At 52.1% G+C, this 41,541-nt stretch carries 36 protein-coding genes; 11 read left to right on the forward strand and 25 right to left on the reverse strand.

The features are described from left to right. From aceF to pdhR, 3 genes are all read right to left on the reverse strand, one after another. On the reverse strand, positions 1–1,895 hold a 1,895-nt coding region (gene aceF / locus J1785_RS23620), incomplete at its 3' end, for a pyruvate dehydrogenase complex dihydrolipoyllysine-residue acetyltransferase (protein ID WP_129991322.1). Positions 1,896–1,908: 13 nt separating this feature from the next. Next, positions 1,909–4,572 (reverse strand): pyruvate dehydrogenase (acetyl-transferring), homodimeric type, encoded by a 2,664-nt coding sequence (aceE, locus tag J1785_RS23625; RefSeq protein WP_129953178.1) that lies wholly within the window; start codon positions 4,570–4,572, stop codon positions 1,909–1,911. A 163-nt stretch (positions 4,573–4,735) separates the two neighbouring features. Next, entirely contained in the window at positions 4,736–5,506 is a 771-nt protein-coding gene (gene pdhR / locus J1785_RS23630; RefSeq protein ID WP_013576986.1) for a pyruvate dehydrogenase complex transcriptional repressor PdhR, read from the reverse strand. A 428-nt stretch (positions 5,507–5,934) separates the two neighbouring features. Between pdhR and aroP the strand changes: the two genes are divergently transcribed. From aroP to J1785_RS23645, 3 genes are all read left to right on the forward strand, one after another. Continuing rightward, entirely contained in the window at positions 5,935–7,305 is a 1,371-nt protein-coding gene (gene aroP, locus J1785_RS23635; protein WP_217220913.1) for an aromatic amino acid transporter AroP, read from the forward strand. A gap of 294 nt (positions 7,306–7,599) precedes the next feature. After that, entirely contained in the window at positions 7,600–9,042 is a 1,443-nt protein-coding gene (locus tag J1785_RS23640) for an MFS transporter (RefSeq protein ID WP_217139499.1), read from the forward strand. Beyond that, positions 9,035–10,009: a glycoside hydrolase family 43 protein gene (locus J1785_RS23645; RefSeq protein ID WP_129953181.1), complete on the forward strand. Its 975-nt coding sequence runs from the start codon at positions 9,035–9,037 to the stop codon at positions 10,007–10,009. The genes J1785_RS23640 and J1785_RS23645 overlap by 8 nt, the downstream gene beginning before the upstream one ends. A gap of 85 nt (positions 10,010–10,094) precedes the next feature. Here J1785_RS23645 and ampE read toward each other — a convergent pair whose 3' ends face one another. Together ampE and ampD are read right to left on the reverse strand one after the other, a co-directional pair. Continuing rightward, positions 10,095–10,949, reverse strand: a complete 855-nt coding sequence (ampE, locus tag J1785_RS23650) for a beta-lactamase regulator AmpE (RefSeq protein WP_129953182.1) — start codon at positions 10,947–10,949, stop codon at positions 10,095–10,097. Positions 10,950–11,008: 59 nt separating this feature from the next. After that, positions 11,009–11,581: a 1,6-anhydro-N-acetylmuramyl-L-alanine amidase AmpD gene (gene ampD / locus J1785_RS23655; RefSeq protein ID WP_129991320.1), complete on the reverse strand. Its 573-nt coding sequence runs from the start codon at positions 11,579–11,581 to the stop codon at positions 11,009–11,011. Between the two features lie 94 nt (positions 11,582–11,675). On the opposite strand from ampD, the gene nadC reads away from it, so the two are divergent. The 4 genes from nadC (at position 11,676) to hofC (ending at position 16,020) form a co-directional block, all read left to right on the forward strand. Next, positions 11,676–12,569, forward strand: a complete 894-nt coding sequence (nadC, locus tag J1785_RS23660) for a carboxylating nicotinate-nucleotide diphosphorylase (RefSeq protein WP_129991319.1) — start codon at positions 11,676–11,678, stop codon at positions 12,567–12,569. 291 nt (positions 12,570–12,860) lie between these two features. Continuing rightward, positions 12,861–13,307 (forward strand): prepilin peptidase-dependent pilin, encoded by a 447-nt coding sequence (gene ppdD / locus J1785_RS23665; protein WP_129953185.1) that lies wholly within the window; start codon positions 12,861–12,863, stop codon positions 13,305–13,307. Further along, a complete protein-coding gene (gene gspE / locus J1785_RS23670; RefSeq protein WP_217220914.1) occupies positions 13,307–14,803 on the forward strand; it encodes a type II secretion system protein GspE in 1,497 nt (498 codons plus the stop codon). The genes ppdD and gspE overlap by 1 nt, the downstream gene beginning before the upstream one ends. Continuing rightward, positions 14,800–16,020 (forward strand): protein transport protein HofC, encoded by a 1,221-nt coding sequence (hofC, locus tag J1785_RS23675; RefSeq protein ID WP_129953187.1) that lies wholly within the window; start codon positions 14,800–14,802, stop codon positions 16,018–16,020. Before gspE ends, hofC begins: the two co-directional genes overlap by 4 nt. A 64-nt stretch (positions 16,021–16,084) precedes the next feature. Here the strand turns inward: hofC and J1785_RS23680 are convergent, their stop codons facing one another. After that, a complete protein-coding gene (locus J1785_RS23680) occupies positions 16,085–17,128 on the reverse strand; it encodes a GMP reductase (protein WP_217139501.1) in 1,044 nt (347 codons plus the stop codon). Positions 17,129–17,370: 242 nt separating this feature from the next. Here J1785_RS23680 and coaE point away from each other — a divergent pair, with 242 nt between their 5' ends. Genes coaE through yacG form a run of 3 tightly spaced genes read left to right on the forward strand, consistent with a single transcriptional unit; the run spans position 17,371 to position 18,952 of the window. Further along, on the forward strand, positions 17,371–17,967 hold the full coding sequence (gene coaE, locus J1785_RS23685; RefSeq protein ID WP_129991316.1) for a dephospho-CoA kinase: 597 nt from the start codon (positions 17,371–17,373) through the stop codon (positions 17,965–17,967). A gap of 25 nt (positions 17,968–17,992) precedes the next feature. Continuing rightward, positions 17,993–18,745: a cell division protein ZapD gene (gene zapD / locus J1785_RS23690; protein WP_129953190.1), complete on the forward strand. Its 753-nt coding sequence runs from the start codon at positions 17,993–17,995 to the stop codon at positions 18,743–18,745. 9 nt (positions 18,746–18,754) lie between these two features. Further along, positions 18,755–18,952 carry a DNA gyrase inhibitor YacG gene (gene yacG / locus J1785_RS23695; protein ID WP_013576999.1) on the forward strand — a complete coding sequence of 66 codons (198 nt, stop codon included), beginning with the start codon at positions 18,755–18,757 and terminating at the stop codon, positions 18,950–18,952. Positions 18,953–19,032: 80 nt separating this feature from the next. Here the strand turns inward: yacG and mutT are convergent, their stop codons facing one another. From mutT to secM, 3 genes are all read right to left on the reverse strand, one after another. Continuing rightward, positions 19,033–19,434, reverse strand: a complete 402-nt coding sequence (gene mutT, locus J1785_RS23700; protein ID WP_129953191.1) for an 8-oxo-dGTP diphosphatase MutT — start codon at positions 19,432–19,434, stop codon at positions 19,033–19,035. Positions 19,435–19,547: 113 nt separating this feature from the next. Then, positions 19,548–22,265, reverse strand: a complete 2,718-nt coding sequence (secA, locus tag J1785_RS23705) for a preprotein translocase subunit SecA (RefSeq protein ID WP_129953192.1) — start codon at positions 22,263–22,265, stop codon at positions 19,548–19,550. Positions 22,266–22,345: 80 nt separating this feature from the next. Further along, a complete protein-coding gene (gene secM / locus J1785_RS23710; protein WP_129953193.1) occupies positions 22,346–22,873 on the reverse strand; it encodes a secA translation cis-regulator SecM in 528 nt (175 codons plus the stop codon). 26 nt (positions 22,874–22,899) lie between these two features. Here secM and J1785_RS23715 point away from each other — a divergent pair, with 26 nt between their 5' ends. Further along, complete coding sequence (locus J1785_RS23715) at positions 22,900–23,424, forward strand: DUF721 domain-containing protein (protein ID WP_129953194.1); 525 nt, start codon at positions 22,900–22,902, stop codon at positions 23,422–23,424. Positions 23,425–23,439: 15 nt separating this feature from the next. Here J1785_RS23715 and lpxC read toward each other — a convergent pair whose 3' ends face one another. From lpxC to mraZ, 16 genes are all read right to left on the reverse strand, one after another. Further along, entirely contained in the window at positions 23,440–24,357 is a 918-nt protein-coding gene (lpxC, locus tag J1785_RS23720; protein WP_129953195.1) for a UDP-3-O-acyl-N-acetylglucosamine deacetylase, read from the reverse strand. A gap of 99 nt (positions 24,358–24,456) precedes the next feature. Next, positions 24,457–25,611, reverse strand: coding sequence for a cell division protein FtsZ (gene ftsZ, locus J1785_RS23725; protein ID WP_013577005.1), 1,155 nt, complete (start codon positions 25,609–25,611; stop codon positions 24,457–24,459). A gap of 71 nt (positions 25,612–25,682) precedes the next feature. Next, entirely contained in the window at positions 25,683–26,939 is a 1,257-nt protein-coding gene (ftsA, locus tag J1785_RS23730; protein ID WP_009634688.1) for a cell division protein FtsA, read from the reverse strand. Then, positions 26,936–27,772, reverse strand: coding sequence for a cell division protein FtsQ (gene ftsQ, locus J1785_RS23735; protein WP_129991313.1), 837 nt, complete (start codon positions 27,770–27,772; stop codon positions 26,936–26,938). Before ftsQ ends, ftsA begins: the two co-directional genes overlap by 4 nt. A 1-nt stretch (position 27,773) precedes the next feature. Continuing rightward, positions 27,774–28,694, reverse strand: coding sequence for a D-alanine--D-alanine ligase (locus J1785_RS23740; protein ID WP_129953197.1), 921 nt, complete (start codon positions 28,692–28,694; stop codon positions 27,774–27,776). After that, positions 28,687–30,162, reverse strand: coding sequence for a UDP-N-acetylmuramate--L-alanine ligase (gene murC / locus J1785_RS23745; protein WP_217220915.1), 1,476 nt, complete (start codon positions 30,160–30,162; stop codon positions 28,687–28,689). Before murC ends, J1785_RS23740 begins: the two co-directional genes overlap by 8 nt. A gap of 78 nt (positions 30,163–30,240) precedes the next feature. Further along, positions 30,241–31,308 carry an undecaprenyldiphospho-muramoylpentapeptide beta-N-acetylglucosaminyltransferase gene (murG, locus tag J1785_RS23750; protein ID WP_129953199.1) on the reverse strand — a complete coding sequence of 356 codons (1,068 nt, stop codon included), beginning with the start codon at positions 31,306–31,308 and terminating at the stop codon, positions 30,241–30,243. After that, positions 31,305–32,507 carry a cell division protein FtsW gene (gene ftsW / locus J1785_RS23755; protein ID WP_370278342.1) on the reverse strand — a complete coding sequence of 401 codons (1,203 nt, stop codon included), beginning with the start codon at positions 32,505–32,507 and terminating at the stop codon, positions 31,305–31,307. The genes murG and ftsW overlap by 4 nt, the downstream gene beginning before the upstream one ends. Positions 32,508–32,509: 2 nt before the next feature. After that, complete coding sequence (murD, locus tag J1785_RS23760) at positions 32,510–33,829, reverse strand: UDP-N-acetylmuramoyl-L-alanine--D-glutamate ligase (RefSeq protein WP_129953201.1); 1,320 nt, start codon at positions 33,827–33,829, stop codon at positions 32,510–32,512. Between the two features lie 2 nt (positions 33,830–33,831). Further along, positions 33,832–34,914, reverse strand: coding sequence for a phospho-N-acetylmuramoyl-pentapeptide-transferase (mraY, locus tag J1785_RS23765; protein WP_217220916.1), 1,083 nt, complete (start codon positions 34,912–34,914; stop codon positions 33,832–33,834). After that, the gene (murF, locus tag J1785_RS23770) at positions 34,908–36,269 is read right to left on the reverse strand and encodes a UDP-N-acetylmuramoyl-tripeptide--D-alanyl-D-alanine ligase (protein WP_217220917.1); all 1,362 of its coding nucleotides are present in this window, start codon (positions 36,267–36,269) and stop codon (positions 34,908–34,910) included. Before murF ends, mraY begins: the two co-directional genes overlap by 7 nt. Next, complete coding sequence (murE, locus tag J1785_RS23775) at positions 36,266–37,753, reverse strand: UDP-N-acetylmuramoyl-L-alanyl-D-glutamate--2,6-diaminopimelate ligase (RefSeq protein ID WP_129953204.1); 1,488 nt, start codon at positions 37,751–37,753, stop codon at positions 36,266–36,268. The genes murF and murE overlap by 4 nt, the downstream gene beginning before the upstream one ends. Further along, positions 37,740–39,503, reverse strand: coding sequence for a peptidoglycan glycosyltransferase FtsI (locus J1785_RS23780; RefSeq protein ID WP_129953205.1), 1,764 nt, complete (start codon positions 39,501–39,503; stop codon positions 37,740–37,742). Before J1785_RS23780 ends, murE begins: the two co-directional genes overlap by 14 nt. Positions 39,504–39,529: 26 nt before the next feature. After that, a complete protein-coding gene (gene ftsL, locus J1785_RS23785; RefSeq protein ID WP_129953206.1) occupies positions 39,530–39,850 on the reverse strand; it encodes a cell division protein FtsL in 321 nt (106 codons plus the stop codon). Continuing rightward, entirely contained in the window at positions 39,847–40,788 is a 942-nt protein-coding gene (gene rsmH / locus J1785_RS23790) for a 16S rRNA (cytosine(1402)-N(4))-methyltransferase RsmH (RefSeq protein WP_129953207.1), read from the reverse strand. The genes ftsL and rsmH overlap by 4 nt, the downstream gene beginning before the upstream one ends. 2 nt (positions 40,789–40,790) lie before the next feature. Then, positions 40,791–41,249 (reverse strand): division/cell wall cluster transcriptional repressor MraZ, encoded by a 459-nt coding sequence (gene mraZ, locus J1785_RS23795; protein ID WP_034787151.1) that lies wholly within the window; start codon positions 41,247–41,249, stop codon positions 40,791–40,793. Positions 41,250–41,541: the final 292 nt, after the last annotated feature.

Genomic DNA, 41,541 nt, shown 5'->3' on the forward strand with positions numbered 1-41,541 from the left:
TACATCACCAGACGGCGAATGTCAGACAACACGTTGTTGATGATGGTAATGAAGCGCGCACCATCGGCCCCGTCAATCACACGGTGGTCGAAGGAGAGCGACATTGGCATCATCAGACGCGGTGTGAACTCTTTACCGTTCCAGACTGGCTCAATGGCAGACTTGGAGACACCCAGGATAGCCACTTCCGGCGCATTAACGATTGGCGCGAAATGGGTCGTCCCGATACCGCCGAGGCTGGAGATGGTGAAGCAACCGCCCTGCATTTCACCGGCAGTCAGCTTACCGTCACGGGCTTTCTTGGAGATCGCCATCAGCTCACGGGACAACTCGGCGATGCCTTTTTTGTTCACGTCTTTGAAGACCGGAACAACCAGACCGTTTGGCGTATCGACCGCCACACCGATGTTGATGTATTTTTTCAGCGTCAGTTTCTGACCATCTTCGGACAGAGAACTGTTGAAGCGTGGCATCTGCTCAAGCGCAGCCGCAACGGCTTTCATGATGAAGACCACCGGCGTGAATTTCACGTCCAGTTTGCGTTTAGCGGCTTCATCGTTCTGCTGTTTACGGAACGCTTCCAGCTCAGTGATATCGGTTTTGTCGAAATGCGTAACATGCGGGATCATCACCCAGTTACGGCTCAGGTTCGCACCAGAGATTTTCTGGATACGGCCCAGTTCGACTTCTTCAATTTCACCGAATTTGCTGAAGTCCACTTTCGGCCAAGGCAACATGCCAGGAAGACCGCCACCCGTTGCTGCTGCCGGCGCGGCTTCAGCACGTTTGACCGCGTCTTTCACGTAAGTCTGAACGTCTTCGCGCAGGATACGGCCCTTACGGCCGGTCCCTTTGACTTTCGCCAGGTTAACGCCGAACTCACGGGCCAGACGGCGGATAACCGGCGTGGCGTGAACATAAGCATCGTTCTCAGCGAACTCGCCTTTGCTCTCTGCTTTAACAGCAGGTGCAGCGGCTTTTTGTTCCTGTTTCGCCGGGGCAGCCGCTTCTTCTTTCTTAGCCGCCGGAGCAGCAGGCGCAGCGCCTTCTACTTCAAAGACCATGATCAGAGAACCGGTGCTGACTTTATCGCCCGCCGCGATTTTGATTTCTTTCACCGTGCCCGCGAACGGTGCCGGGACTTCCATTGAGGCTTTGTCGCCTTCAACGGTGATCAGTGACTGTTCAGCACTGATTTTGTCGCCGACTTTCACCATGATTTCAGTGACTTCCACTTCGTCGCCACCGATATCAGGTACATTCACTTCTTTGCTGCCGGACTGAGCCGGAGCCGCAGGTGCCGCGTCTGATTTGGTTTCTGCAGCAGCGGCAGGTGCGGCTGCACCCGAGCCTGCCACGTCGAAGACCATGATCAGAGAGCCGGTGCTGACTTTATCGCCCGCAGCGATTTTGATCTCTTTTACTTTACCCGCGAACGGTGCAGGGACTTCCATAGAAGCTTTATCGCCTTCTACGGTGATCAGCGATTGTTCCGCTTCGACTGTGTCACCCACTTTCACCATGATTTCAGTGACTTCTACTTCATCGCCACCGATATCAGGCACGTTCACTTCTTTGCTTTCGCTGGAAGCAGGTGCGGCGGCAGGCGCTTTCTCTTCTGCTTTGGCTTCCTGTTTCGCAGGTGCCGCATCAGCAGCACCATCAGCGGCGTCGAAGATCATGATCAGTTTGCCGGTTTCAACGGTATCGCCAACCGCAACTTTAATTTCTTTGACCACGCCAGCCTGTGGAGAAGGCACTTCCATAGAAGCTTTATCGCCCTCAACGGTGATCAGCGATTGTTCAGCTTCAACTTTATCGCCCACCTTCACCATGATTTCGGTGACTTCCACTGCATCTGCACCGATATCCGGTACGTTAATTTCAATAGCCATCTGTCTTTACCTCTTATGCCAGACGCGGGTTAACTTTTTCTGGATTGATATCGAATTTCTTAATGGCTTCAGCCACTACAGACGTTTCGATTTCGCCGCGTTTAGCCAATTCACCCAGCGCAGCAACCACAACGTACGATGCATCCACTTCGAAGTGGTGACGCAGGTTTTCGCGGCTGTCTGAACGACCGAAGCCATCCGTACCCAGAACGCGATAATCACTGGCCGGAACGTATGTACGAACCTGTTCAGCAAACAGTTTCATGTAGTCAGTTGACGCTACCGCTGGCGCATCGCTCATTACCTGGGCGATGTACGGAACGCGTGGTGTTTCGGTTGGATGCAGCATATTCCAGCGCTCACAATCCTGACCGTCGCGGGCCAGTTCAGTGAAGGAGGTCACGCTGTAAACGTCAGAACCTACGCCGTAATCTTTGGACAGGATCTCAGCGGCTTCACGTACGTGACGCAGGATAGAACCTGAGCCCAGCAACTGCACTTTACCTTTGCTACCTTCCAGCGTATCTAACTTGTAGATACCCTTACGGATGCCTTCTTCCGCGCCTTCCGGCATGGCTGGCATGTGGTAGTTTTCGTTCAGCGTGGTGATGTAATAATAAATGTTTTCCTGCGCTTCACCGTACATACGTACCAGACCATCATGCATGATGACAGCCACTTCGTAAGCGTAAGACGGGTCGTAAGAAATACAGTTAGGGATAGTCAGAGACTGAATGTGGCTGTGGCCATCTTCATGCTGCAGACCTTCACCGTTGAGGGTAGTACGACCCGAAGTACCGCCGATCAGGAAGCCACGCGCCTGTTGGTCACCCGCTGCCCAGCACAGGTCGCCGATACGCTGGAAACCAAACATAGAGTAGTAGATGTAGAACGGGATCATTGGCAGATCGTTGGTGCTGTAAGACGTCGCTGCGGCCAGCCATGAAGACGCGGCACCCAGTTCGTTGATACCTTCCTGCAGGATCTGACCTTTCTCGTCTTCTTTATAGTAAGCAACCTGCTCACGGTCCTGCGGGGTGTATTGCTGACCGTTCGGGCTGTAAATACCAATCTGACGGAACAGACCTTCCATACCGAATGTACGCGCTTCGTCGGCGATGATCGGGACCAGACGGTCTTTAATGGAGTCGTTTTTCAGCATCACGTTCAGGGCACGGACGAAAGCGATAGTGGTAGAGATCTCTTTCTTCTGCTCTTCCAGCAGTGGTGAGAAGTCTTCCAGTTTCGGCATTTCCAGCTTCTGCGTGAAGTTTGGCAGACGAGTCGGCAGGTAGCCTTTCAGCGCAGCACGACGCTCATGCAGGTATTTGTATTCTGCAGAGTCTTTTTCCAGCGTGATGTACGGCAGTTTTTCCAGATTTTCATCGGTGACTGGCACACTGAAACGATCACGGATATAGCGCACGCCATCCATGTTCATTTTCTTCACCTGGTGAGCAATGTTTTTACCTTCGGCAGCGTCGCCCATGCCATAACCTTTAATGGTATGCGCAAGGATAACGGTCGGCTGGCCTTTGGTATTCTGTGCTTTGTTCAGTGCAGCGAAAACTTTCTTCGGATCATGACCACCACGGTTCAGTGCCCAGATTTCGTCGTCGGTCATGTCTTTGACCAGCGCCGCAGTTTCAGGGTATTTACCGAAGAAATGGTCACGAACGTATTTACCGTCGCGGGACTTGAAGGTCTGATAGTCGCCATCAACGGTTTCGTTCATCAGCTGGATCAGTTTACCGCTGGTGTCTTTACGCAGCAGTTCATCCCAACGGTTGCCCCAGATCACTTTAATCACGTTCCAGCCAGCGCCTGAGAAGATGCCGTCAAGTTCGTTGATGATTTTACCGTTGCCGGTTACCGGGCCATCAAGACGCTGTAAGTTACAGTTGATGATGAAGCACAGGTTATCCAGTTTCTCACGGGTCGCGATGGTGATCGCACCTTTGGATTCTGGTTCGTCCATTTCACCGTCGCCCAGGAATGCGTAAACGCGCTGTGCGGAGGTATCTTTCAGGCCACGGTGTTCCAGATATTTCAGGAATTTAGCCTGGTAGATGGCACCAATCGGGCCCAACCCCATCGATACCGTCGGGAACTGCCAGAATTCAGGCATCAGTTTAGGGTGCGGATAAGAAGACAGACCTTTACCGTGAACTTCCTGACGGAAATTGTTCATCTGCTCTTCAGTCAGACGGCCTTCAAGGAAAGCACGTGCGTATACGCCCGGGGAGATGTGGCCCTGGAAGTACACCAGATCGCCGCCGTCTTTTTCGTTGCGCGCACGGAAGAAGTGGTTGAAGCACACTTCGTACACGGTCGCAGAAGACTGGAAGGACGCCATGTGGCCGCCGAGTTCCAGGTCTTTCTTGGACGCACGCAGAACGGTCATGATGGCGTTCCAGCGGATAGCGGTACGAATGTTACGTTCCAGCTCCAGGTTACCCGGGTATTCAGGTTCGTCTTCAACAGCGATGGTATTGACGTAGTTACGGCTGGCTGCGCCAGCAGCGACGCTTACGCCGCCCTTGCGCGCTTCACTGAGAACCTGATCGATCAGGAACTGTGCACGCTCAACACCTTCTTCACGGATGACCGATTCGATCGCTTGTAGCCAGTCGCGAGTTTCGATCGGATCCACGTCATTATTTACACGTTCTGACATGGTGCTTTTCCTTATCTGTCTCTAATACGTTGGTTTATCTGGAGCCTGTCTTCCTGCACTCTTTCAAAAACGCGCTTCGCCGCTAAGAGAGCGCACGAAGACAGGCCCGTCATGTAGTTGCCGTGAGCCCTCAAATGAGGGCTCTAAAAATTAACCCTGATGGTTAACTTTCATCTTTTCGTTGCTGGAGTCGTCGTAAAGACCGATCCCGCCGGGTGTGTTCCCTGCTGAGATCCAGCAAAACTTCTTCAATGAACGCCAGGTGACGGTGAGATGCGGCACGCGCTATTTCTGGTTCCCGTGCAACAATCGCCTCGAAAATACTGGCGCGGTGGTTGCTTACTGTCGCCAGCATTTCCCGGCGTGAGTAAAGCAATTCAAAGTTCTGTCGAACATTCTTCTCGAGCATTGGCCCCATACAGCGGACCAGGTGCAACAGCACCACATTATGGGCTGCTTCTGTTACAGCGACCTGATACTGCATAACCGCATCGGCTTCTGCATCCAGATCTCCGCTGTCTTGTGCGGTCTGAATAACCACATGACAATCGCGAATGCGCTGCAGATCTTCCTCTGTGCCACGAAGCGCCGCGTAATACGCAGCGATCCCTTCAAGGGCATGTCGTGTTTCAAGGAGATCGAATTGTGATTCAGGATGGTCGGCCAGTAACTCGGCCAGCGGATCACTCACGCTTTGCCACAGGTTACTTTGTACGAAAGTGCCACCACCCTGACGGCGCAGGAGTAGCCCCTTCCCTTCCAGGCTTTGGATTGCCTCTCTGAGAGAAGGTCGCGATACATCAAACTGTTTGGCCAGTTCGCGCTCTGGCGGAAGCTTTTCCCCAGGCCTCAAGGTGCCTTCGAGGATCAGAAACTCAAGTTGCTGCTCGATCACATCGGATAACTTAGGCTGTCGGATTTTGCTGTAAGCCATATATGTGCGGTTCTCTGCGAGTAGCGACTCTGTAAGTTGCCGGAGTCAATTGGTAATACCAATTTAAAAAACGTGGCCGTAAAGTAACAAAGTATTCACCTTGTGTCCATATGGCTACCCAGTAAATGCGTCGACCCCGCACATTTTAACAAATTTTTATCATTTATCGTTTTTACGCTGCGTGAGATCTCATTTTAGAGATCCAGAACAAATTTCCGGTCAATTTGATTATTTGTTATGCGGATGGCGCATAAACCCCGTGCAAACTTTTCCGCATAACATTATTCTTGCCCGAACGGTAGATGATCCTGATTTTTAGGCTCAATCCAGCCGTAAATAATTAGATACAAAAAGTGTAATTATCGCCTTACATTCTCTCTAACACACAGAATGTTATGGGTTTTGCCCCTATGACAGAGGACAGGTAAATGGTTGATCAACAACAAGGCGATGAGCTGAAGCGCGGCCTCAAAAACCGTCATATTCAGTTGATTGCATTAGGCGGGGCCGTCGGTACAGGGCTGTTTCTGGGCAGCGCTTCCGTTATTCAGTCCGCAGGACCGGGGATTATTCTCGGTTATGCCATCGCAGGCTTTATCGCATTCTTAATTATGCGCCAGTTGGGTGAAATGGTGGTTGAAGAGCCGGTTGCCGGTTCATTCAGTCATTTTGCCTATAAATACTGGGGCGGATTTGCCGGGTTTGCTTCCGGCTGGAATTACTGGGTGCTGTACGTTCTGGTCGCGATGGCCGAACTGACAGCCGTGGGTAAATATATTCAATTCTGGTGGCCGGAAATCCCGACATGGGCTTCTGCCGCAGTATTCTTCGTGCTGATCAACGCCATCAATCTTACTAACGTTAAAGTGTTTGGTGAGATGGAGTTCTGGTTTGCGATCATCAAAGTGGTTGCCGTGGTGGCGATGATTCTGTTCGGCGGCTGGCTGCTGTTCAGCGATACGGCAGGCCCGCAGGCAACAGTACGTAACCTTTGGGAGCAAGGCGGTTTCCTGCCTCACGGCATGACCGGGCTTGTGATGATGATGGCGATCATCATGTTTTCCTTTGGTGGCCTGGAACTGGTCGGGATTACTGCTGCTGAAGCGGATAATCCGGAAGTCAGCATCCCTAAAGCGACCAATCAGGTTATCTACCGCATCCTGATTTTCTATGTAGGCTCACTGGCTGTACTGCTTTCGCTGATGCCATGGACCCGTGTCGGACCGGATACCAGCCCGTTTGTGCTGATCTTCCATGACCTGGGGGATGCACTGGTGGCCAACGCCCTGAACGTGGTGATCCTGACAGCCGCGCTGTCGGTTTATAACAGCTGTGTTTACTGTAACAGCCGCATGCTGTTTGGCCTGGCTCAGCAAGGCAACGCACCTAAGGCATTGCTCAATGTCGATAAACGCGGCGTTCCGGTGGCTTCCATCCTCGTTTCTGCTGCCACCACAGCGCTGTGTGTTCTGATCAACTATCTGATGCCGGGTGAGGCGTTTGGCTTGCTGATGGCCCTGGTGGTGTCTGCACTGGTGATCAACTGGGCAATGATCAGCCTTGCGCACATGAAATTCCGTCAGGCGAAACGTCGTGAAGGCGTGGAACCTAAGTTCAAAGCGCTGCTGTATCCGCTGGGTAACTATATCTGCCTGCTGTTTATGGCAGCAATTCTGGTGATCATGGCTATCACGCCAGGCATGGCGATCTCCGTGTGGCTGATCCCTGTGTGGCTGGTGGTGCTGGGCATCGGTTACTGGATCAAAAATCAGCAAAGCGGGAAATCCGTTAACGCTTAAGTTAAATAGTTAAGAGATACCCAAAATAATTCGAGTTGCAGGAAGGCGGCAGGCAAGAGAACCCGATGAACTTACTCTGGTAAGTGATTCGGGTGAAAGATGGTAGCCAACGCACCTGCAGCTCGAAGTATGATGGGTATTTGTTATCTGGCTCACATTTCCTCCCGTATGACTAAAATGTCCATCTTCATGACTCTTACCTCCTGACCACTCTGTCTCACTCCGACCAATACTCTGAGCTATCAAACAGTTTTTTAACAAAATCCTTTTATCCAATAGCCGGAGTGAACATCCATGAAGGAAGGCGCACTGTCGTTTAAAGAGAAAGTAGCGTACGGAATGGGGGATGCGGGCTGCAATATGATTGGCGGCGCCATCATGCTGTTTCTTAATTATTTTTACACCGATGTTTTCGGTTTAGCCCCCGCGCTGGTGGGGATATTGCTGTTGTCGGTGCGTGTTATCGACGCGGTAACCGACCCGATAATGGGGGCGATCGCTGACCGTACCACCACCCGCTGGGGACGTTTCCGCCCGTATTTGTTGTGGGTTTCAGTGCCGTATGTACTGTTCAGCGTGCTGATGTTCACTACACCGGAATGGAGTTACAACAGCAAAGTTATCTATGCCTTTGTCACTTACTTCCTGATGTCACTGACTTACACGGCCATCAACATTCCTTATTGCTCGCTCGGTGGCGTCATTACTGCCGACCCGCATGAGCGTGTTGCCTGTCAGTCTTACCGCTTCTTTATGGTAGGGATCGCGACACTGATCCTCTCTTCCACCTTGCTGCCGATGGCCGATTTTTTCGGTGGCGCAGACAAAGCCAAGGGCTACCAGATGTCGATGGGCGTGATGGCGATCATCGCGCTGTTCATGTTCCTGTTCTGCTTCAGCTCGGTAAAAGAACGGATCCAGCCCGCAGTACCGTCAAAACATGCCTTAAAATCTGACCTGAAAGATGTGTGGAAAAACGACCAGTGGGTACGCATCCTGCTGCTGACGTTCTGCAACGTGTGTCCGGGCTTCATCCGTATGGCCGCCACCATGTATTACGTTACCTGGGTGATGGAAAAATCCACTTCATTTGCCAGTATGTTTATCAGCCTCGGCGTAGTGGGCATGATGATCGGCAGCGCGCTGGCAAAACCACTGACAGATAAATACTGCAAACTGAAAGTGTTCTTCTGGGCCAACATCATCCTGACCATTTTCTCCTGCGGATTCTATTTCCTCGACCCGCACGCCACGACACTTATTCTGGTGGCGTACTTTATCCTCAACATCATGCACCAACTCCCTTCCCCGCTACACTGGTCGCTGATGGCTGACGTTGACGATTACGGCGAATGGAAAACTGGCAAGCGCGTCACCGGCATCAGCTTCTCCGGTAATCTGTTCTTCCTGAAATGCGGACTGGCGGTAGCAGGCGCGATGGTCGGCTTCCTGCTCTCTGCGTACGGCTACAATGCCGGCGCAACACAGCAAAGCGACCATGCCATTAACGGCATTATGTTGTTATTCACTGTCATTCCGGGCGTGGGTTATTTCATTACCGCCGGTGTTGTACGTCTGCTGAAAGTTGACCGCGAAACCATGCGTACCATTCAGGCAGATCTGGAGATTCGCCGCCGTAATTACCGCGAACTGAATGAATATCATGACGCGAAAAATACACAAGACGCAGAAATAATCAGCGTCCCCCTGACCAGCAAGGAGCTGAAACATGAGTAATTACCCCAACCCGCTGATTGAGCAACGTGCCGATCCGCATATCTGGCTGCACAGCGACGGAAACTATTACTTTATCGCATCAGTACCTGAATATGACCGGCTGGAGATCCGCCGCTCGTCAACGCTGACAGGGCTTGCTCAAGCTCCGGCTACCCTCGTCTGGCACAAGCCAGATACCGGCCCGATGAGTGCGCTGATCTGGGCACCGGAGTTGCATTTCATCGACGGACAATGGGTCATTTACTATGCGGCCGCCCCGTCACAAGAAATTGTCGATGGCTTATTCCAGCACAGAATGTATGCGCTGGTTTGTGAGGATGCTGATCCGCTCAGCGGAACCTGGCAGGAGAAAGGTCAGATCCAGACCCCGATTGACAGTTTTTCGCTCGATGCCACTCATTTTGAGCATCAGGGCAAAAGCTATTATCTGTGGGCTCAAAAAGACCCAACAATTCGCGGAAACTCCAATTTATATCTGGCTGAAATGGAAAACCCGTGGACGCTGAAATCACCGCCCGTCATGCTCAGTAAGCCTGAACTGGACTGGGAAACTATCGGTTTTTGGGTTAACGAAGGGCCGGCCGTGATCAAACATGGTGATAAAATTTTCATCACCTATTCCGCCAGCGCTACCGACGAAAATTACTGTATCGGCCTTCTTACCGCAGATATCAACAGCAACCTGATGGATCCGGCGAGCTGGCATAAATCCCAGCGTCCGGTATTCAGTACTCAGGCGCAGAACCGGCAGTTCGGCCCTGGTCATAACAGCTTCACCCGTAATGAACAGGGCGAAGATGTGCTGGTGTATCACGCCCGCAATTACACCGAAATTGAGGGTGATCCGCTGTACGACCCGAACCGACATACGCGCATTAAAACCTTCCGCTGGGACGAGAATGGCATGCCCGATTTCGGAGAACCCGCCGCCGATAACCGTCCGCTGACGTTACAAAAACAGCACTGACAAAAAGCAAAAAGCCCGGACCATGAAAATGTACCGGGCTTTTTTAATGCGCTAAGCGTCACAAAATAGTGGATGGCAAAATGCGCTAAATCAGGGTGCCATAAATCGTCAGCAGTGCCACAACCACCAGAATGATCATCGTCACTTTACGTGCGAGACTCACGGCCGCACGAGGCGTCTGTACCGGATCAGTATGCGGGTCACGCGCCAGAGAGAACTGCGCCAGCCGTGTTAAGACCTGATATTGTGAGGAATGAATATCGCCTAACGAAGCAAACCAGGCCGGTAAGGCTTTTTCCCCGTGACCAAGCAATGCATAAGCAACGCCAGCCAGACGAACCGGGATCCAGTCGAGAATATGCAGCAGTGCATCCACCCCGGACTGGGAACGTTTCAGTGGTGGCATGTGACGCGCCAGCCAGGTCTGATAACCCCGCAATACGGCATAACCGCCCAACGCTATCGGTCCGTAAGGCCCGCAGACCACGAACCAGAACAACGGCCCGAGATAGTAGCGGTAGTTGATCCAGAGAAGTGCATTTTGCAGCTCTCTCAGACGGGCTTCTTCACTGCAATCTGTTGGCAGCCCATGGATCAAGGCCAGCTCTTCTGCCATTTCCTTACAGGCATCGACATCACCCTGACGGGCTGACTTAAGGTAGGCACGGTAATGCTTGCGCTTGATGCCAGCGCCAATGCACAGCAGGCATAAAATCACCCATAAGATCAGCGTTGGCACACCGAAGAAGAGCCCCTGCACAGCACGCAATACTCCCCCGATTATCACCATCCAGATAATCATGATGGCCAGGGTTTTAGCCAGAGAAGCCTGCCGGCCGCGGCGAAAAATCACCTCAAACCGATGATCCAACTGCCAGTGTTCACCCAGTTTGAATAAGCGTTCCCAAGCCAGCACCAGAAGCAAAGTAAATAACGTCATCGATTGTCACTCTCTCTTAATACATTACCCATGTAAAACAGATACCGAAGCCCGGTTAATTACCGGTCAGAAAGATCATTCTGCCCTACCGGCAACGCTAGCAGCTTGCGATAAAATGCCCAGTCGAATTCAGGGCCGGGATCGGTCTTACGCCCGGGAGCAATATCACTGTGTCCGGTAATGGCATCGGGACTGATAGGATAATGCTTAATTAACAACTCAGTAACAGAAGCCAGACTGCGATATTGTGCATCAGTAAAGGGTTGAAAATCAGTCCCTTCCAGCTCAATACCAATCGAAAAGTCATTACAGCGCTCACGCCCCCGCCAGCTAGATATACCGGCATGCCAGGCACGTTTATCAAACGGAACATATTGCACAATCTCGCCATCACGACGAATTAAACAATGCGCAGCAACGCGTAAATGGCTGATCCCTTCAAAATAAGGATCATCCAGTGGATTCAGCGTGCCGGTAAACAATTGATCAATATAAGGACCGCCAAATTTTCCAGGCGGCAAACTGATGTTATGGATCACCAGCAATGAGGGTATTTCATCTTCAGGACGGAGATCAAAATGGGGAGAAACGACCTGCCGGGCTTCAGTAATCCAGCCTTGTTTTAAGTGCATCAAAGACCTCAATGATGTGCTCGGGTGGTACTTATCACAGCAACAGGGTAGCATGTTTTTTTCTCCTTCTTATCCGCCATTTCGGAGTATTTGTATGTCTACCCGCAGCTACAGCCCTGAAAGTCGCCGCGCACAGTTACTCGAACGTATCCAGAATGATATTCCTTCTCTTGTTACTCAGGCTCTCGGTGAAGATCTGGGGGGCGAAGTCAATGCCAACAATGACTTAACAGCTCAGCTGTTGCCGCAAGATAAACAGGCTAACGCCACCATTATTACCCGCGAAGCTGGCATTTTCTGCGGTCAGGGCTGGTTGGACGAAGTCTTTACCCAACTGGCTGGCGATAAAATCACCGTCAGATGGCATGTTAAAGACGGCGATAACGTATCTGAAAACCAGACTTTATGTGAACTCTCAGGTTCCGCGCGCATGCTGCTGACCGGTGAACGTACCGCACTGAATTTTGTGCAGACCTTGTCCGGCGTGGCAACTGAGGTGAATCACTATGTGAAAATCCTTGAGGGCACCAAAACTCAGTTGCTCGATACCCGCAAAACCTTACCCGGCCTGCGTACAGCGCTGAAATATGCCGTGTTATGTGGCGGCGGAAGCAATCACCGCCTTGGTCTGGCTGATGCGTTTCTGATTAAGGAAAACCACATCATTGCCTGCGGCTCCATCAAAGCGGCCGTAGAGCGTGCCTTATGGATCCACGCGGAGGTGCCCGTTGAAGTAGAAGTCGAATCCATCGATGAACTTCAGCAGGCGTTGGATGCAGGTGCTGATATTATTATGTTGGATAATTTCACCGTGCCGATGATGCGCGAAGGCGTTATTCTGACCGCAGGCCGTGCGCTGCTTGAAGTGTCCGGTAACGTGACGGCAACAACGCTACGCGAATTCGCGGAAACCGGCGTGGATTACATTTCTGTCGGTGCGCTGACCAAGCATGTCAGAGCCATGGATCTTTCCATGCGCTTCAGCTAATCATTTCGCTGTTGCCCCCGGATTCCTTTTCAGGGGCAACACGACGTCTTTCGCTCTATTTCATCTTGCCGTACTACCCTCACATTCTCTCCTTCTGACCACCATCACTTTTTTCATTTCATCTTTGTTGTTGCGAGTCCTCGCGCAAAAATTTTGACTGCCTTGCTGGCGGACATATTTATCCTGGAAGATATCGTGGAAAAGCCAGAAATGGCACTGGAGTCAGGTTTTTTCTCCGTTTAATTTGCTGCCTGAGAAACGACAACGCAGCCTTACGAAACGGAGAACGTCATGAACCGGCAACAAGGATTTACCCTCATTGAACTGATGGTGGTGATCGCGATTATTGCGATCCTCAGTGCCATCGGCATACCCGCGTACCAGAGCTATATCCAGAAAGCAGCCATGACAGACATGCTGCAAACCATGGTGCCCTACAAAACCGGTGTCGAACTGTGCGTCATAGATACGGGGGCGCTGACAAATTGCAACGCCGGTAGTCAGGGCATTCCGGCAACGACCACCAGTCGCTATGTCAGCCAGATCCAGGTTAATTCCGGTGTAATTTCACTGACCGGTCAGCAGGCACTGGATGGCCTCAGTGTTGTGATGACGCCGGTTCCGGATAACCAGGCGGGAGGTATTACATGGAGCAGAATCTGCAACAATGCCGGTAATACCTCGATGGTTGAAGCTTGCGAAAGCATTTTCCGCTTTGACACCACAGGAGCGCCATAATGAGCGATACCCCCCTGCGCCCAGAGTCTCCATCCATTAACGACCGCCTGCAAAGTGAAGCGTCACTTGAAGCATTGTGTCAGCGCTACAAAGCCGTTGTGTTGCATCGCGACCACCAGATGCTTCATGTTGCATGCCATGAAACAGAGGCAGATTCTGAGGCGTTAAGTCAGGTACTGCGCTTTGCCACCGGCTTAAAAGTGCAACTTGAACGCTGGCCACAAACGCGGCTGGAACAAGCTATGGAGCAAGGCAGTTCAGAAATAAAGGAAAATATCGCTGCAGAAAAACCGTTATCGCCCGCAGAAACGGATGAAAGCAATGAGCTGAATAATCAGAGTGATGCGCCAGTCATTAACATCCTCAATCAGATACTCAGACTGGCAATCACCCGCAGGGCATCTGATATACATTTTGAGCCCTACGAGCACAGTTTCCGGGTTCGTATGCGAATTGACGGAGTATTGCAGGAAGTGCCCGGTCCTGAATTTTCGATGGCAGCCGGGGTATGCGCGCGACTGAAGATTATGGGACAGCTGAATGTGGCTGAACGACGGCTACCACAAGATGGCCAGCTCTCAGTCATGCTGCAAAAGCAGAGATACTCCATGAGAGTATCTTCCCTGCCGACCCTGCACGGAGAGAAAATCGTGCTGCGCATTCTGCACATGACTCAGCAGGATCTCTCTATGTCGCAACTGGGTTTTACGCCACGAGACCTGGACTTTTTCAAAACCGCACTGAAGCATCCACAAGGTTTAATTCTGGTCACCGGCCCGACAGGCAGTGGAAAAACGGTAACGCTTTACAGCGGCCTTCGTCACCTGAATGCTATCTCCCGCAATATCTGCAGCGTGGAAGATCCGATTGAGATCCCGGTCAGTGGCATCAATCAGACGCAGATTAACAGCAAAACAGATCTTAGTTTTGCCAGCGTCCTGCGTGCCTTATTACGTCAGGATCCTGATGTCATTATGGTTGGCGAAATCAGAGACAAAGAAACAGCCGAAATCGCCGTAAAGGCAGCGCAAACCGGGCATCTGGTCCTCTCAACCCTCCACACTAATTCTACCTGCGAAACACTGACCCGCCTCCGACAGATGGGGATTGAAGGTTTCCATATTGCCGCCAGTTTGCGTCTTGTGATTGCCCAGCGGCTGGTACGAAAATTGTGCCCGCATTGCCGCAAACCGCACATGTCGCTGGTTGAAAAAAGTGCTGATGGCATAAGCGGCCACATACCTTTATGGCTGCCTGCAGGATGCCATCAATGCTTTTCAGGCTATTACGGGCGTACCGGTATTTATGAAACGCTGAACATAACCCCCATGTTACAGCAGGCACTGGTGGCAGAGGCCAATGTGCATGAGCTGAGTAAAATTGCCCGGGAACAAGGGCAAAAGACATTGCATGAGGCCGGTATGTTGCTGGTCGAACAGGGGATCACCTCACTTGAAGAACTATATCGTGTTACCGGTGAGGGGGAAGGGGCATGAAAACTGAGGGTGACACACCTCATTCCTGGCGACTCTATCGCTGGCAGGCTATCGACACACAGGGAAGTATTCAGCAAGATCACTGTATTGAGCTGGATAAGGCCAGAATTTATCCGCAGCTTTTTGCGGCCGGTTTGCAACCCCTTAAAATCACTATGAAACAACGACTGGGAAAGCGTTTCTGGAAAAATCAGGAACGTGTTGCGTTCATCAGGCAACTTGCAACGCTGCTACAAGCCGGGTTACCACTGGTGAATGGCCTGACCTTGCTGGCCAATGAACACCCGAAACCCGCGTGGCATTGTGTATTGTTAAATATCGCGAAAGGCGTTCGCGAAGGAAAACCGTTATCGGTCACACTGAATTATTATCCGGATGTTTTTCCAGATATTTACAGGCAGATAATTTCCATTGGTGAACTCACGGGACAACTGGACAAATGCTGTCTGCAACTGGCCGCTCAACAGGAACAACAGGCTGAACTAAGAAGCAAAGTGAAAAAAGCACTGCGGTATCCTCTGATTGTCAGCCTGATCGCGATAGTGGTCACGTTGCTCATGCTGACTTTAGTGTTGCCTGAGTTTGCCAAAATTTATGCTTCTTTTGATGCCGAACTCCCCTGGTTTACACGCATGCTGGTCGTTGCTTCTGATGCCATCCTCAACAGCGGCCCCTGGCTGGCGGGTATTTTGTCGCTTTTGTGTTTCGGCTACTGGCAGAAATTGCACCCGCTTAAGCATTGGAAACTACGCGAGCAGATGTTACTGCTCAGGCTACCTCTGACATCACGCCTGGTGACAGACAGTTGCCTCAGCCAGATATTTCAAACGCTGGCAATGACACAGCAGGCTGGAATGACGTTAATTGCCGGGCTCACAGCAGCATCTGCATCAATGTCTAATCTGCATTTTCAGGCTGCACTGAACCACATACGCGAGCACATCATGCAAGGAACGCCGCTGCATAAAGCTTTTGTCCAGTCGCCACTGTTCCCGACCTTATGTCATCAGCTGATAAAAATCGGTGAAGAATCAGGAGCGCTGGATGAGTTATTGCTGAAACTCGCACATCTGCATCGTGACAAAGCTAACTCGCTTGCGGACTCATTGTCACAAATGATTGAACCGATACTCATGGCTGTAATGGGAGTGATTGTTGGTGGACTGGTGATTGCGATGTATCTGCCCATTTTCCAACTGGGTTCGGTGATGGGGTAAACAGAGAGGTAAAAAACGGTGAAATAGCGGCGAAACATGTTTCGCCGCTATGACTGAATCGGGCTTATTTACTGCCAAACAGACGATTTTCCTGTTCCGCGACACGGATAAAGGTTGTTCGCTTGGTCAGTTCTTTCAGACGCTCTGCACCGACATAAGTACAGGCAGAACGCAATCCACCGAGAATGTCACGCACGGTGTTTTCAACCGGGCCACGCAAAGGCAATTTGACTGTTTTACCTTCTGCTGCGCGGTATTCAGCAACACCGCCAACGTGGCGTTTCATGGCAGACTCTGAACTCATGCCATAGAAGAGCATGAATTTTTCGCCATTCTCTTCAACGACGGTGCCTTCACATTCATCATGCGCAGCCAGCATGCCGCCAAGCATGACAAAATCAGCACCGCCACCGAACGCTTTTGCCACATCGCCAGGAACAGCACAACCGCCATCGCTGACAATCTGCCCGCCCAGACCATGAGCAGCGTCAGCACATTCAATAACAGCGGAAAGCTGCGGATATCCCACACCGGTTTTTACGCGAGTCGTACATACCGACCCCGGACCGATGCCGACTTTTACGATGTCCGCGCCAGAGAGAATAAGCTCCTCCACCATTTCACCGGTCACCACGTTGCCCGCGCAAATGACTTTATCCGGGCAGGCTTCGCGTACACGTCGCAGGAAATCTACAAAGTGCTCGGAATAACCGTTAGCAACATCCAGACAAACAAACTTCAGCAGAGGCGATAAAGCAAGAATTTGCAGGGTCTTAACGAAATCAGCTTCTGACGTCCCGGTTGATACCATGACATTACGCAGCACGGATTCATCGGAGGACGTCACGAAAGCCTGCCACTGTTCTACGGTATAATGTTTGTGTACAGCCGTAAGCAGGCCAAAAGACGCCAGTACGGCCGCCATGCGGAATGTGCCAACAGTGTCCATGTTCGCGGCAATAATCGGGGTGCCGGACCAGTTGAAACCTGAGTGTTTAAAAGTGAATGTGCGCTCCAGTTCAACTTCGGAACGACTTTTGAGGGTAGAACGTTTTGGGCGGATGAGTACGTCTTTAAAACCTAACTTCAAATCTTCTTCAATGCGCATGGCGTGTGAGTCCTGGTTTGGCGACGGGTCGCTAGGGTGCACGGCAAATTTTTACACACCCTTTCCAGTGGTTTTATCATACACAGGAAAATGACAACGGCAAGATGGCTTTTACAACCTCCATCACAGACTTTTGATTGTGCAGATTAATAATTTTTCTCATCAAAACCGGGAACACCACGGCTTGCACTTACTCATAATCTCTTTATCATTTACCTAACGAATTTTATCAGAGCACCAATATGAGCTATATCGTTGCATTGACCGGAGGTATCGGTAGTGGCAAAAGTACCGTTTCCGCAAGCTTCGCACACCACGGCGTAAGCATTGTCGATGCAGATGAGATTGCCCGTCAGGTTGTTGCACCCGGTGAACCCGCACTGGAAGAACTGCGTCAGCGATTTGGTGAAAGTATTATTTCCGCTGATGGCTCACTGAAACGTCCGGCGCTTCGTGAGCGAATTTTCAGCAATGCTGATGAAAAAGAATGGGTTAATAAATTATTACACCCCATTATTCATGCCAGAACACAATATTTGATTGCTGAGGCGCAGACGCCGTACGTACTCTGGGTCGTACCGCTGCTGATTGAAAATGGATTACAGACGCAAGCGAACCGCGTTCTGGTCGTGGATGTAGAACCCCATATTCAGCTTTCCCGGACGATGTCGCGCGATGGTATCAGCCGCCAGCAGGCTGAAAGTATTATTGCTGCGCAGATCAGCCGTGAAAAACGTCTGGCCTGCGCGGATGACATTATTGATAACAGCGGTGATCCGAAATTAATTGAACCGCGTGTTGCCCAATTACATCACCGCTACCTGCAACTTGCGGTGTGAGTAAACAGACAGGATATTGCCAAGCATGACTGATGTAGCTGCAACCGTTCTCTTTGAACATCCACTGAATGAGAAAATGCGTACCTGGCTTCGCATCGAGTTTTTATTGCAACAGATGCATTCCAACGCACAACTCACTGATATCGCCTCTGCTCTGCTATTTTTTCGCACCGCTGCAGATTTATTGGATGTGCTGGAACGTGGTGAAGTTCGCACCGATTTACTGAAAGAGCTTGAACGCCAGCAGCAAAAATTGTCTCAATGGAAAGATGTCCCGGGCGTTGATTTAGTCAGGATCGAAGGACTGCGCGCTGAGCTTAAGCAATGCGCATCGGTATTAATGAAAGCTCCACGCATAGGTCAAGCCCTGAAGGAGGATCGTCTGGTCGCGCTGGTTCGCCAACGTCTGAGTATCCCGGGCGGGTGCTGCAGCTTTGATTTGCCGACACTGCATATCTGGCTTCATCTGGCACAGTCACAACGTGATCGTGAAGTGCAAAACTGGCTCGAAACTCTGGCTCCGCTGAATAATTCGCTGATGATGGTACTGGATCTGATCCGTCAGTCTGGCGCGTTTCGTAATCAAATCAGTTTGAATGGATTTTTCCAGGACAACGCGGAAGGCGCAGATCTGTTACGATTACGGCTCTCGATGGAAAACCAGCTTTATCCGCAAGTATCCGGGCATAAAACCCGTTATGCCATTCGCTTTTTACCCCTCGACAGTGAACATGGCGTGGTTCCCGCGCGACTGAATTTTGAACTTGCCTGCTGCTAGGAGTTGCAAATGGACCCTGAAATTATTGAAGTAAATTGCCCGACCTGTCAGAAAATCGTGGTTTGGGGTGAACAAAGCCCTTACCGCCCTTTTTGTTCCAAGCGTTGTCAGCTCATTGATCTCGGCGAATGGGCCGATGAAGAGAAACGCATTCCAAGTAAGGGGGATGTGAATGATCTGGATGACTGGAGTGAAGAAGAGATTTAATCCGTACAGCATATAAAAAGGAGCTCCGGCCCCTTTTTATACGCTTTCGAATTGTGTATACCATTGAATTCCAGGCGTAATCAGTACTGATTATTCTTGAGGGCGGTAACAATCCCTTCATTGGCGGGAGGAAACTCCTCCTCTTTCAAACCGGCCTGCGCAACCCAGCGCTTCGGCTGCCCTTCTTTGCCATACGGCTCGCCCTGCCAGTCTTCTACCAGAAAAAAATAGAGCGTAATAATACGATCCGGAAACCGGTGCTCCAACGTTTTCAGCAACACAGGAGATTTAGCATCTATGCCGACCTCTTCCTGTAGCTCGCGAATAACGGCCTGTTCCGGTGTTTCGCCCGCTTCAATCTTACCGCCCGGAAACTCCCAGAACCCGGCCATATGTGATGATGCATCGCGCTGAGTGATAAAGATTTCTTTGCTGGCATTCCGGATAATGCCTGCTGCGATATTAAGTTGTTTAAGCGCCACAGTTCCACCTATCCGCTGACTACATTGACTGTTGTTATGAGGACTATTTAGCCAAAAATAAAGGCGGCAATTAAGCCGCCTTCAAGATTAACACGATGACTTAGCCGGAGATGTTACTTTTGCAGGCGGCCATGACATTGTTTGTATTTTTTACCGGAACCACACGGGCAGAGATCGTTACGGCCTACTTTGCGATCTCCGGAAGAAGCAAGTCGCGCTGCCTCAGCCACTTCGATTTCCTGCTGATCCTGATGGCTAAGCTGCTGCTGACGAGCCAGACGCTCAGCTTCTTCACGGCGCTGAATCTCCATCGCTTCCACTTCTTCAGGCATACGCACCTGGACTTTGCTTAGTACGCTGACCACTTCATATTTCAGGGATTCGAGCATGGCAGCAAACATCGCGAAGGATTCGCGTTTGTATTCCTGCTTAGGATCCTTCTGCGCATAGCCGCGTAAATGGATGCCCTGACGCAGGTAATCCATCGCCGCCAGGTGCTCTTTCCACAGTGAGTCCAGTGTCTGCAACATCACGCCTTTCTCGAAGTTACGCATCATTTCAGCGCCAACCACTTCTTCTTTACGGGCGTAAGATTCTTTCGCGATCTCCATGATACGTTCGCGCAGGGTTTCTTCGTGCAGTTCCGGCTCTTTATCCAGCCATTCAGAAATCGGCATTTCCAGCTCGAAATCATTCTTAAGGCGCTCTTCCAGACCTTTTACATCCCACATTTCTTCAAGGGATTGTGGCGGAATGTAACTGTCGATAGTGGCTTTGAATACATCTTCACGGATGCTGGCGATGGTTTCGCTCACATCAGACACGTCCAGTAATTCGTTACGCTGGCTATAGATCGCACGACGCTGATCGCTTGCCACATCATCGTATTCCAGCAATTGCTTACGGATATCGAAGTTACGGCTTTCAACTTTACGCTGAGCGTTAGCAATGGCTTTAGTGACCCATGGATGTTCAATCGCTTCGCCCGGTTTCATACCCAGTTTACGCATCATGCCTGACACGCGGTCAGAGGCGAAGATACGCATCAGGGCATCTTCCATAGACAGATAGAAACGGGATGAACCGGCGTCACCCTGACGACCCGCACGGCCGCGCAACTGGTTATCAATACGACGGGATTCATGACGCTCAGTACCAATAATGTGTAAACCACCTGCAGCCAGAACGGCGTCATGACGGATCTGCCATGCGGCTTTAATTTCAGCGATTTTCTCATCCGTTGCTTCTTCGCCCAGGTTTTCGACTTCAACCTGCCAGCTGCCGCCCAGCACGATATCTGTACCACGACCGGCCATATTGGTGGCGATGGTGACTGCACCTGGCTGACCCGCCTGAGCAACAATGTCTGCTTCTTTGGCATGGAACTTGGCGTTAAGGACGCTATGCGCAATGCCCGCCTTGGTCAGTTCGTTGGAAACAACTTCTGATTTTTCAATGGAAATAGTACCAACCAGAACAGGCTGACCTTTGGCAGTACACTGGCGGATATCTTCGATAATCGCGCCAATTTTTTCCATTTCGGTCATGTACACCAGGTCGGCCATATCTTTACGCACCATAGGGCGGTTCGTTGGCACAACAATGGTATCCAGTTTATAAATAGAGCTGAATTCGAACGCTTCGGTATCCGCAGTACCGGTCATGCCGGCCAGTTTTTCATACAGACGGAAGTAGTTCTGGAAGGTGATGGATGCCAGCGTCTGGTTTTCGTTTTGAATTTCAACGCCTTCTTTGGCTTCAACTGCCTGATGCAGACCGTCTGACCAGCGACGGCCTTGCATGGTACGACCGGTATGTTCGTCGACGATAATGACCTCGCCGTCTTTCACGATGTAATCAACATCGCGGGTAAACAGCACGTGCGCGCGTAATGCCGCCGTGACGTGGTGCATCAGCATGATATTAGTCGGGGAATACAGAGATTCGCCTTCATCCATAATGCCTGCATCTACCAACATTTCTTCGATCAAGACCAGGCCACGCTCGGTCAGGTGAACCTGGCGCGCTTTCTCATCAACAGAAAAATGTCCTTCACCCTGGAAGGTATCTGAATCTTCTTTTTCCTGACGGATCAGTTTAGGGATCAGTTTATCTACCCGCGTATACATTTCTGAGCTGTCTTCGGCCGGGCCGGAGATAATCAGCGGGGTACGTGCTTCATCAATCAGGATGGAGTCAACCTCATCCACCAGCGCATAGTGCAGTTTGCGTTGTACACGTTCTTCAGGGCTGAATGCCATATTGTCGCGCAGATAGTCAAAGCCGTATTCGTTGTTTGTACCGTAGGTGATGTCTGCAGCATAAGCAGCACGCTTCGCCGGAGAAGGCATACCTGGCAAGTTGATGCCGATGCTCAGGCCAAGGAATTCAAACAGCGGACGGTTATTTTCGGCGTCACGCTGTGCCAGATAATCATTGACGGTAACGACGTGAACGCCCTTGCCACTCAATGCGTTCAGGTAAGCTGGCAGGGTTGCGGTCAGCGTTTTACCTTCACCGGTACGCATTTCTGCGATGCAACGCTCGTTCAGCACCATACCGCCCAGCAGCTGCACATCGAAGTGACGCATACCGAATACACGTTTACTGGATTCACGGACAACCGCAAAGGCTTCCGGGATCAGGTTTTCCAGTACTTCACCTTTCGCCAGGCGCTCACGGAATTCGTTGGTTTTCGCCTGCAGTTGCTCATCGGTCAGCTTTTGGATTTCAGGTTCCATGCGGTTGATCAGGTCAACCACTTTACGCATACGGCGCAAAGTACGGTCGTTACGGCTACCAAAAACTTTGGTCAATAATTTGATTAACATAGTGCTTAATATCTCTTGGAGGCCACGCAATGTAGCCAATAATTTGTTGATTTATAAATAGAGTTTAGAATTACAGTCTGTTAAATCAGAGGGGACGGACCGGCACGAATGCCTTGCACCTGTGCTAACCACAGGCCGGTTTGATACGATGAAGCAAGAGGGAGAAAAGGTTGCTGCGTCTGACGGATGATAACCGGAGGTTTTGGCTCATGGGTCAGTAAAGCATTCAGGGTCACCAGCAACGCGAGTTGCTGAACATGCAGCGGTTCAGCTTCCTGCATTTCTGCTTCCGGCTGCGCGACGGTGTAAACGACCTGCGGTGCCAAAGCAAAAGAAAGATGACGGATGACCGTGCGTAATGCATGCTGTTGCCAGTAATCTACACCGAAAGACGGGCGGCGATTCGCCTGGAGTAACGCAAGATTACTCAGCCCTGTGCTGGCGATAGTAAGACGGTTTAGGCTTGAGGATGTATTGGGAGCCGCTGGCAGTTCCGTTTGCGACAGGTTAGTGGACACGCCAAGGCTTGCCGCGACCATCCCCAACAGGAGATGCGGCCAAAAATACCTTCTGCCAAATTGTCGCCAACGATTTAGAATGCCAATCACAAGTTTACAATCCGCCGGAGCCCATCATGCGCGATAGTCGCCCACAATTATTAGATATCCTGTTCGATGACGCCTCTTCGACTGAACAAAGCCCGCTGCGTATTGTTCAACAGCGTGCGGCGGCGTTATTGAAACTCAACCGCGCAGTGAAAGGCCTGTTACCGGCACCCATGCAACCCTGGTGTCGTGTCGGTAATTATCGACAGGGAGTTTTAGTACTTGAAATAGCTAATGCCAGCTGGATGATGCGATTACGCTATGAACAACCCGCATTACTCTCTGCACTTCGAGCGCAAATTCTACCATCATTGTCATCAATCGACATCAGGATTAATCCTTCGCTCATGGCGAAAATGGAAAATGCTTCGCAGATTGCGGTTAAAAATAAAGCGAACGCGTCAGAATCTATGCCTGTCAGGCATTTGAGTGCACAAAGTGCAGAGGAATTAAGGGGACTTGCGAGCCGGAGCCCGGAGAAACTCAGAAAGGCTTTAGAACGACTGGCTGAATTGGCCGGAGAGAGTGCCAAACCAACCAGTCGTAATAAGTAATACCAAAAGTACCGATTACGCCAATACTGTAGACGGTGCTTTAAAAGCCAGTGGCATTTCAGCTTCATCCTGGAACGTGACTAATTCCCAGGCTTCCTGCTTAGCCAGTACCGCTTGCAATAACTTGTTGTTCAAGGCGTGGCCAGATTTGTAGGCGGTAAACGCACCAATAATGTTATGCCCACACATGAACAAGTCACCGATAGCATCCAGCATTTTGTGACGAACGAATTCATCTTCAAAACGCAGGCCATCTTCGTTAAGCACACGGTAATCATCTACAACAATTGCGCAATCAAAGCTGCCACCCAGGCACAAACCGCGTGACTGCAGGTACTCGATATCACGCATGAAACCGAAAGTACGTGCCCGGCTGATTTGGCGAACAAATGCTTCTGCGGAGAAGTTCATCTTGTAGCGCTGAGAACTGGAATCAATCGCCGGGTGATTGAAGTCGATGGTGAAGTCCAGAGAGAAACCATTAAAGGGTTTGAACTCAGCCCACTTATCACCGTCTTCAACACGCACAGTATCTTTGATGCGCAAGAATTTCTTCGCGCTGTTCAGTTCTTCAATCCCTGCATCCATCAACAGATAGACGAAAGGTGCGGCACTACCGTCCATAATAGGCACTTCCGGCGCGTCGACTTCGATAATAATGTTATCGATGCCCAGGCCTGCTAATGCCGCATTAAGGTGTTCTACCGTAGAAATGCGTACGTCATGCTCATTAACCAGGCAAGTACAGAGCATGGTATCACGCACGGATTTTGCATCTGCCGGGAAATCAACCGGTGGATTCAAGTCAGTGCGACGATAGATGACCCCGGTATTTGCCGGTGCAGGACGCAGAGTCAGGGTGACTTTCTTGCCGGTATGCAAACCGACGCCCGTCGCCTGAACGATACGTTTTAATGTACGTTGTTTGATCATCGTTTTTATCTCGCAATGTTTATCCATCCAACCGACCTAAGCATACCTTAAGGTCGGCGGGACAGTTTAGCACAAAGAGCGGAGATCCTACAATTCGGACTAGTCTGCCTGCTTACGCAGGAAGGCCGGGATGTCCAGATAGTCGGGCTCTTTATTGGATTGCGCACTTTGATCATTCACCACTTTAGCAGCAGGTTTCGTTTCCTGCGGCAACGGAGACATACCGTGCTGCTGGTAACGATGATCCATCACGGGCTGGCTGGCTGGCTTGTTAGTCACCAAAGTGATCTCAGGACGTTTGTCCATGCCGATACCGGTTGCAACCACGGTCACACGCAGCTCGTCATTCATTTCCGGGTCAAGAGACGTACCGATAACCACGGTTGCGTTATCTGATGCGAAAGCACGAATGGTGTTACCCACGGTTTCGAATTCATCCAGACGCAGGTCGAAGCCAGCAGTAATGTTGACCAGAACGCCGCGCGCGCCGGACAAGTCGATGTCTTCCAACAGCGGGCTGGAGATCGCCATTTCTGCCGCTTCTTCAGCACGGTCTTCACCGCATGCCACACCAGAACCCATCATGGCATAACCCATTTCGGACATGACGGTGCGCACGTCGGCGAAGTCGACGTTCATCAAACCCGGACGGGTGATCAGCTCAGCGATACCCTGCACCGCACCTTTCAGCACGTCGTTGGCCGCACCGAAGGCGTCCAGCAGAGAGATACCGCGACCCAGAACTTTTAACAGCTTGTCGTTCGGGATAGTGATCAGAGAATCCACATGTTTGGACAATTCAGCGATACCCTGCTCCGCAAATGCCATGCGTTTTTTGCCTTCAAAGTTGAAAGGCTTAGTCACCACAGCCACGGTCAGAATACCTAAATCTTTTGCTACTTCAGCCACCACAGGCGCTGCACCGGTACCGGTACCGCCACCCATGCCCGCTGCGATAAAGACCATATCAGCACCTTCAAGCGCAGCGCGCAGGGCTTCACGATCTTCTTCTGCAGAATTGCGACCCACTTCCGGGTTCGCACCAGCACCCAGACCTTTGGTAATACCACTACCGATCTGAATAGTCTGTCCTACTGCCGTTTTACGTAACGCCTGGGCGTCTGTATTAACGGCAAAGAATTCAACACCTTCGATGCGCTCACGCACCATGTGTTCGACAGCGTTGCCACCGCCACCGCCGACGCCGATGACTTTAATCACCGCGTCATTGGTCAGTTCCATAGGTTCAAACATAGTTTCTCTCCGTTTTGTGCCTGTCGCTTCGGGATCAAAAAGCTTAACAGCATGATCCCGTTGTTAAAACATTAAAACTCTTTTCTCAGCCAGCTGTTGATTCGTTTGAACCAGTTGCCCACTGAGGCGCGTTTTTCCACTTCGGCCTCACCGCTCAGGTGAGACTCCTTCCCGTAGTGCAGCAGCCCTACAGCCGTTGAGTAGTAAGGTTCCTGCGCATAATCTGTCAGCCCGGTGATGTTCAAAGGTTGCCCGATGCGCACCTGGGTATGAAATACCCGCTGCGCACAAGCTGCCAGACCATCAATTTGTGCTGCACCGCCTGTGAGTACAATGCCAGCGGCCAGATGATGTTTTACGCCTTGCTGACGTAACTGCTCCTGCAATTGCAAAATTTCGTCGTTCACTAAATTCAGCAATTCTGTGTAACGAGGCTCGATAACTTCAGCCAGTGTCTGACGCTGCAGACTGCGTGGTGGACGTCCACCGACGCTCGGCACTTCGACATTTTCGTCTTTGCCGACAATCGATCCTAATGCACAACCGTGGCGAACTTTGATCGCTTCGGCATCGGTCGGCGGCGTTCCAAACGCATAAGCGATGTCGCTGGTGACCACGTTCCCTGCATACGGGATGACCTTAGTATGACGTAGTGCGCCGCCGGTATAAACCGCGATATCCATGGTTCCACCACCAATATCAACGACACAAACCCCTAATTCACGCTCATCTTCGGTCAGTACCGCATAACTGGCGGCCAGACCGGCAAAAATCAGCTGGTCAACTTTTAAGCCACAGCGTTCAACCGCCTTCACAATGTTCTTTGCCATATCGTTATGGCAGGTAATCAGGTGGACTTTAGCCTGCATACGCACGCCGGAAAGACCGACCGGATTTTTAATCCCTTCCTGATAATCAATGGCATATTCCTGAGGGATCACATGCAGAACCCGATGCTCATCCCGCACGCGGACTGATTTAGCGGTATGCACCACATTCTCTACATCTTCCTGCGTGACTTCCTCTTCTGAAATAGGAACCATCCCTATTTCATTCTGACAGCTGATATGTTTACCAGACAAAGCAAGGTAAACAGAGGAAATCTGGCAATCCGCCATCAGTTCAGCCTGATCGATGGCGCGCTGTACGCACTTCACCACCGATTCCAGATCATTCACGCCACCCTTGTCCATGCCCCGGGACGGGCAACTGCCCACACCGATAATATTGACCATGCCATCGGGCAGAACCTCCCCCACCAATGCGGCTACTTTTGCCGTACCGATCTCCAGCCCAACTACCAGTTTTCTGTCCGTCGACTTGATCATTGTTGTTTAGCCTGTGCCTGATTCTGTTGCTGATTACTGTTTTGCTGGTCAATAAACTCTGGAGCCCAACCCACCGACGCACCGCTGTCATAACGTAAATCGACATAAGTGATGCGTTTTTTATCGGCTTGTGCCTGTTGCTGGAATCGCGGGTAAAGCTCGATAAAACGTTGTAAACGCCCCATCCGGTCATCTCTCCCCAATTCCAGCCGGACGTCATTATCCAGAGTTAACTGCCACGAGTGACGTGCACTCATTGCTACCGCTTTCAACGTGAACTTTCCGGCGGCCAGCGCCTGACTCATCGTTTGAAAGCCCTGCAAAACATCCTGTTCGCTGCCTTCCGGACCGTAAAGCAACGGCATTTTTTGTTTGACCACACGCTCAGCGGGTATGCTGAAAGATTTGCCATCGGCATCAACCATATGCAGATCATTCCAGTGTGCGACCGGCACATACTCCACGAGGTGTATCTTGAGTTCATTCGGCCATTGCTTACGTACGCTGACCTGTTTTATCCAGGGTAAACGCTCAATCTGCTGCTGAATGACGTTTACATCCTGCGTCATGAACGTTCCCGGTGCCCCTAAGGACAGAATCGCCTGACGAATATCATCATTGGTCGTGTAATGCCGCTCGCCGGTGACGACTAACTGGGATAACGGCAATCGGTTTGCATCCTGCATCCAGCCGACAACGGCCCACGCACTCCATAAAATCGTTCCTACCACCAGCAGCAGAAACACGATCCCTGCCAGCTGGCCACCGTTACTGCGACGGCCGTTGCTCTCAGCCGTCTCACGCTCTCGGGTATTCAGGGCGGCTTGCGACATATCAGTCTGCCAGTTCCAGAATACGGAAAACGAGTTGCGGGAAACTCAGCCCGGCGTGTTTAGCCGCCATCGGCACCAGACTGTGACTCGTCATTCCTGGCGAGGTATTCGCTTCCAGTAAATTGAAGTTGCCATCACCGTCCTGCATGACGTCGACACGCCCCCAGCCGCTGCAATCGAGCGCCTTATAAGCCTGCAACGCCAGCACAGTCAACTGCTGCTCCTGCGCTTCGCTTAACCCGCTCGGGCAAAAATATTGTGTTTCATCAGACAAATATTTTGCCTGATAGTCATAAAATGTACCGGCAGGCTGGATGCGAATGGATGGCATCACCTGATCGCCCACGATAGCCACGGTATATTCCGGGCCGCTCAGCCATTTTTCGATCAGTACGTTATCGTCATGCCTGAAGCCTTCCTGCAGAGCAGGCAGCAACTCTTTTTCCGTTGTCACTTTGCTCATCCCGACACTGGAACCTTCACGGCTTGGTTTGACGATCAGCGGCAGACCCAGTTCGGCGATTTTTGCCGCCAGAGCGCCCTGCCCTGCTTCTTCAATTTGTGAACGATGCAATGCGACAAACGGCGTAACCGGTAGCCCTAAAGCCTGCCACACCAGTTTGGTGCGGAACTTATCCATGGTCAGCGCCGACGCCATTACACCGCTGCCGGTATAAGGCAAACCGATTTGTTCCAGCAACCCCTGCATCGTCCCGTCTTCGCCACCGCGACCGTGAAGTGCGATAAAGACTTTGCTGTAACCTTCTTCCCTGAGAAGCGCCACATTAAAGGTTTTGGTATCGATGCCGTGGGCATCAACACCGGATTCGCGTAAACCTGCCAGTACCGCGGCGCCTGACTGTAATGACACATCGCGTTCTGCGGAAGTTCCCCCGAACAATACCGCTACTTTCTCAGACATGATGTTCTTCACCTTTCTTAACCGGTTGCAGCTTTTGATCAGCCAATTTACGGGCTACTCTGCCGACATTACCGGCACCCTGAACCAGAACTAAATCATCACCGTCAAGGATTTGCGCCAGACTTTCCGGCACCGCCTCAATATCAGAAACCAAAATCGGATCAAGCTTGCCGCGTGCGCGAATAGTGCGGCACAACGAGCGGCTGTCCGCGCCCGGGATTGGCGCTTCTCCGGCCGGATAGACATCCAGCATAATCAGCACATCAACCTGTGAAAGCACATTGGCAAAATCATCGTACAAATCGCGGGTACGGGTGTAACGGTGCGGCTGGAAAATCATCACCAGGCGTTTGTTTGCCCAGCCCGCACGTGCCGCTTTGATCGTGGCATCGACTTCTGTCGGATGGTGACCGTAGTCATCGACCAGCATTGCACTCCCCGTTTTACCGTTCACATTTTCCAGCGCGTACTCGCCCAGGAAATCGAAACGGCGTCCGGTACCCTGGAAGCCTGCCAGCGCACGTAAAATAGCGTCGTCGCTGATATTTTCGTCAGTCGCGACGGCGACGGCGGCCGCAGCGTTCAGGGCATTGTGACGACCCGGCGCGTTCAGCGTCACACTGATGAGCGGCAAGTCCTGGCGGCGCAGCGTAAAGTGCCCTTGCGCACCTACCTGACGATAGTTTTCGATAATCACATCGGCATCTTCGCTGAAACCGTACGTCGTCATATGACGGCCTACGCGGGGTATCAGCTCACGGATCACCGGATCATCAATGCACATCACTGCGCGTCCGTAAAACGGCAGGTTATGCAGGAAATTGATGAAGGTTTGTTTCAGGATTTCAAAGTCACCCTGATACGTATCCATATGATCTGCTTCGATATTGGTCACGATAGCAACCATCGGTTGCAGATGCAGGAAAGACGCATCGCTTTCATCTGCTTCAGCAATCAGAAAACGGCTTGAACCCAGACGCGCATGCGTGCCTGCGGCTTTCACCAGTCCGCCGTTGACAAAGGTCGGATCCAGCCCGGCCTCGGCATAAATACTGGTTACCATTGCCGTGGTCGTTGTTTTACCGTGCGTACCTGCCACGGCGATGCCGTGACGAAAACGCATCAGTTCTGCAAGCATTTCCGCACGGCGGATCACCGGAATACGGGCTTCGCGCGCCGCAACGATTTCCGGGTTATCGGATGAAATCGCCGTGGAAACCACCACCACGCTGGCATCCAGCACGTTCTCAGGGCGGTGATTAAAATAAATCGTCGCGCCCAGTGCAGTCAGTTGCTGAGTCACTGCATTCGGTGCTAAATCAGAACCGCTGATCTGATAGCCTTCATTGGCCAACACTTCGGCGATACCACCCATGCCGGCACCACCGATGCCAACAAAGTGAATGTGCCGGACACGATGCATCTCAGGCACGAAGGTACGCAGTTTCGCCAATTGTTGTGTATTCACGTTTTTATTCACTATTTCAGGTTACTGATTAATCCGTTTCTTACGGCTGGGACCATACACTGCATGGCCCGTTCACTTTCATTTTTTGCTGGCGGTAACCACTTCTGCGGCAACACGCTCTGTCGCATCGGGAATGGCGGCGGCACGTGCAGCCATCGCCATCCCCATCAGATGGGTTCTGTCCCATCCGGCCATCAGATCAGCGACGGCGGCGGCACTAAAATCTTTCTGCTCAATAATCTTCGCAGCGCCGGCTTTTTCCAGCGGCAGCGCATTCCAGTACTGTTGACGGTCTTTGTGCTGGAAAGGCACAAAAATCGCGGGTAAGCCTGCGGCAGCAATTTCGCTGACCGTTAACGCCCCGGAACGGCAAACCACCACATCAGCCCAGGCGTAAGCCTCTGCCATGTCATCAATGAATTCGGTCACTTTATGCTGCGCCTGACCGGCTTTTTCATAAGCCTGATTCACGGACTCCAGCGCACCTTTACCCACCTGATGCCACAGCGTAATTTTATCGCCCATCAGCGCCGCCACGTCCGGCATGCTCTGATTAAGGACGCGTGCGCCCTGACTGCCACCAATCACCAGCACACGGATTGGCCCTTCACGACCGGCCAGTCGGGTTGCCGGTAATTCCAGCGCCAGGACATCCGTGCGCACCGGATTGCCAACAACGTCAGCATGTGGAAATGCACCCGGAAACGCCTGCAACACTTTTTTGGCAATATGCGACAAACCTTTATTGGTCATACCGGCAATACCATTTTGCTCGTGTAACACCACCGGAATGCCCAGTGACCAGGCCGCCAGCCCCCCGGGGCCGGACACGTATCCGCCCATGCCCAATACCACATCTGGCTGGAAGCGTTTCATGATCGCCTTCGCCTGACGCCACGCATGATATATGCGAACAGGGGCAGTAAGTTGCGCTTTCAGACCTTTCCCACGCAATCCGGCAATTTTAATGAAATCAATATCGATACCGTGTTTGGGTACCAAATCCGCTTCCATCCGGTCTGCTGTACCCAGCCAGCGAACTTCCCAACCTTGCGCGATAAGATGATGGGCTACTGCCAGTCCAGGGAAAACATGTCCACCGGTACCGCCGGCCATCACCATTAAACGCCGGGCATTGCCACTCATCGGGCACTCCTTACAAACGCCTGGGCTTTTGCCAGCCGCGTTTCAAAATCCACTCGCAGCAATAACACGATTGCCGTCGACATAATTAACAGGCTCGAACCGCCGTAACTGATGAGCGGCAGTGTCAGACCTTTCGTTGGCAACATGCCCGCCGCGGCTCCGACGTTAACCAACGCCTGAAAGCTGAACCATACGCCAATTGAACAGGCTAAGAACCCGGAAAAACGCTGGTCAGTTTCTAACGCCCTGCGTCCGATAGACATGGCGCGAAAAGCGACGAAGAATACCATTAACAGGGCTAAAACCACACCGAAATACCCCAACTCTTCACCTAAAATGGAGAAGATAAAGTCAGTATGTGCTTCAGGTAAATACTCCAGTTTCTGGACTGAATTACCTAATCCCTGCCCCCAGAATTCCCCACGACCAAATGCCATCAGTGACTGCGTTAACTGGTAGCCACTACCAAACGGATCCGCCCACGGATTCCAGAACGATGTCACACGACGCATACGGTATGGCTCGGCAAGAACCAGCAGTACTACGGCGAATACGCCCGAACCGATAATGGCCAGGAACTGCCACATCTTGGCACCCGCCAGGAATAACATCGCCAGCGTAGTGATAAACAGCACAACCACCGTACCGAGGTCAGGCTGAGCCAACAGCAATACGGCCAGCACCACCATCACGCCCATGGGTTTGCAGAAGCCCCAAAAGTTACTGCGCACTTCATCCACTTTGCGCACCAGATAGCTGGCGAGGTAGCAAAACAGTGACAACTTGGAGAACTCTGCTGGCTGAATACGCAGGGGTCCGAGAGAAATCCAGCGTGATGCCCCGTTAACCGAGCTACCCACAACCAGCACCACCAGCAGCATGATCACCGACAGCAGTAGCAGAACGTTGCTGTACTTCTGCCAGACCGCCATCGGCACGCGTAATGTCACCAGCGATAAACCAAACGCCAGACCGAGATAAATGGCATCGCGTTTAGCAAACAAAAACGGGTCATCTGCCAGACGCTGGCCAATCGGCATTGAGGCCGATGTCACCATCACGAAGCCGACGATAGCCAATCCGAATGTCAGCCACAGCAACGTCCGGTCATACAACACCAGTGTGACGGAGTCGTTTTCTTTGGAGCCCATCACCCAGTCATTAAACTTGGCGGCGAGGCTCAGCCCGGGGATCCGAATCCTCATGAGCCCAGCTCCTTCGCCAGCGCGGTAAAGACATCGCCGCGTTGTTCAAAACTGCGGAACTGATCCAGGCTCGCGCAGGCTGGCGACAGTAAAACCATGTCCCCGGAAGCCACACGCGTGCTGATATCACGCATCGCCTGTTCCATCGTTTCAAACAGGGAGGAAACCTCAGGACGCAAATCCGCAAGCTCCGCACCATCACGCCCAAAACAATAAATACGTAACTTATCGCCTTGCAGATAGCGCGTCAGTGGCGAGAAATCAGCTGATTTCCCGTCTCCGCCCAACAGCAGGTGCAACGTGCCTTCAACATGCAGCCCGTTTAATGCCGCTTCGGTGCTGCCCACATTGGTGGCCTTCGAATCATTAATCCAGCGCACGCCGTTATGCTGCCATGCCAGCTGGAAACGGTGAGCCAGACCGGTAAAGGTCGTCAGCGCTTTCAGACTGGATGCATGAGGGATACCGACCGCATCCGCCAGCGCCAGCGCCGCCAGGGCATTGGTATAGTTATGGCGTCCTGTGAGCGGCATTTCGCGGGTATTCAGGACTTTCTCACCACGGACACGCAACCAGATATCATCTTGCTGACGGGTCAGATGGTAATCACCCACATCGACGCCAAAACTCACACAACGTTTATCCGCACCACGTACCGGCATGGTCAGCGCATCGTCGGCATTAACGACACACAATGCTGCGTTCTCGTAAACCTTCAGCTTGGCTGCCCGGTATTGCTGCAAACCAAACGGATAGCGATCCATATGGTCTTCAGTTACGTTAAGAATGGTCGCCGCAGCCGCGTGCAGACTGTGCGTGGTTTCAAGCTGGAAGCTGGAGAGCTCAAGCACAAACAAATCATATTCGTGATCCAACATAGTCAGCACAGGCAAACCGATATTACCGCCTACGCCCGTGCGCCATCCGGCCGCTTTCGCCATCTCGCCAACCAGCGTGGTGACGGTGCTTTTGCCGTTCGAACCGGTAATGGCGACGATCGGGGTTTGCGTTTCACGGCAGAACAATTCGATATCGCCGATGATTTCCACGCCTGCGTCTGCAGCAGCGCTGAGTGCCGGCGTTGCCAGCGCAACACCCGGACTTGAAATGATCAAATCCGCGTCCAGCAGCCAGTCTTCATTGAGCGAACCGAGGTGACACTCAATGTTATCCGCCAGTTTATCGAGCCCTGGCGGGCTGACGCGGGTATCAATAACACGCGGCGTTACGCCACGTGCTGCAAAGAAATCAACACAAGAGAGGCCGGTAAGACCCAGCCCGATGATGACCACTTTTTTACCCTGATAGTCAGCCATATTTATCGTACCTTCAGCGTCGCCAGGCCAATCAGCACCAGCATCAGCGAAATAATCCAGAAACGCACAATGACGCGCGGTTCCGGCCAGCCTTTAAGTTCATAGTGATGATGAATCGGCGCCATACGGAAAATACGCTGCCCACGTAACTTAAAGGACCCGACCTGCAGGATGACCGACAGCGTTTCGACAACAAACACACCGCCCATAATCACCAGTAAGAACTCCTGACGCAGCAGCACGGCGATAGTACCCAGCGCGCCTCCCAAAGCCAGAGAGCCGACATCCCCCATGAAAACTTGTGCCGGATAGGTGTTGAACCACAGGAACCCCAGCCCGGCACCGACAATGGCAGTACACACGATCACCAGCTCACCGGCATGGCGCAGATACGGAATGTGCAGATAGCTGGCGAAATTCATGTTACCGGTCGCCCATGCCACCAGCGCAAACCCCGCCGCGACGAAAACCGTTGGCATAATCGCCAGACCATCCAGACCGTCCGTCAGATTTACTGCGTTACTGGTACCGACAATCACAAAATAGCTCAGCAGGATGTACATCAAACCCAGCTGCGGCATGATGTCTTTAAAGAACGGCACCACGAGCTCGGTCGCAGGCGTGTCTTTACCAATGGCATACATCGTGAAGGCCGCCGCCAGCGCAATCACGGACTGCCAGAAATATTTCCAACGGGCAATCAGGCCCTTGGTGTCTTTACGCACGACTTTGCGGTAGTCATCGATAAAGCCCACCCCCCCGTAACCCAGCAATACGAACAGTACACACCACACGTACGGGTTGGACGGATAGGCCCACATCAATACGGAAATCGTGATAGACGCCAGAATCATCAGGCCGCCCATCGTCGGTGTACCACGTTTACTGAAATGTGATTCCGGGCCGTCGTTACGCACAACCTGACCGAAAGACATTTTCTGCAGGCGGGCAATCATGCGAGGCCCGATCCATAACGACAGGAACAACGCGGTCAGCAGGCTGACAATGGCGCGAAACGTCAGGTAAGAAAAGACGTTGAAGCCGGAATAATATTTGACCAAGTGTTCGGCCAGCCAAACTAACATGTTGCATTCTCCTGTAACGCGCGTACTACCTGCTCCATTGCGGCACTACGTGAACCTTTAATTAAAACGGTAATTACCGCATGTTCAGACAGTAAGCTCGTTAAACGGGCCGTCAGGGCTGCCTTATCTTCCAGATGTTCACCACACCCGCTGACATCACTGATGATGCGGCTGTCATGACCAATACTGAATACCTTGTCGATACCGGCGTCGCGGATAGCTTCGCCGACCTGGCGGTGGCAGCTTTCGCTTTCAGCGCCCAGTTCCGCCATATCGCCTACCGCCATTACGCGGTATCCCGGCATCTCTGCCAGCACCTGTGCGGCAGCGGTCATGGAACCGACGTTGGCGTTGTAGCTGTCATCGAGCAAAGTTTTGCCGTCGCAAAGTGCGATAGGGAACAGACGCCCTTTGACGGATTGCAATGTCGCCAGCCCGGCGCGCACGTTTTCCAGCGATGCGCCTACAGACAGCGCCAGCGCGGCCGCAGCCAGGGCATTGGCGATGTTGTGACGGCCAGGCACCGGCAGTGAAACGTCAATGTTTCCCTGAGGAGAATGCAGCGTGAATGCGGTATTTAACGGGCTGAGCTTGACGTCAGTTGCACTGAAATCGATGCCTTCAGCAAGAATCGGGGAGAAACGCCAGACAGTTTTGCCGTTAAGCTTGTGCTGCCAGTTGGCATAATCATTGTTGTCCGCATTAATAACGGCAATGCCTTTTTTCGGCAGCCCTTCGAAAATCTCGCCTTTCGCACGGGCCACGCCGGCAAGGGAACCGAAACCTTCCAGATGTGCGGCAGACAGGTTATTTACCAGCGCCGTCTCAGGCCGCGCCAGCGCAGTGGTATAGGCGATTTCACCCGGATGATTCGCGCCCATTTCTATCACAGCAAAATCATGTTCTGCCGTCAGTCGCAGCAATGTCAGCGGAACACCAATATCGTTATTGAAGTTACCTGCGGTATACAGCACATTGCCGCACTCGCGCAAAATCGCCGCTGTCATCTCTTTCACAGAAGTCTTGCCGGAAGACCCCGTCAGACCAACGACTCGGGCAGGAACCTGCTGACGCACCCAACCGCCCAGTTGTCCGAGTGCAATACGAGTGTCCGTTACCAGGAGTTGAGGAACATCCACCGGTAAGCGCTTACTTACCAGTAAAGCCGCGGAACCGGCTTTTACGGCATCAACCGCAAAGTCATGGGCATCAAATTTTTCGCCTTTGAGTGCCACAAACAAACCGCCTTCGGTCACCTGACGGGTATCGGTCGTTACACTGTCAATTTGGGTATCAACCCCGATAAGCTCAGCGTTGAGCGCATCGGCCAGAGTTTGCAGGGAAACGCGGATCATGCGATCACCCCCAGCAAACGAGCGACCGTAACGCGGTCGGAATAATCGAGACGCTGATTGCCGACAAGCTGGTAATCCTCATGCCCTTTACCGGCAATCAACACGACATCATCTTCTTTAGCCTGCATGATCGCACTGGTGACTGCTTCTGCGCGGCCATGAATTTCCTGCGCGCGCCCGGCATCAAGCAGGCCTGCAAGAATATCGGCAACGATAGCGCGAGGCTCTTCACTGCGGGGATTATCATCGGTAACAATCACGCGGTCGGCGTATTGCTCAGCGATACCGCCCATCAGCGGACGCTTGCCTTTGTCACGATCGCCACCGCAACCAAAGACACACCACAATGTGCCACGACAATGCAGACGTGCTGCCGCCAGGGCTTTTTCCAGTGCATCAGGCGTATGAGCATAATCAACCACTGCAGTGGGTTTACCCGGCGCATTGAAAACTTCCATGCGACCGCAGACCGGTTGCAACTGAGAGGCTGTCGCCAGCAATTGTGCCAGCGGATAGTCCAGAGAAAGCAGCGTTGCCAAGGCAACCAGCAGGTTACTGACGTTGAATGCGCCCATCAGGCGGCTCTCCAGCCGGCCTTCGCCCCAGCTGGAATCGATGTTTACGGTGGCACCGTTATCGTGATAATTCACGCTACGGGCTACCAGCCAGCGGCCATTCCAGCCTGCCGGAATTTTGTCTTCCATGCTGACCGCAATCGCATTTGGCGTTTTTGCCAGCCAGCGTGCGCCAACGTGATCGTCAGCATTAATAATTTTTTGGCCGACCTGATGTGAAGCGAAAAGCTGCCATTTGGCGTCTTCATAGCTTTGCATATCACCATGATAATCAAGGTGATCACGACTCAGGTTGGTAAATGCGGCAGCGGCAAAGGGCAGTGCGGCAACACGATGCTGAACCAGCCCGTGTGAAGAAACTTCCATTGCAGCAAAAGTTGCGCCCTGTTTCACCAGATCAGCCAGAATATGCTGAACCTGTACGGCAGAACCGGTGGTGTTTTCGGCGGGCACGACGCTATCCAGCAACCCGTTGCCCACGGTGCCCATGACGGCACTGGTTTCGCCCAGCAACTGGCTCCACTGCGCCAGCAGTTGCGTGGTGGTGGTTTTGCCATTGGTGCCTGTTACGCCAACAAGACGTAATGTTTTGCCCGGCTGCTGGTAAAAACGGCCCGCCAGCTGTGACAGCAAAATATTTAAATCTTCCAGATAAACGACCGGTACACCATGCATCTGGCAGACCGTTCCGTGCTTTTGTTCACCTTTTGCCTCGGCCACCACGGCGGCGACGCCCTGAGCAATTGCCTGGGGAATAAAACGACGCCCGTCACTGGTATGGCCTGAAACCGCGACAAACAGATCGCCGGCAGCTGCAACGCGGCTGTCCAGAATCATGTCTTTTAGCGCTACCGCCGGGGCATCACTCACCCAGGGCGCTAAGATGTCGCGCAAATTACGATCTGCCACCTGAAGCCTCTTTTTGATTATTCACTATGTCTGCGTTTTCATCGGCAGTCAGCGCATCTGGTTCAACGTTCATGGTACGCAATACCCCGCCCATGATGGCGCCAAACACCGGTGCGGAAACGGCCCCACCGTAATATTTCCCTGCCTGTGGATCGTTGATAACCACGACAAGGGCAAATCTTGGATTGCTTGCTGGCGCAACGCCGGCGGTATAGGCAATGTATTTATTAACGTATTTCCCGTCCGGCCCGACCTTTTTCGCGGTACCGGTTTTGATCGCAATGCGGTAGCCCTTGATCGCCGCTTTCACACCGCCACCGCCGGGCAGCGCCACGCTTTCCATCATATGTACGACGGTACGCACCAGTGGTTCAGGGAAAACGCGCTCGCCGGAAACCGGCGGATCAACCCGGGTAATCGACAACGGGCGATAAACGCCCATGCTGCCGATGGTTGCATAGACTCGCGCTAGCTGGAGAGGTGTCACCATTAGCCCGTAGCCGAAAGAGAAGGTGGCCCTCTCTATGTCAGACCACCGTTGTTTTTTAGGGTATAAGCCACTGCTTTCTCCGACCAGCCCCAAATTGGTCGGTTTTCCCAATCCGAATCGCGAGTAAGTGTCTACCAGCTCTGCGGATGGCATCGATAACGCCAGTCGTGAAACACCAACGTTACTCGACTTCTGCAAGATACCCGTGACGGAAAGTTCCGCGTAACGGGCCACATCTTTAATCTCATGACCGTTAATCCGGTACGGCAAGGTATTGAGTACGCTGTTCTCGCGCACCACACCATTTTTCAATGCCGTCATCACTACCATCGGTTTCACGGTTGAACCCGGTTCGAAGATATCGGTGATGGCGCGGTTACGCATCACGTCTTTTGGCGTATCCGGCATGTTATTTGGGTTGTAGGACGGGCTGTTGGCCATCGCCAGAACTTCACCGGTTTGCACATCGACCAGCACCGCAGTGCCCGACTCCGCTTTATTGAATGCCACCGCGTTATTGAGCTCGCGGTAAACCAGCGCCTGCAAACGCTCATCGATGCTCAGCGCCAGATTGTGTGCCGCCTGGCTGTCTACGGTAGAAATATCTTCGATAACGCGACCGAAGCGGTCTTTACGAATAGTTCGCTCGCCCGGTTTACCGGTCAGCCAGCGGTCAAAACTCTTCTCAACGCCTTCAATACCTTCGCCGTCGATATTGGTGACGCCAATAACATGCGATGTCACCTGCCCGGCAGGGTAATAGCGGCGGGATTCCTGACGCAGGGAAATTCCCGGCAGTTTGAGTTTACGAATATATTCGCCGACCGCAGGATTGACCTGGCGTGCCAGATAGACAAAGCGTCCGTTGGGATTGGCAGTAATACGGGAAGAAAGCTGAGCAAGCGGCATATTCAGCGCATCGGCCAGTGCTTTCCATTTGGTATCGGTGGTGATACCGCCGCGATCGCTAATTTCTTTAGGGTCAGCCCAGATGGCGTTAACCGGCACACTGACCGCCAGCGGGCGACCTGAGCGATCAGTAATCATGCCACGGGATGTGGGAATGGTTTGTACGCGCAGGGAACGCAGGTCGCCTTCCTTCACCAGCTTATCCGGATTAATCACCTGCAGATACGCCACGCGCAACATCAGGCCAACCAATGCCAGCAGGATACAGGCGCACAACAACGCAAAACGCCAGCTGATGAAGCTGGCTTGGTTTTCGGGACGCTTTAACTTCGCGGTGCGTGTTGCTTTCATTCGCTGCCTGTATTCTCCGTGGGCATTTAAGGTTGAACCACAATAATTTCTTGAGATGGATCAACGTGTTGCATCTGCAATTTCTCCGTTGCGATGCGTTCCACCCGGCTGTGATCGCCGAGGGCGTTCTCTTCAAGGATCAGGTTGCGCCATTCAATATCCAGCGCATCCCTTTCCAGGACTAATTGTTCGCGCTGAGCCGTCAGCAAACGCGTACGGTGAGCGGTAGTGACCACTAAAATTGCACTGACCAAAACGGCGATCATCAGAATTAACGGGATTTTGCCGTTGCGAAGAATATCGCCGGCGATCACTCCCACTAATCCGTGGCGTTCGTTGCCTATCACGCTGTTGTTCTCTCAGCAAAACGCAGAACAGAACTGCGGGCCCGTGGGTTTTCGGCCACTTCGGCTTCAGAGGGCATCATTTTCCCGACTGATTTCAGTGAACGTCCGCCAAGTTCTGCGATTTGTGCTTCCGTCATCGGAATACCGGCCGGCACCTGCGCGCCACGGCTATGCTGACGGATGAAACGTTTTACAATCCGGTCTTCAAGAGAGTGGAAGCTGATCACGGATAAACGGCCTTCAGGCGCCAGAATTTCCAGTGCGCCATCCAGCGCGCGTTCAATCTCTTCCAGTTCACTGTTGATATAGATACGGATCGCCTGGAAACTGCGTGTGGCCGGGTGTTTGTGCTTCTCACGTACTGGCGAGGCATTAGCGATCAAATCCGCCAGTTCCTTGGTCCGTGTCATCGGCAATTCGCGGTTACGCTCGACGATCGCGCGTGCGATACGTTTGGCAAAACGCTCTTCACCAAACGTTTTCAACACCCAGGCAATATCTTCAGCTTCAGCTTTCATCAGCCACTCAGCAGCTGAATAACCTCGGGTCGGATCCATACGCATATCCAGTGGCCCGTCACGCATGAAGGAGAATCCACGTTCAGGATCGTCAAGCTGCGGAGAGGAAACACCTAAATCCAGTAAGACGCCGTCGATCTTGCCTTCCAGACCACGATCCCGCGCATAGTCAGCAAGGTTGGAAAAAGGTCCGTGAACAATGGAAAAACGGGGATCATCAATAGATTCTGCGGCTTTGATCGCTTGTGGATCGCGATCAATCGCCAGCAAGCGTCCGTCCGGCCCAAGCTGGGACAGAATCAAACGTGAATGGCCACCACGGCCAAAAGTTCCGTCTATGTAAATGCCGTCCTGTTGAATGTTGAGGCCGTTAACGGCTTCATCCAGCAAAACGGAAGTGTGTTTATAGTTTTCAACCATGCTTATAATGACAAGTCCTGTAACCGGTCAGAAAGGGGTTCCTGAGACGATTGTTCAGCGTCGATGTCTTCCTTAACTTGTTGATACCAGGTCTGTTCATCCCACAGCTCAAACTTGTTGAACTGCCCAACCAGCATCACTTCTTTTGCCAGCCCGGCATGCTGACGTAATGTCGTTGCAATCAGCAGACGTCCGGCGTTATCCATCTGACACTCACTGGCATGCCCCAGTAACAGGCGCTGAATACGGCGCTCAACAGGGTTCATGCTCGACAGACGGGACAATTTTTGTTCGATAACTTCCCACTCAGGGAGGGTGTAAAGAAGAAGGCATGGGTGATGGAGGTCTATGGTACATACCATTTGACCTTGCGATTCTTCGCTCAACAAATCCCGATAACGGGTAGGTACGGCAAGTCGCCCTTTGCTGTCGAGGTTAACCATCGTCGCGCCACGAAACATGACCGCTCTACCCCTCTGTGACCCTTTCCACCACTTTCCCCCACAAATTCCCACAGAAAAGAGTTTACGGATGGTTTTAAAACCTTGTCAAGCCAGAGCGGAGACGGTTTGGCAATATTTACGCAGCCACACAAATGCTTAGCGCAATGTGATGAGGTTTTTTAGAGGGGGGATAGAAAATAACGTCATGATTAGTTGAAGAAATTTCGGAGGGTTAATAATTTCGTTTAAAAAAAAGCCAAACTGAACATTATTTAACTATTTATATTCTTCTGCTATCTAACTCTCATTT

This window comes from Rahnella perminowiae, assembly GCF_019049755.1.
Classification (GTDB): domain Bacteria; phylum Pseudomonadota; class Gammaproteobacteria; order Enterobacterales; family Enterobacteriaceae; genus Rahnella; species Rahnella perminowiae.

Coding starts and splice junctions, on each gene's coding strand:
- aceE (WP_129953178.1), bottom strand. CDS start 4,572: ATGTCAGAACGTGTAAATAATGACGTGGATCCGATCGAAACTCGCGAC.
- pdhR (WP_013576986.1), bottom strand. CDS start 5,506: ATGGCTTACAGCAAAATCCGACAGCCTAAGTTATCCGATGTGATCGAG.
- aroP (WP_217220913.1), top strand. CDS start 5,935: ATGGTTGATCAACAACAAGGCGATGAGCTGAAGCGCGGCCTCAAAAAC.
- J1785_RS23640 (WP_217139499.1), top strand. CDS start 7,600: ATGAAGGAAGGCGCACTGTCGTTTAAAGAGAAAGTAGCGTACGGAATG.
- J1785_RS23645 (WP_129953181.1), top strand. CDS start 9,035: ATGAGTAATTACCCCAACCCGCTGATTGAGCAACGTGCCGATCCGCAT.
- ampE (WP_129953182.1), bottom strand. CDS start 10,949: ATGACGTTATTTACTTTGCTTCTGGTGCTGGCTTGGGAACGCTTATTC.
- ampD (WP_129991320.1), bottom strand. CDS start 11,581: ATGCACTTAAAACAAGGCTGGATTACTGAAGCCCGGCAGGTCGTTTCT.
- nadC (WP_129991319.1), top strand. CDS start 11,676: ATGTCTACCCGCAGCTACAGCCCTGAAAGTCGCCGCGCACAGTTACTC.
- ppdD (WP_129953185.1), top strand. CDS start 12,861: ATGAACCGGCAACAAGGATTTACCCTCATTGAACTGATGGTGGTGATC.
- gspE (WP_217220914.1), top strand. CDS start 13,307: ATGAGCGATACCCCCCTGCGCCCAGAGTCTCCATCCATTAACGACCGC.
- hofC (WP_129953187.1), top strand. CDS start 14,800: ATGAAAACTGAGGGTGACACACCTCATTCCTGGCGACTCTATCGCTGG.
- J1785_RS23680 (WP_217139501.1), bottom strand. CDS start 17,128: ATGCGCATTGAAGAAGATTTGAAGTTAGGTTTTAAAGACGTACTCATC.
- coaE (WP_129991316.1), top strand. CDS start 17,371: ATGAGCTATATCGTTGCATTGACCGGAGGTATCGGTAGTGGCAAAAGT.
- zapD (WP_129953190.1), top strand. CDS start 17,993: ATGACTGATGTAGCTGCAACCGTTCTCTTTGAACATCCACTGAATGAG.
- yacG (WP_013576999.1), top strand. CDS start 18,755: ATGGACCCTGAAATTATTGAAGTAAATTGCCCGACCTGTCAGAAAATC.
- secA (WP_129953192.1), bottom strand. CDS start 22,265: ATGTTAATCAAATTATTGACCAAAGTTTTTGGTAGCCGTAACGACCGT.
- J1785_RS23715 (WP_129953194.1), top strand. CDS start 22,900: ATGCGCGATAGTCGCCCACAATTATTAGATATCCTGTTCGATGACGCC.
- lpxC (WP_129953195.1), bottom strand. CDS start 24,357: ATGATCAAACAACGTACATTAAAACGTATCGTTCAGGCGACGGGCGTC.
- ftsZ (WP_013577005.1), bottom strand. CDS start 25,611: ATGTTTGAACCTATGGAACTGACCAATGACGCGGTGATTAAAGTCATC.
- ftsA (WP_009634688.1), bottom strand. CDS start 26,939: ATGATCAAGTCGACGGACAGAAAACTGGTAGTTGGGCTGGAGATCGGT.
- ftsQ (WP_129991313.1), bottom strand. CDS start 27,772: ATGTCGCAAGCCGCCCTGAATACCCGAGAGCGTGAGACGGCTGAGAGC.
- J1785_RS23740 (WP_129953197.1), bottom strand. CDS start 28,694: ATGTCTGAGAAAGTAGCGGTATTGTTCGGGGGAACTTCCGCAGAACGC.
- murG (WP_129953199.1), bottom strand. CDS start 31,308: ATGAGTGGCAATGCCCGGCGTTTAATGGTGATGGCCGGCGGTACCGGT.
- murD (WP_129953201.1), bottom strand. CDS start 33,829: ATGGCTGACTATCAGGGTAAAAAAGTGGTCATCATCGGGCTGGGTCTT.
- mraY (WP_217220916.1), bottom strand. CDS start 34,914: ATGTTAGTTTGGCTGGCCGAACACTTGGTCAAATATTATTCCGGCTTC.
- murF (WP_217220917.1), bottom strand. CDS start 36,269: ATGATCCGCGTTTCCCTGCAAACTCTGGCCGATGCGCTCAACGCTGAG.
- J1785_RS23780 (WP_129953205.1), bottom strand. CDS start 39,503: ATGAAAGCAACACGCACCGCGAAGTTAAAGCGTCCCGAAAACCAAGCC.
- rsmH (WP_129953207.1), bottom strand. CDS start 40,788: ATGGTTGAAAACTATAAACACACTTCCGTTTTGCTGGATGAAGCCGTT.
- mraZ (WP_034787151.1), bottom strand. CDS start 41,249: ATGTTTCGTGGCGCGACGATGGTTAACCTCGACAGCAAAGGGCGACTT.